Origin of the sequence: Azospirillum sp. Sh1 (genome assembly GCF_008365135.1) — a bacterium.
In the GTDB taxonomy this organism is placed as follows: domain Bacteria; phylum Pseudomonadota; class Alphaproteobacteria; order Azospirillales; family Azospirillaceae; genus Azospirillum; species Azospirillum oryzae.
The window spans coordinates 1-56,704 of sequence record NZ_VTTK01000035.1 but is presented as its reverse complement, the minus strand read 5'-3'; the positions used below and the strand labels follow the sequence as shown (position 1 = coordinate 56,704).

Genomic DNA, 56,704 nt, shown 5'->3' with positions numbered 1-56,704 from the left:
CGGCCGGCATCCGGCACGGAATTGACGCCGTGAATGACGCTCACATATATATGTGGATCGCGGAGGTGCGACATGCTGAGGAACACGACGCTCAACCTGCCGGATGAACTCGTAGCGCGGGCCAAGGCGTATGCCGCTGCCCATGGGACGACGATGACCGCCATCATCCGGGAGCACTTGGAGGCGGTGACTTCTGATGGTGCCGCCCCGGTCACGGACGATCCGTTGCTGGCCTATTCGCAGGGGCGCCTGGCGCGGAACGAGGCCATCCGGCTTCTCGGGCTGCGCGACTATGCCGGGTTGCTGGTGGCGCTCGGGGATGCCGACCTGCCGATGCCGCTGCCGCCGCCCCATGATGTCGAGAACCAGGCCGTCACCTTCGCCAAACTCTGGAAACAGTCGTGAAGCGCTGCACCGTCATCATTCCCGATGCGGGGCCGTTCAACAGCCTTTGGGTAGCCGACCGGTTGGATCTGCTGCTGGCGCTCGACATGCGGCTGGTCGTGGTCGATGCGGTCTATGACGAACTGACCAGCGACCTGTCCTATCCCAAGGACCGGGCCGTGAAGGCGTTTATCGACGGCAACCAACCACCGTTCGTCATCGAGAGCACGGAGATCGGCGAACAGGAGCGCAAAAAGCGGCGCAGCGGAAAGAAGCTCAAGAAGAATGCGGGCGAACTCGCCATTGTCGACTTCATGTCGTCGGACGATGGCCTGCGTAAGTATGTCAGCGTTGGCGAACCGGTGGCCATACTGTTCGAGGATGCTGGAATCCGCGTCTTCAACAAGCCGCCGAACCTCCACCTGCTTTCCACTGTTGGACTGCTGCGGGGCCTGGAACGGGTCGGCGTCATTCCGTCGGCGGACGCCATCATTCATGAGATGACCCATCCGTCGAAGCCGGATCGGCGCCCTGCGGACACGCGCGTCTTCACCGACCTCCCGGACGGTGTCGATGACCCGGCGGCCATCGGCAGCAGTTGGGTTCCGTCATAGCCGTTCACGACGCCGGATTCTTCCCCCCACGTTACCGTTTCGCAGCACTCTCCATGCTGGAGAAGTGGGCCAGCGTCGGGCCGGCGACCTCCCGCAGCAGCAGGGCGAAGCGTTCCGCCGCCGGCGACAGCGACCGGCCGGCCTTGCGGATGAAGCCGATCCGTCGCACCAGACCGGCGGCGCGGATCGGTTCGACGACGATGCCGTCGCAGGAGGCGGCGTCGACGGCGGATTCCGGCAGCACCGAGACGCCCAGCCCGGCCCGCACCATCCCGACCGCCGTGGACATGTAGTTCGCTTCGCAGGACAGGCTGATTTCCAGCCCATCCTTTTCAAGCGCGCGTTCGACCAGCGACCGCACGCTGGTGCCGCGCGCCGTCAGGATCAGCGGATAGGCGACGATGTCCTTCAGCAGCAGCGGGCGCCGCCCGTTCAGCGGATGGTCGGCGGGGAAGAAGGCGCACATCCGGTCGCAGAGGAAATCGATCACCTCGACGTCGCGATCCGGGCCGACCCGGCTGCCGATGCCGAAATCGACCTCCTCCGCCTTGACCAGCTGGATGATCCGCTCGGCGACGACGTCGCTGACCTTCACGTCGATGTTCGGGTGATCGGCGGCGAAGCGGCGGATCGCGATCGGCAGCAGGCCGGCGGCCACCGACGGCAGGGTGGCGACCGACACAGACCCGCGCCGCAGCCCGGCCAGATCGTGGCTGACGCTCATCACCGCATCCAGTTCCGCCAGCACCCGCTGAAGGGCCGGCAGCAGGTCCCGCCCGGCCTGGGTCAGCACGACGTGGCGCTTGTTCCGGTCGAACAGCCGTACGCCCAAACTCTCTTCAAGCTGGCGGATCTGCACGGTCAGCGCCGGTTGCGACACGTTGACCTCCGCCGCCGCCTTCGTGAAGCTGCCGAGGCGGGCGACGGCGACGAACGCCTTGATGTGTCTCACGCCCTGGAGCATGGCGCACCTCTTATAATCAAAACGGATTTCGGTGATACAACAAATTCATTTCTCTAATCTGATTGAGGGTCCGTACAGTGTCAATCAAGGACGCCGGCTCGGCGCGATCCGTCAAAAAGGCGTGGCGTTGACTATGCCATGCCGCCTGCCGGCGGGTGAAAAGAGCAAGTTTTAGGGAAATTCCCTCCGCGGTGTTACTCGGAGAGCGGCGCCGGCTGTCCGCAGTCGGCAGCCCTGTTTCTTCGTGCGCGGCGGAAGGATCGCGAAAACCGAATAGAACAACAATAACAACGGTGATAGAGGAGGTCACATGCTCGCACTACTCGGCTTGGCCACCATCGTCGTTCTGCTGACGGCGATCATGACGAACCGGATGTCGCCCCTGGTCGCGCTGATCGCCGTGCCGATCGTCGCGGCGCTGGCGGGCGGCTTCGGTCTTGAAACCAGCAAGTTCATCATCGCCGGCATCCGCTCCATCGCGCCGACCGCCGGCATGTTCGTGTTCGCCATCATCTTCTTCGGCGTCGTCACCGATGCCGGCATGATGGATCCGATCATCGACCGCATCCTGCGCCTGGTCGGCACGCGGCCGGCGCGCATCACCGTCGGCACCACCCTGCTGGCGCTGCTGATCCATCTCGACGGGTCGGGCGCGGTCTGCTTCCTCATCACCATTCCGGCAATGCTGCCGCTCTATGACCGGCTGGGCATGGACAAGCGCATCCTGGCGCTGTGCGTGTCGATGGCGGCGGGCGTCAACTTCCTGCCCTGGACCGGGCCGATGATCCGGTCGGCCGCCGCGCTGAAGGTGCCGGTGACCGACATCTTCAACCCGCTGATCGCGGTGCAGGGCGTCGGCCTGCTGTTCATCTTCACCGTCGCCTTCCTGCTGGGCAAGCGTGAGGAGCGGCGTCTCGGCCTGTCGTCCGGACGGCTCGCGGCGGGAGAGGCGCGGTCGGTCGGCGCCATGGGCGTGGACGGCGGAGTTGCCGCCGGATCGGCCCCGCGTGTGCTGACGCCGGAGCAGCTCCAGATCCGCCGGCCGAAGCTGTTCTGGGTCAATCTGATCCTCACGCTTGCGATCATGGCAGTGATGATCGAGGGGGCGGTCGACCCGGTGGTGATGTTCATGATCGGCACCGTGCTGGCGCTGATGATCAACTACCCCGACGTCAAGATGCAGAAGGACCGCGTCGACGCTCATGCCAAGGCGGCGCTGATGATGGCGAGCATCCTGCTGGCGGCCGGCGTCTTCACCGGCATCATGAGCGGGACCAAGATGCTGAGCGCCATGGCGCAGTCTGCCGTCGCCTTCGTCCCGCCCGACATGGCGCAGCATGTGCCCTTCGCGCTGGGCATCCTGTCGATGCCGCTGAGCCTGCTGTTCGATCCGGACTCTTATTACTTCGGCATGATGCCGGTGATCGCCGAGGTCTATAAGACGCTGGGCGGCGACCCGATCCAGATCGCCCAGGCGTCGGTGCTCGGCCAGATGACGGTCGGCTTCCCGGTCAGCCCGCTGACCCCCGCCACCTTCCTCGTCGTCGGCCTGTGCGGCATCGGGCTGGGCGAGCACCAGAAATTCTCGATCCCCTACCTGTTCGCCGCCTCGGTGGTCATGACCATCGCCGCGGCCGTCCTGGGGGTCATCCCGTTCTAACGCGGTTCAAGGGAGCCGCAGACAGGAGCACGTCATGAAAACCATCCGCATCGGATCGGGCGCCGGCTATTCGGGCGACCGCATCGAGCCGGCCGTGGAACTGGCCGAAAAGGGTGACATCCAATATCTCGTCTTCGAATGCCTGGCGGAGCGCACCATCGCCATCGCCCAGGGCGCCAAGCTGAAGGATCCTTCGCAGGGCTATGACCCGCTGCTGGCCGAACGCATGCTGGCGGTGCTGCGGCCCTGCCATGACAAGGGCATCCGCATCATCACCAACATGGGGGCGGCCAACCCGGCCGCCGCCGCGGCTAGGGTGCGGGACATCGCCCGCTCGCTCGGTCTCGGCGGGCTGAAGATCGCCGCGGTGTCGGGCGACGACGTGCTGGAGACGCTGAAGTCCGGCGGCCACCGCATCGAGGAAACCGGCGCGCCGGTCGCGGCGATGGCCGACAGGCTGGTCTCGGCCAACGCCTATCTCGGCGCGGCAGCCATCGTCGAGGTGCTGAAGGCCGGGGCCGACATCGTCATCACCGGCCGCGTCGCCGACCCGGCCCTGTTCCTCGCCCCGCAGATCTTCGAGTTCGGCTGGTCGATGGAGGATTGGGACCGTCTGGGCAAGGGGACGGTGGTCGGGCATCTGCTTGAATGCGCCGGGCAGATCACCGGCGGCTATTTCGCCGATCCGGGCGTGAAGGACGTGGCCGGACTGGCCCGGCTCGGCTTCCCAATCGCCGAGGTGACTGAGGATGGAGGCGCCGTCATCACCAAGGTGGCGGGCTCCGGTGGTGCCGTGACCACCGCCACCTGCAAGGAACAGCTGCTCTACGAAATCCACGACCCCGCCGCCTATCTGACGCCGGACGTGGTGGCCGACTTCTCGCGGGTGCGCTTCGTGCAGGAGGGGCCAGACCGGGTGCGGGTGTCCGGCGCCACCGGGCGGCGGCGGCCGGACACGCTGAAGGTCTCGGTCGGCTATGTCGACAGCTTCATCGGCGAGGGGCAGATCTCCTACGCTGGTCCCGGCGCCCTGGCGCGCGGCCGGCTGGCGCTGGAGATCGTGCGCGAGCGGCTGGCGTTGACCGGCGTCGAGGCGACGGAGCTGCGCTTCGACCTGATCGGCGTCGATTCCATCCATGGTGACGCGCTGTCCACCGCCGATGGGCGGGAGCCTTATGAGGTGCGGGTCCGCGTGGTCGGCCGCACCGGCAGCCTGAAGGAGGCGCAGCGCATCGGCAACGAGGTCGAAACCCTCTACACCAACGGCCCGGCCAGCGGCGGCGGCGCGACCAAATCGGCAAAGGACGTGGTCGCGATGCTGTCGGCCCTGCTGCCCCGCGAGTTGGCGAAGCCCGCCATCGAGTTCATGGAGGCCTGAGATGAAACTCCGCGACATTGCCCATTCCCGCACCGGCGACAAGGGCGACATCTCCAACATCTCCGTCATCGCCTTCGACGAGGCGGACTATCCGCTGATCGAGGCCCATGTCACCGCCAACCGCGTGAAGGAGTTGTTCCACGAGACCGTCCATGGCGAGGTGGTGCGTTACACGATCCCCAGCATCGGCGCGCTGAACTTCGTGATGCGGAACGCGCTGGGCGGCGGCGTGACCCGCTCGCTGGCGCTCGACGCCCATGGCAAGTGCCTGGCGTCGGCGCTGCTCGACCTTGAGGTTCCCGACCGGCCCGGCCGGGTGGCCTGACCGCCGACGGGTGGCGCGCCCGTTCAGCGCCGGCCCTTGGCCAGCGCGCTGCCGGCCGAGGCGCACATGATGCAGGCGATGGCGGCCCACTGCACGGCGCTCAGCCGTTCGCCGAGCATCAGGAAGCCGATCAGCGCCGCCACGGCGGGGGAGGCGCCGACGGCGAGGCCGAAGACGTGGCTGGGCAGGCGGCGCAGCGCCATCATCTCCAGCAGGTACGGCACCATGCTGGACAGCACCGCCACGGCCAAGCCGGTGAGCAGCACCGCAGTGACCAGCAGACCGGCGCCGGCATGGGCGATCCCGAGCGGGACGGTGAAGCTGGCGGCGACCAGCATGCCCCAGGCCACCGCCTGCCCGCCCGGCAGCGCCGAGGCGCGCTTGCCGAAGACGATGTAGAGCGCCCAGCAGAAGGCCGCCGCCGCCGCGTAGGCAATGCCGACGGGGTTCAGCGCAGCGGACGCTTCCCGCAATGGCAGCAGCAGGATGAGGCCCACGGCGGCGCAGGCGATCCACAGGAAATCCTTCAGGCGGCGGGATCCCAACAGGGCCACCGCGAGCGGCCCGGTCACCTCGATGGCGATGGCGATACCGATGGGGATCAGTTCCATCGCCCGGTAGATCGACAGGTTCATCGCCCCCAGCGTGGCGCCATAGACCAGCAGATTGCCCAGATCCGCCCGTCCCGGCAGGCGGCGCCAGGGCCGCAGGAACGCCAGCAGCATCAGCGCCGACAGCCCGACGCGCAGGCCGGTCACCCCCTCCGCGCCCACCAGCGGGAACAGCGACTTGGCCGAGGCCGCCCCGACATATTGCGACAGCAGCGACGCCAGCAGAAGCAGCAGCGGCAGCACCGCCGGCTCTGCCTGCGCGGCGGTTGCGGTTGTGGTGTCGATGGATGCGTTCGCCACGTGCCCGGCTCCCGGCAGAGGATGGTCAGGCGAAAAGATACTGTGACGGATGGGCGCCGGGCGCTTAAGTTTCGGGAGTTAGACGCACTGTTCTTTCGCGAAAGCCGCCATGCGCTCAACGATCGCTCGCCCGCCGGATCTGCTCGACGACCAGGACCGCGCGATCCTGCGCATCCTGCAGCGCGACAACAAGACCTCGCAGCGCGAGATCGGCGAGGCGGTCCATCTCTCCGCTCCGGCGGTGCAGCGCCGCATCGCCCGGATGGAGGCGGCCGGAATCATCCGCCGCAACGTGGCGGTGGTCGATCCGGCCGCGGTCGGGCAGGGGGTTACGGTGGTGGTGGAGGTCCAGACGGTCAACGACCGCTCGCCCACCATCGCCGCCGCCAAGCGCCTGTTCCGCGAAGCGCCGGAGGTGCAGCAGTGCTATTTCATCACCGGCAAGGCCAGCTTCGTCCTGATCCTGCTGGTCCCGGATATGGCGAGCTACGAGGTGCTGTCGCGCCGCCTGTTCGCCGACAACGAACTGGTGCAGTCCTTCCAGACGATGGTCGTGCTGGATCCGGTGAAGGTGACGCTGGAGGTGGATCTGTAGGGTGGCTGGCTTTCAGTCCGGCCAGTCCTCGTATCCCCAATCCTCGGCATCCGGGTCGGCGGTGCCCAGCGGGGCCACCGTGGCTCCGGCGTCGAGCGCTGCGGCCAGCCAGGGTTCGACGCTGGTCACCGGTGAGGTGCGGCACCAGCGCCGCCGCCGCCCGTCCCAGCGGCAATGGCCCTGGCGCTTCATCTCTTCGCGCAAGTCCCAAGCGGGAATGGCGGGGAAGCGCAGTTCCAGGCCGCGCTCGTTCTGGGCGATCTCCACGATCTCTCCGGCGGTGGTGGTGTGGGTCAGGCCGTCTTCCAGGACTTGGCGCAAGGCCGACGCGCGCTCCTCGCGGACGCGCGCTTCCGCCTCGCGCTGACGGCGGCGGTCGGCCATGGCGTCGGCGATCCAGTCCGGCGGCTCCTCCAGCACGCGGAAACCGGCGCCGCCGCGCGGGCCGGGAGCCTCTTCCAGCAGCCCCTCGCGCAGCAGGTCGGCAAGCAGGGACTTCAGCCGGTCGCGGTCGGACGGGATGCCGGGCTGGCGGTTGGCCGCGGCGTCGGCGACGGTGAAGCGGTCGCCGGCCGCCCAGCCCTCGTAAATCGCGGCGGCCAGGGCGTGCAACTCGGCGACACGGCTTTTCTGGTCGATCAGATGAGCGGCGACGATGGGATTCGGCGGCAGATCGACACGCCCGGCGAGGCCGCAGGTCCGGCACTGCCAGGCGGTGGGATCGGCCAGAAGCACATGGGGGTCACAGCGGCGCTTGCGGCAATGCTCCTCGCTGCCCGGTTCCGGCAGGCCGCGCCCGCTGTCCAGCAAAGTGCGGATGGCGTCGAGCGGGGTGTCGGCGACGATGCGCAGCCGGTCCAGAATGTCGGCGGGCAGCCAGACCTCCGTGCCGCCACTGTCGTCCGCGGCTGCGAAGCGGTTTTTCAGGGCGCGGCGCCGGGCGGGCGTCAGCAGGGCAAGGACCCGTTCGGCGGTGTAGCTCTCGTCGAACATGTCGGCGAGCAGCGCCTCCAGATCGCCGAGCATTGCCGGGGGCGCCAGCGCGCTTTCGTCCCCGGCGGCGAGGATGCGGCGGGCCTCGCCGAGGATTTCCGTGCTGTCATCCGCTCCCATCGCCGCTCCCATCGCCATCCGCGCCCTGGTCCCCGTCCGTTCCGCGTAGCAAGCTGGGTATGCCGGAAATGCCCGTCAAGCGCCGGCTGGACCGTCGGCAGTGGCCATATGGAGCGGGAACGGCCCGGCGAAGCGCGGTGTTGACCGGCTGCAACGATCAGGCGTCAGAGACTGAAAGGTATTCCCCAATGTCGAACCGCACGCATTTCGCCCCGCCCGGCCCGCTCGGCTTCGGCGGCGCGCCCCTGGGCAACATGTTCGAGGAGGTGTCGGACGAGACGGCCGAGGCCACGCTCGACGCCGCCTGGGACGCCGGCATCCGCTATTTCGACACCGCTCCCGAATATGGCCCCGGCATTTCGGAGCATCGTTTCGGCCATGTCCTGCGCAACCGGTCGCGCGACGAGTTCGTGCTGTCGACCAAGGTCGGCCGCCTGCTGCGCGCCGATTCCAGCAAGGGCGGCCGGCATGGTCCCTTCGTCAAGGGCCTGCCGTTCCGTGTCGATTACGACTACACCGCCGACGGCGTGCGGCGCTCCATCGAGGACAGTCTGCAGCGTCTGGGCATGGCACGCGTCGATATCGCCTATATCCACGACTGCGCCGAGGACGCGCATGGCGACCGCTGGCTGGAGGTCTTCGACACCGCCATGAAGGGCGCCGCCGTCGCGCTGACCCAACTGCGGGAGGAGGGGGTGATCCGCGCCTGGGGCCTTGGCGTCAACCGGGTGGAGCCCTGCGTGATGGCGCTGGATCGGGCGGACCCGGACGTCTTCCTGCTGGCCGGGCGCTACAGCCTCTTGAACCAGCCGGCGCTGGACGAGCTTTTCCCGCGCTGCGGCGAGCGCGGCGTGCATGTGGTGGTCGGCGGCCCCTACAATTCCGGCCTGATCGCCGGGGGCAAGACCTTCGAGTATCAGGAGGCCTCGTCCGACAAGGTGGCGGCACGCGACCGGCTGGCGGAGATCGCCAAGCGCCACGGCGTCGATCTGCGAGCCGCCGCCCTGCAGTTCTGCGCCGCGCATCCGGTCGTCGCCTCGGTCATTCCCGGCACCAAGAACCCGGCGCGGGTGCAGGAGAACGTGGACCTGATGGGCCAGCCGATCCCCGCCGATTTCTGGCGGGAGCTGAAGGCGTTCGGCGTCCTGCCGGGACAGGCGCCGACGCCGGCGTGAGGATCCTCAGCCCTCCACCACGGTTCCGGGATGGCCGGCTTCGAAGCGGGCGGGGGTGATGCCGTGGGCGGCCAGCGCCGTGCGCAACAACTGCGGCGGCTCCTCCCGCGCCTCGTCGGTCAGGGAGAAGGTGCCCCAATGGATGCCGACTGCCTTCTTCGCCCCGACGTCCAGCATGATCCGCACCGCCTCGTCCGGGTCGCAATGCTGGGCGGACATGAACCAGCGCGGGTCATAGGCGCCGATGGGGATGAGGGCCAGATCGCAGGCCCCCAGCCGCTCGCCGATGGCGCGGAAGGCCGCGCCGGTGCCGTAGCCGGTGTCGCCGGCGAAATAGACCGAGCCGGCCGGGGTGCGCAGGACGAAGCCGCCCCACAGCGCCATCCGGCGGTCGCGCCCGGTGCGCGACGACCAGTGGTTGGCCGGCACGATGTGGACCTCCGCTTGCCCTCCAAGGTCGAACCGGCTCCACCAGTCGCCCGCTGCCGTCCGCACGTCCGGGATGTGCTTGCGCAGGATGGTGTCGTTGCCGAGCGGCGTGACCATCAGCGGCGCGTCGCGCCGGTGCAGGCGTTTCAGCGTCGCCAAATCCAGATGGTCGTAATGATTGTGCGACAACAGCACCGCGTCGATCTTCGGCAGGTCGTGGAAGCGGATGGCCGGCGCCGTCACCCGCTTCGGCCCGGCGAAGCGGACCGGGCTGGCGCGGTCGGACCAGACCGGATCGGTCAGGACGTTCAGGCCCGCACCCTGGATCAGGGTCGTCACATGCCCGACCACCGTCACGCGCAGCCCATCGACGTGTCGGGCCGGCATCACCGGCGCGACCGGCACCTGCCGGGGCCATTTGGCCGCCTTCCGCCCCCATTGCCAGCGGAGCAACTGGCGGAGGCTGCGGTCGGTCTCCGGCTCGCCCGGATTGAAGAAGCGCAGCCCGTCGAAATTCGACGTGGCGGGACCCTGCCAATAGGGATTACGCATGCGCATCGGTTCCTCTGCAACCATGGTCCCGGAGGAGATGGTGTCGCCGCGGCGAAGTTCTATGGACCAGCGGCGGGCGGTCAGGCTACTGTGCCGTCTTCATTCATGGTTTGATCCCGGTTCGATCCAATGCAGTCCGACACCCCGACCGACGAGCAGCATCGCGCCATCCAGGCGATCGACGCCTGGTACAAGGACGACGGCGCCCAGCAGGTCTTCTGGCTGGCCGGGGAGGCCGGGACCGGCAAGACCAAGACCACCGCCTTCGTGCTGGAGCATCTGCTGGAGCGCCGCCGGCTGACCGATTACGTGGTGGGCGCCCCAACCGGCAAGGCGGCCCAGGTTCTGCGCCAGAAGGGGATCGAGGGGGCGGCGACCCTGCATTCGCTGCTCTACGCCCCGCGCAAGGACGGCGACACCGGCGAGCTGTTCTTCGCCCGCCGCAGCGACGGTCCGGTGGCCGACGCCGACCTGATCGTCTGCGACGAGGGGTCGATGATCGGCGACGATCTGGCGCGCGACCTGATGCGCACCGGCAAGAAGATCCTGGTCATCGCCGACGACTACCAGCTGCCGCCTGTCTCCGGCCAGGGGCTGTTCACCAGCGGCGAGCCCGATTTCCGCCTGACCGAGCCGCACCGCACCGCCCGCGAAAGCCCGGTGATCCGGCTGGCCCACCTGCTGCGCCGGCAGGAGATGCCGCGGCGCTTCGGATCGGTCGGCAAGGTGCATGTCCTGCCGCTGGAGAACCGCACCCAGTCGCTGGTGATGCGGACCTCGGCGCAGGCGATCTGCGGCACCCACCGCGTCCGCACCACCTATACCAAGCGGATGCGCAAGCTGCTGGGCCACGACTCGGTGATGCCGCAGGCGGGGGAGCGGGTCATCTGCCGGCGCAACCAGAAGGACGAGGGACTCTACAACGGCATGATCGGCGCGCTGACCCGTCCGGCCGCCGAGGCGCAGGGCCGCGAGGCCGGCCTGTGGTCGCTGGGCGTGCAGATGGAGGACGAGGTGCGGTCGCGCGGCAAGCTGATCGTCCATCCCTGGATGTTCCAGGCCCATTACACCGACGGCATGGTGCAGCCGCGGGTGGGCAAGGACATCCAGCTTTATGACTGGGCGTGGCTGATCACCTGTCATGCCTCGCAGGGGTCGGAATTCCCGTCGGTCACGGTGGTCGACGATTCGGCCGCCTTCCGGGAGCACCGCTGGCGCTGGCTCTACACCGCCGTCACCCGCTCGCGCGAGGAACTGGTGCTTCTGCTGCGCAACGCCGACCTTGGCGGGCCGTGGCAGGTTCCCGAGTTCGACGACTGCCTGCCGGACTGAATCAATAAACCCAACTTATCGAACGCATCACTTCTTTGCGTTGGATGTGATCGGACGTGGTCTCCATATTTTACGTGTCGGGACGGTATTTTCCGCTCCCGACCGCTTCCGGAGACTTCTTCCCATGGTTCGTGAAACCGCTGCACCGGCAAGGGCGGTGCCGGGACGCCCCGTGCTTTCCCGCGTCGGCGGCCTTCTGCCCGGTCTTGCCCTGTGCGTCGCCGTCACCGTCCTGGCCTTCGCCGCGGCATCGGCGGAAGTGGCGCTGTTCGGTCAGGCCTGGATCGAGGCGCTGGTCCTGGCGATCCTGATCGGCACCGTGATCCGCACCGCCTGGACGCCGTCCGCGCGCTGGCATCCCGGCATCGGCTTTTCCGCCAAGATCCTGCTGGAAGTGGCGGTCGTCCTGCTTGGCGCATCGGTCAGCGCCGCCACCATCCTGTCGGCGGGGCCGGCCCTTCTGCTGGGCATCGCGGCGGTGGTGGCGATGGCGCTGCTGGCCGGCTTCGGCATCGGGCGGCTGCTCGGCCTGCCGGTGCGCATGGCGGTGCTGGTGGCCTGCGGCAACGCCATCTGCGGCAATTCGGCCATCGCCGCGGTGGCGCCGGTGATCGACGCGCACAGCGACGACGTCGCCGCCGCCATCGCCTTCACCGCCGTGCTGGGTGTCGCCGTCGTGCTCGGCCTGCCGCTGCTCGGCATCGGGCTGCAGCTGAGCGGGGTGCAGTATGGCGCGCTGGCCGGGCTGACCGTCTATGCCGTGCCGCAGGTGATCGCCGCCGCCACGCCTCTGGGCGCCACCGCGGTGCAGGTCGGAACGCTGGTGAAGCTGGTGCGGGTGCTGATGCTGGGGCCGGTCTGTCTGCTGCTGTCGCTGCTGGCTCCCCGGCTGGGCGGGGAGGGGGCAGGGGGCGATACCGGCACCGTCACGGCGGAGCGTCCGCGCCGGGCCTATCCGCCCGTCCACCATCTGGTGCCGTGGTTCATCCAGGGCTTCCTGGCGATGATCGTCCTGCGCTCGCTGGGGTTCATTCCCCCGGCCGCCCTGCCGGCGATGGAGCATGCGGCGACCCTGCTGACCGTGGTGTCGATGGCGGCGCTGGGGCTGGGGGTCGATGTGCGGACGGTGGCGCGGGCCGGAGGCCGGGTCACCGCGGCGGTCGTCCTCTCGCTGCTGGTGCTGGGTGGCATCAGCCTGACGCTGATCCGGCTGATCGGGCTGGCCTGAGTTCGTCCCGGCTCCAAAACGGGCGGGAGTCTACATCCGGCAACCAGGGAGCGCATTGATACAGATTAATGCAGGATTCCGGCGCTGTGCGATCCTGAGATCACCAACCCCTCCCGCCGGCCCCGACATTTCGGGCGGCCGGCGGGGCGGGTCCCGCGGGGGAGGCGCCTTGCAGGCGCCGCACCCCCGCGCAGAACAAGGAGTATGGTCATGCGTCAACCGGTGCAGATCGCCTTCCGCAACATCGACCCCTCTCCCGCCCTGGAGCATCTGATCCGCGAACATGCCGACAAGCTCGACCGCTTCTTCGGGGGCATCATGGCAAAGCGCGTGGTCTTCGAGGTGCCGCACCGCCACCAGCATCAGGGCAAGCATTACACCGTCCAGGTCGCCCTGACCGTTCCCGGAGACGAGCTGGTCGTGCACAGCGACAAGTCCGGCAGCCATGCTCACGAGAGCGCCGATGCCGCCATCCGCGACGCCTTCGACGCCGCCCGCCGCTCGCTGGAACGCTTCGCCGAAAAGCAGCGTGGCGAGGTTAAATCCCACGCGGCCGACGCCGCCCTGTCGTAAGCGGCCCGGCCGCTGGCCGTCCACTCCCGATCCATTCCGCGCCACGCCCGTCCGTCCATCCCGGACGGGCGCGGCGTTTTTGGTTTCGCTAATTTAGTTATAGTGTTACGGAAATTCTGCGTCGAACATTCAGAACCTAAACCAAGGTATAGGGTGGTTCGACCTAAACACTGCCGTGCTTAATCTGCGTCTAGTGGTTCGCGGCCTATTGTCGCGTTTACCCTGTGTGGGCAAGTCGGGCGGGCGGTCTTCCGGAAGACGGAGACGCCGGGCCGCAAGCAAACGCACGGAGACGCACATGGCCTCGGCCCATCAGACCAATCTGCATCTGCACTATGTTCCGACGCCGGACGAGCCGGAGGTGCTGGTCGTCGGATCGGGCGGCGGCACGGTCGGGGTTTCGCGCATCCGCTGCGCGTCCGGCGGTGTCGGCCATTTCAGCCCGGCATCGGAAGATGCGTTCCTGGTCAGCCATCATCTCTCCAACTTCCAGTCCGACATCTGGGTCGACGGACGGCTGGTGGACAAGCCCGCCGACATCACCGGGCTGACCTCGATCCACGACTACCGCCGCAAGATCGACTGCCACATGCACACGGCCTTCGACACGCTGGCCTTCCATCTGCCCCGTGCGGCGTTGGAAAGTGCCTGTTCCGAGTCCCGCGGCGGGCGTCTGGCCGACCTCTCGATCCCGCCCAGCACCCCGATGAACGATCCGACGGTCCGGGCGCTGGCATCGGCCATCCTGCCGACGCTGGAGTTTCCGGAGCGGATCAGCCTCCTGTATCTGGACCATGTCTGCTCGGCGCTGGCGACCCACATCGTCACCGCCTATGGCCGGGTGAGCGAGCCCAAGCCGGGCGGGACGCTGGCGCCCTGGCAGGAACGGCGGGTGAAGGAGATGATCGCCGCCAACCTGGACGGCGACATCCGGCTGGCCGACCTTGCCGCCGAATGCCGGCTGTCGGTGGGGCATTTCGTCCGCGCCTTCCGTCGCACCGCCAACACCACGCCCTACCAATGGTTGCTGCACCGGCGGATCGACCATGCCAAGACCCTGATGCGGGACGGGTCGCAGACGCTGGCCGATGTGGCGCTGGCCTGCGGGTTTGCCGACCAGAGCCACTTCACCCGCACCTTCAGCCGGCTGGTCGGCATTTCGCCGCGCAGCTGGCGGCGACGCAACGTGGGGGCAGACACGCCGATGCCGGTGGGCCGACCGCCCTGCGCGCCTGCCGAACTTTCCTTTTGATAGAGCGAAATTATTCTCTCCCGCTGTGGCTGGGCTATTCCACTTGGTGATAAACGCCCTCTCCCGCCCCGGGAGAGGGAGGGGCCCCACGAAGTGGGGAGGGTGAGGGGGAATCCAAGTATAATGAACCGCATGGCTTCTTGGATCACCCCTCACCCTTCCCACCGCTGCGCGGCGGGCCCCTTCCCTCTCCCGGGGCGGGAGAGGGAGATTCTGCCGATGCTGTGCTGGGGAAAGGCCGTTTCATGGAGTCCAGTCTAGACCATCTGACGGAGGCGGGATCCGGCACCCATGCGCTGGGCGGCGACGGGGAGACGCGGCTGCTGCGTGTGACGCGGCCGGGGCAGCCCTTTCCGATCCTGGCGCGGATGGCCGATGCCGCCGCGCCGGCCGATGCGGTGCTCGTCCGGTTCCGGCGGGAGCATGAGCTGTCCGGGCGCCTCGACCCGGCATGGGCGGTCAAGCCGCTCGACCTGCTGCGCCATGGCGCCGTGCCGGTGCTGACCCTTGCCGATCCGGGCGGGCAGCCTCTGTCGGCGCTGACGGTCTCCACGCCGTCCGTGTCCGCCCCGACCGCTTTCATCGGGTCCTTCCGCCAGCGGCTGACCCTGGCGATCCGTATCGCCGGGGCCGTGGCGCAGTTGCATCGCCGCGGGCTTCTGCATGGCGATCTGCGGCCCTTCAACCTGCTGGTGGCGGAGGACGGAGCGGTGCGCCTGACCGGCTTCGGCCGCGCCGCCGACCTGTCGGACCCGCAGCGCCAGGAGGTCGAGCGGCCGGCGGCGCTGCTGCCCTATATGGCGCCGGAACAGTCGGGGCGGATGAACCGGCCGGTCGACCGCCGCAGCGACCTCTACGCCCTGGGCGTCACGCTGTACGAGCTGTTCACCGGCGAGCTGCCCTTCGCCGCCCGCGATCCGATGGAGTGGGTCCACAGCCATCTCGCCCGCGCGCCGATCCCGCCGGCCAGCCATGCCCCCGACCTGCCGCCGGCCATTGCCGACATCCTGCTGCGGCTTCTGGCCAAGACGGCGGAGGACCGTTACCAGACCGCCGACGGTCTCGATCGCGACCTCACCCATGCCCTTCGGCTGTGGGACGCGCAAGGCGGCATCCCCGCCTTCCCGGCCGGCCGGCGCGACCTGCCGGAGGGGCTGGAGCCGCCGCCGTCGCTCTATGGGCGGGAGGAGCCGGTCGCCGCCCTCCAGTCCGCCTTCGACCGCGTCGCCGGCCGCGGCCGGATGGGCATCGTCCTGATCTCCGGCCGGTCCGGCGTCGGCAAGTCGGCGGTCGTCCATGCGCTGGAGGAGCAGCTGGTGCCGCCGCGCGGCCTGTTCGCCGCCGGCAAGTTCGACCAGGGCCGCCGCGACCTCCCCTATGCCAGCCTTGCCGAGGCCTTTCGCGGGCTGGTCAGCCGCATCCTGGCCCTGCCGGTCCCCCACCGCGACCAGTGGTGCCGGGGACTGGCGGAGGCGGTGGGTGACGGCGGCGCGCTGATGACCGCGCTGATCCCCAACCTCGCCCTGCTGGTCGGCGAACAGCCGGCGGTGCCGCCGCTGCCGCCGCAGGAGGCGCAGAACCGCTTCGACCTTCTGTTCCGCCGCGTGCTCCAGCTTTTCGCCCGTCCCGATCACCCGCTGGCGCTGTTCCTCGACGATCTGCAATGGCTGGACCGCGCGACTCTGGACCTGTTGGACCGGCTGGTCGCCGACGGCGGCATCGGCCATCTGCTGCTGATCGGCGCCTACCGCAGCGACGAGGTGGGGGCCGACCACCCTCTGGCCGCCCTGCTGGACCGGATCAGGGGATCCGCATCCGGACCCGCCGGCGCGGAAATCGACTGTTGCGAGATCGCGCTGGGGCCGCTTTCGTCCGACGACCTGCGCCGGATGGTCGCCGACAGCCTGGACCGCCAGCCCGAGGAGGTGGCGGCGCTGGCGGCCCTGCTGGAGGAGCGGACCGGCGGCAACGCCTTCTTCGCCGTGCAGCTTCTGACCGCGCTGGAGCGGTCCGGCCGGCTGTGGTTCGACCGCGAGGCCAGGCGATGGGATTGGGATCTGGCGGCGGTGGAGACGGCGCGGTCGGGCGCCGGCATCGCCACGCTGATGACCGAACGGCTGGGCGCCTTTCCCGCCGGGACGCGCGACCTGCTGGCCCGGCTCGCCGCGCTCGGGGCCAGCGCGCCGCTGGCCACCCTTGCGCTGGCCGCCGGCCTGACCGAGGCGGAGGCCGAGCGGAACCTGGAACCGGTGCTGGCCGAAGGGCTGATCCTGCGCATCGACGGGGGATACCGTTTTCTCCACGACCGGGTGCAGGAGGGCGCCTATGCCCTGGTGCCGGCGGAGGGGCGCGGCAGGCTGCATCTCGACATCGCCCGCGCCCTGCACCGCGGATTCAAAGCCGACCTGTCGGGAGAGCGGCTGTTCGCGCTGGTCGGCCAGTATGACCGCTGCCTCTCCCTGATCCAGGACGGGCGCGAGCGGGAGGAGGTGGCGACCCTCCTGCTCGCCGCCGGCCATCAGGCCAAGACGGCCAGCGCCCACGGCTCCGCCCTAGCCTATGCCCTGGCGGGGTTGCGCCTGCTGGAAGGCGGCCAGTGGGAGCGGCGGCACCGGCTGGCCTTCGCATTGGAGCATCTCCAGGCCGAGTGCGAGTTCCTCAGCGGCGACTTGCGGCGGGCGGAGCTGCGGCTTCAGGGGCTGGTCGGGCGGGCCGAATGTCCGGCCGACCGCGCCGCCATCACCGCGCTGCTGGTCACCGTCTACACCGCCATCGACCGCAGCGACCGCGCCATCGACGCCTGCCTCGCCTATCTGCGCGGCGCTGGGATCGACTGGCCGGCCCATCCGCCGGCGGCCCTGGCGCAGGAGGAGTATGCGGACCTGCGCGCGGCCATCGGCGACCGGCCCGTCGCCTCGCTGGCGGGGCTGTCGGCGGTGAGCGACCCCGACAGCCGGGCGACCATGGACGTGCTGGCCGCGGCACTGCCGCCCGCCTTCTTCAGCGACCGCAATCTGGTCTGCCTGATCCTCTGCCGGATGGCGAACCTGACGCTCCGGCATGGGCGCAGCGACGCCTCGGCGCTGGGATTCGCCTATCTCGGCATGATGGCCGGGCCTTACTTCGGCGATTACGCCGCCGGCTACGCGTTCGGCCGGCTCGGCTACGATCTGGCGGAGCGGCAGGGGCGGACCCGCTACCGGGCGCGGGTGCTGATGACCTTCGCCTATCATGTCGTGCCCTGGACCCGCGACATCCGCAGCGAGCGCCCCCTGCTTCTGCGCGCGTTCGACGAGGCGCGGGAGGCCGGCGACGTCACCTATGGCGGCTTCACCAGCGTGACGCTGGTCACCAGCATGCTCGCGTCGGGCGATCCGCTGGCGACGGTGCAGCGCACTGCGGAGGCGCGGCTCGCCTATGTGCGGCAGGTGAAGTTCGGGCTGTGCGCCGACATCCTGACCACGCAACTGCAATTCCTGCGCGCCCTGCGCGGGCGGACGGACGCGCTTGCGTCATTCGACGGCAAGGGCTTCGACAATGCCGCCTTCGAGGCGCGGCTTCTCGCCAACCCCAGCCTGGACATCGCCACCTGCTGGCACTGGATCCGCACGCTCCAACTCCGCTGCATCGCCGGCGAGATGCCGGCGGCGGTCGAAGCGGCCGAGCGGGCCGAAGGGTTGTTGTGGACCACGTCCGGCCATTGGGAGATGGCGGAGTTCCATTTCCACGCCGCCCTGGCACGCGCAGGCGCGATGGACGGCGCCGAACCGGAGGAGCGTGCCCGCCACAGCGTGGCGCTGTCCCGCCACCTGGGCCAGCTGCGCGAATGGGCCGGCCACAGCCCCGACAGTTTCGACGCGCGCTTCGCATTGGTGGAGGCGGAGGCGGCCCGCACCCAGGGGCGCACCGAAGATGCCATGCGCGGCTATGACCGCGCGGTACAGGCCGCCCGCCGCACCGCCTTGCCGCATGTGGAGGCGCTGGCCCAGGAATGTGCCGCCGGTCTCTACCGCCGGATGGGCCTGCCGACGCTGGAACTGGTCTGCATCCGCGAGGCGGCGGATCGCTATGGCCGCTGGGGGGCGACGGCCAAGGTCCGGCAACTGGCCCAGCGCTATCCGTCGCTCGCCCTGGAGCTGGCCGAGGCTGCGGTGCCGGAGGCGCCGCGCGGCTTCGACGGCGTCGATCTGGCTTCCCTGCTGGAGACGCTGCGCGCCGTCTCCGACCAGTCGGGGGTGGAGCAGCTGACCACCACCCTGCTGACCCTGGTGCTGGAACATGCCGGCGCCAGCCGCGGCCTGCTGATCCTCGCCCGCGGCGAGCGACTGCGGGTGGAGGCGGAGGCGACCACCGGGCTCTACGGCGTGTCGGTCCGGCTGGTGCAAGAGGATGCCGACCGCTTCCCGCTGCCCCACGCCATCATCCATGGCGCCATCCGGGACCAGGAGGCGGTGATCGTCGACGACACCCGCGCCGCCGGTCCGCTGTCCGCCGACCCCTATTTCCACGAGACGGAGGCGCGGTCGATCCTGTGCCTGCCGCTGGTCCGCCGCCGCCGGGTCGTCGGGCTGCTGCATCTGGAGAACGCGCTGGCGACCTACGCCTTCACCCCGCAGCGGGTCAATGTGCTGACCCTGCTGGGTGCCCAGGCGGCGGCGTCGCTGGAAACGGCGACGCTGGAGGAGAAGGACGCGCTGCTGAAGGAAATCCACCACCGGGTGAAGAACAACCTGCAACTCGTCACCAGCCTGCTGAACCTCCAGGCCCGCCGGATCGAGGACAAGGCGGTGGCCGCCCTGTTCGCCGACAGCCGCGACCGCGTGCGGTCGATGGCGCTGGTCCATGAAAGCCTTTACCGCCTGGGCAACTTCGCCCGCGTGCCGATGCGCGAGCATCTGGAATCGGTCTGCGCCCATCTGCTGCGCGCCTATTCCCGTCAGGCCGGGGCGGTGCGGCTTGAAACCGAGATGGACGACCTGAAGCTGGACCTCGACCGCGCGGTGCCCTGCGGGCTGATCGTCAACGAACTGGTCTCCAACGCGCTGAAGCATGCCTATCCTGGCGGGCGGGGCGGGGTGCTGCGCGTGGTGCTGACGACGGACGGCCGGGACTGCCGGCTATCCGTTCGGGACGACGGCGTGGGCTTGCCCGAAGGTTGCGATCCCGATAGGATGGACTCGGTAGGTTTCCAGCTTGTTTCGGATTTGAGCAGTCAGTTGCACGGAACTCTGAAATACAGCTTCAACACAGGCGCCGAATTCATCGTCACCTTTCCTTTGAAGGGGCGCAATCGGGGAAGTGAATGATCGCGGCACGCATCCTGATCGTCGAAGACGACCGTATCGTTGCGCGCGATATTCAACATCAACTCTCCCGCATGGGGCATGTGGTGGTCGGCATGTCCGCCAGCGGCGAGGATGCCGTCCGGTTGGCGTGCAGCCAGCAGCCCGACCTCGTCCTGATGGACATCCGGCTTGAAGGGGAGATGGACGGGATCGAGGCGGCGCGCCGGATCCGTGACGCCCAGCGGATTCCCATCGTCTTCCTGACGGCCTACGCCAATGACGAGGTGGTCCATCGCGCCAGCCTGACGGAGCCGTTCGGCTATCTGCTGAAGCCCTTCGAAGAGCCGCAGATGCGCACCGTCATCCAGATGGCGCTGTACAAGCATGCCAGCGACACCCGGCTGCGGCTCAGCGAGCGGCGTTATGCCGCCACGCTGGCCAGCATCCGCGACGGCGTCATCCTGAGCAACCGCGACGGCCGGGTCGATTTCATGAACCGGGCGGCGGAGACGATGACCGGCTGGACCGCCGCGGAGGCCGCCGGGCAGCCGCTGTCCGCCGTCTTCGTCGCGGTGGACGAGGAATCGCTGGAGCCGCTGGAGGATTTCTCCGCCGTCGTCCTGCGCAGCGGCGATTTTGCTCCGCCGGAACGCCAGTCCCGGCTGTTGCCCCGCAACGGCGCGGAATCGGCCGGGATCGTGGTGGAGGAGCGCTGCTCCGCCATCATCGACGACCGCGGCGAGCTGGTCGGCTCGATCCTGGTGTTCCGCGACCTGACTCAGCGCCGCCGGATCGCGGAGGCGCTGCGGACCGCCCAGGCCGACCTTGCCCATATCGGCCGGCTGACCATGATGGGGGAACTGGCCGCCGCGGTCGCGCATGAGGTGAACCAGCCGCTGATGGCCATCGTCACCAATGCCGGCACCTGTCTGCAGCACCTGTCGCAACCGCAGCCCGACCTCGACAAGACCCGCGTGGTGGTTGAACGGATCGTGCGCGACGCCCAGCGGGCCGGCGACGTCGTCCGCAGCATCCGCGCGCTGGCCCGCCGCACCCCGGCCGATCCCGGCTGGGTCGACATCAGCGCGCTGGTCGCCGACACGCTGGAACTGGTGCGGGCCGAGCTGCGCCGCGCCCGCGTCGCCGTGGAAACCGACCTGCAGGCCGAACCGCCCTGGGTTCATGGCGACCGGGTGCAGTTGCAGCAGCTGGTCCTCAATCTGGTGATGAACGCCATCGAGGCGATGTCGGCGGAAGATTGGCCGGAACGGCGCCTGCGCATCGTCACCGGCAGCGATGAGGGCTGGTTCCGCGTCCGGGTCGAGGACAGTGGTCCGGGCCTCGGCGAAGCCGATGTCGACGCCATCTTCCGCGCGCTGTACACCACCAAGCCCGACGGGCTGGGCATGGGCCTGTCGATCAGCCGGTCGATCGTCGAGCTGCATGGCGGGCGGCTGACCGCGACGCCCGGCGCGTCCGGCGGAAGCGTGTTCGAATTCGTGCTGCCCGTATCGCCCGGAGGCAAGTGATGGCGAGGAAGGGGGAAACTGTGGCGGCGGCCGAGACCGTCGTCATCATCGACGACGACGAAGCAGTCCGTGAAGCGCTGGAGGGGCTGCTCGATTCCGTCGGGCTGCAGGTGAAGAGTTATGGCTCGGTGCAGCAGTATGTCGACCAGCGTCCGGCCATCGACGTCGGCTGCATGGTGCTCGACGTTCGGCTGCCGGGCCGCAGCGGACTGGATTTCCAGGCGGAGCTTGCGCGATCCGGCAACAGCCTGCCGGTGATCTTCATCAGCGGCCATGCCGACGTGCCGATGTCGGTCCGCGCGATGAAGGCGGGGGCCTTCGAGTTCCTGACCAAGCCCGTCCATCACCAGGAATTGCTGGACGCCATCCACGCCGCCATCGCCGCCCATGGCGAGTGCCGCTGCCGGGAGCGCGGCCTGAGCAGCCAGCGCGCCCGCTTCGAGACGCTGACCGCGCGCGAACGCGAGATCACGCTGATGGTGGTGTCCGGCCTGCGCAACAAGCAGATCGCCGACGATCTCGGACTCAGCGAGGCGACGGTGAAGCTGCACCGCGGGCAGGCCATGCGCAAGATGGAGGCCCGCTCCGTCGTCGAACTGGTGCGGATGGTCGACGGGTTGACCTCGACGGTCGAAGGGCGAGGTCAGTAAGGTCGGCGTCACGTGACAATTGGCGGGGTCGGTCGGCAGGCGCTATCCCTGCGCGATCAGGCGGAGAAGTTCCTTCGCCATGTGCGGGCGGCCTGAGACCGCCTGAAGGCCGAAGACCACCGGTCCGCCGGATCCGCCATGGAGCCGGCGCTCATTTGAACGCCAGCAGGATCACCCCGGTGGCGATCAGCACGACACCCAGCCAGTTCGGCCCCGACAGTCTCTCGCCCAGGAACAGGACGCCGAACAGCGCCACCAGCACGACGCTCAGCTTGTCCACCGGCGCCACCTGGGACGCCGGGCCGAGCTTCAGCGCGCGGAAATAGCACAGCCAGGATGCCCCGGTGGCGAGGCCGGACAGGACGAGGAACAGCCACGTCCTGCCCGACACCGCCGACGGCGACAGCGTTTGTCCCGACGCGACGACGATGCCGATCAGCATCACGAAGATGACGGCGGTTCGGATCAGCGTCGCCATGTCGGACCCGACGCCCTCGACGCCGACCTTGGCGAAGATTGCGGTCAGCGCCGCGAAGCAGGCCGACAACAGCGCCCACAGCGTCCAGGACGGAAACAGGCCATCGGTCATTCGCTTGGATCCCTTCAGCTTTCCAATTCCCTGGGTATCAGGGCACGCGCACCCGGTCGATCCGCTCCGGGTCGGGGGTGCCGTTCACCCGCAGCAGCACCGCCTCGCCCGATGCCGGAAAGATGCCGGTCAGGGCGGTGACGGTGACCTGATGGGTGACCAGCACCACCGGCTTGCCGTCGCGCGGCAGGTCGGCCAGGAACTGGCGCAGCTGGGTGGTTCTGTCCTTCTCCTCCTCCTGGCGGCCGAAGAAGGAGTTGAGGGCCGGCATCTCCTTCACCGGGCCGAGGTCGAGCAGGCGGGCGGTCTCCAGGCAGCGGCACCATTGGCTGGACAGAACCCGCGCCTGATCGACGCCGAGCTGCCGCAGCCGCTCGCCGATCCGCGCCGCCTGGGCCCGTCCGCCATCGCTGAGGTTGCGCTGGGTGGCGCAGTCGTCCAGCTTGAAGTCCGGCGGATCGCCGGTGCCGGGCGCTTCCGCATGGCGCATCAGCACCACGAGGCCGGCCGTCTCCAGCGCTGCGGCGGGCGCTGCCATTGGGGCCGCCGTCGAGGCCGCCATCAGAACCGGCAGCAGTACGGCGGCGGACAGGGCCAACAGGGCGCGGCGAAACAAGGTGGGCATTGGCATCTCCATCGGGGAGCGGCGCCCAGCCTCCTCTTGCCGGGAGGGCGGCCCACCCCATGTGTGCCGAGGATGCCCGACGAAAGGGAGAGCGTCATCATGGCCCGCAACCGCCTGCTCAACACCCGATCCCGTATCCTTGTTGCCGCCGGCTTCGCCGTTACGGCGGCGGTCGCCCTCCTGCCGTGGGTGGGCGTGCCGGCGTCGGGACGGCTGGTCGGCTACCCGTAGCCTCAGCCCTGTTCGACGAAGTCGGTGCCGCGGGTCACGCTTTCCCAGGCGTCGATTTCGGCGATCACGGCGTCGAGCTTGGCGCGGGCCCGGCGGAGGGCGTCGGACCCCAACAGCAGATGGAGCGGCGGGCTGTCGGAACGGACGGCGGCCAGGATGGCCTGCGCCGCGCGATCCGGGTCGCCGAGCTGACGGCCGGCCATGCCGTCGAAGGCGGACGACATCCGCCCGACGCTGTCGGCGTAGGCCGCGTCTTCGGCAGCGCTCTTGCGGATCGAATGGGTCGACAGGAAATCGGTGCGGAAGGCGCCGGGCGCCACGGCCGTCACTTTGATGCCGAGCGGGCCGACCTCCTGCGCAAGACTGGAGGACAATCCCTCCAGGGCGTGTTTGGCCGCTGCGTAGAGACCGGAACCGGCGCCGGGTGCCCGTCCGGCGATGGAGGTGATGTTGACGATGTGCCCTGTCCCCTGGGCGCGCAGGCGGGGCAGGGCGGCTCGGATGATGCGGAAGGGGGCGAACACGTCGACCGCGAACAGGCGGGCGACCTCGTCGTCGCTCGCCTGTTCGACCGCCCCCAGCAGGCCGTAGCCCGCATTGTTGACGATCACGTCGATGCGGCCGGCGAGCGCGAAGGCTCGGCCGACGGCGGCCTCGGCGGCATCGCCGTCGGCGAGATCGGCGGTCAGGACATGCAGGGTGCCGTGCTCGACGGCGAGGTCCGGCCTGCCGCTGCGGACGGTGCCGATGACGGTGTCGCCCTCCTCAAGGGCCGACTTGGCGAGTGCCAGCCCAAGGCCGCGTGAGATGCCGGTGATGAACCATGTGGTCATAGGAAGTCTCCTTTCGCGGCCAGAGATACATCCGGTGACCATCTTACAGAATGGTCGGATATCTGATGAAACTTGTAAGCCTTGCTAAAAAATAGTTTCCTTGCGGTATGGATCCCTTGCTCTCCGGCAGCGACTACAACCAGCTTCGCGCGTTCCTCGCCGTCGGCGAGACGCTGAGTTTCAGCCGCGCGGCGGAGCGGCTGGGCGTTTCCCCCTCGGCGCTCAGCCAGTTGGTGCGCGGGTTCGAGGAGCGGGTGGGGGTGCGGCTGCTCAACCGGACCACGCGCAGTGTCGCGCTGACCGACGCCGGTGAGAATCTGTTCCGGCGCGTCCAGCCGGCCGTCTCCGAACTCGGCGACGCCATCGGGCAGGTGCGCCGCTATCGCGAACGCCCGTCCGGCATTGTGCGCGTCCACAGTTTCCGCGCGGCGGCGGAACTCTACATCGAGCCGATGCTGGCGGCCTTCGTCCGGGATTTTCCGGACGTCGTGCTGGACATCACGCTGGACGACGCGGTGGTGGATCTGGTGGCCGGCGGCTTCGATGCGGCCATCCGGATCGGCGAAGTGATCGACCGCGACATGGTCGCCGTGCGTCTCGGTCCGGACCTGCGGCAGATCGCCGTGGCGTCGCCCGACTATCTCGAACTTCATGGCCGGCCTGCTCATCCGCGCGATCTGGTCGGCCATCGCTGCATCCGCTGGCGCTGGCCGGGCCATGTGATGCCCTATGCCTGGGAGTTCTTCGGGAACGGATCCTGGTTCGAGGTCGCGGTCGAAGGGCCGCTGATCTTCAATGACAAGGACATGGCGTTGCGCGCGACCCTGCGGGGAATCGGGATCGGCTTCTGCATCGAGGATGCGGTAGCCGGCCATATCGCGGCGGGAGAGCTGGTTCCGCTGCTGGAGGACTGGTCCGCCGCCTTTCCCGGCCGGTTCCTGTGCTATCCGCGCCAGCGGCAGATGGCCCCGGCCTTGCGGGCCTTCATCGACGCGGTTCGCGCGGTGGATTCCAGGGCGGTCGATTCCAGGGTGGGCGACGATGTGGATGCCGGGCCGCGGCAGGAGGATCGTCGCCGTCCTTGAAACCCGTGCCGTTGCCCGGGCAGAGTGGCGGCAACGCTTCCGACCCGAAGGACATCGGCCTTGAACACCCTGGGACGCACTCTCGCGCTCGCCCTGTCCCTTTTCGTCTGGGTGGCCGGATCGGGAGAGGCCGCGGCGGACAAGCGGGTGGCGTTGGTGATGGGCAACAGCAGCTATCACCATGCGCCGCGGCTGCCCAACCCGGTGAACGATGCCAAGGCGATGGCCGAGTCCCTGCGCACCGCCGGGTTCGAGCTGATCGGTGGGGGGCCGCAGCTCGACCTCGACCGGGCAGGGACCGAACGGGCGATCCGCAGCTTCGGCGCGAAGCTGGCCGGCGCCGATGTCGGACTGTTCTTCTATGCCGGGCACGGCATGCAGGCCCGCGGCACCAACTACCTTCTGCCGGTCTCCGCCAACCTGGAGAAGGAGGCCGACGTCCGGTACGAGCTGATCGATGTCGCCATGGTGCTGGACGAGATGGCGCTGGCGGAGAGCCGGCTGAACATCGTCATCCTGGACGCCTGCCGCAACAACCCGTTCGGCGGGCGCGGCCTGCGCGCGGCGTCGCCCGGTCTGGCCCAGATGCAGGCGCCGGCCGGCACGATCATCGCCTATGCGACCCAGCCCGGCGCGGTGGCGGCCGACGGCGCGGGGGCCAACAGCCCTTATACCGAGGCGCTGTCGAAGGCCATGCTGAAGCCGGGGGAGGCGGTGTTCGACGTCTTCAACGATGTCGGCATCACGGTGAAGCGCAACTCCGGCGGCATCCAGCAGCCCTGGGTTTCGGCCTCCCCCATCGAGGGGCGGTTCTTTTTCCTGGGGCCGACCACGGTGGTGACGGCACCCACGGCCGATGGGCCTGCCGCCGGGGCTGCCGACAAGGAAACGCTGTTCTGGGACAGCATCAAGGGCAGTTCCAACCGGGGCCTGTTCGAAGCCTATCTGAAGCAGTTCCCCCAAGGCACATTCGCCCCCATCGCCGAGGCGCGGGTCGCCGAGCTGGGCGGCGCGGCGAGCACGGCCGCTGCGGCGGAGCGGGCGCCGGTGTCGGTCGCGGCGCTTGCCGCCCCGCCGGTGCCGCCACCAGCACCGGTTCCAGTCCCGGTCCCGGCTCCGGCTCCTGCAACCGCACCGATGGATATGTCGGCGATTCCCTATCTCACCGGCAAGTCGCGGGCCGCACTGGCGCCATACCCCGGCCTGCCGTCGCCCAAGGCGCTGGCGATCTCGGCGAAGGGGAACTACGCCTACTTCTCCAACAAGTCGAACAGCCGTACAGAGGAGGACGTGAAGCGCAGCGCCCTGCAATATTGCCAGTACCGGGCGGAGGAACCCTGCACGCTCTATGCGGTCGGCGACGCGGTGGTGATGGAGGGCAAGCGCTTCATCCCGATGCCGGTGGAGATCCAGGGCTCCGGCCCCTTCGATCCGGCGCGCGTGCCCTTCGTCAGCGAACACACGCGCAAGGTCGGCATGGCGAACTACCAGCGCAACCCCGGACACAAGGCTCTGGCAGTGACGCTGACCGGCCGCTGGGCGTCGGTGTGGGACCGCGACAGCGATGAGGAGGCCGGCACCGCGGCGGTGGAGAAGTGCGAGCAGGCCGGCGGCAAGGAGGAATGCATGCTCTACGCCGTCGGCGACAGGGTCGTCCTCGACGAGCTGCCGGGCGAGCTTCCGGGCGAGGACGACGACGAGGAGGAGTGATCCGGCACCAGCCGGCACCGGTTCCGCAGCTTGCTTACCGGAACCTGAAAGGTAGACGGACGCCCAGGGCGGCCGTGTTGAAGCCGGCGGCCATGAAGGCATTGTTCATGTACTCCATACCCTTCAGCCGATTGATGACATAGCTGTCCTTCCTGTCGACCTGCGCGAGCGACCAGCCGCTGAACCATGGCTGTACGGTCCCCAGCGCGATGGCCGCCGGTTGCACCAGGGCATCGAACATGTTCGGGGCCGGGGTGTTGCCCAGTGCGGCGTTCAGGGTTGCGCTTCGCTTACCCCACCAGCTCTTGCGGCCGATGTAGTAGGCGGACGTGGTGGCGATGGTGGCGGCAGCGGCCTTGGTCGTGTTGGTGACCCCGTCCGATTCCAGGTTCATCGGTCCCCAATGGCCGTCGCCCTTGGTCGTGTCCTGGTCGAGCAGCCATTCCTGAATGACCTTCACCTTCGCTTTCGACGGCGACTGCTTGAACTGTTCCAGGCAGGTCAGAAACACCGCCTCGGCGGCGCCGCCGCTGACGGCGGCCCACATCAATACCATCGGGCGCTCGTTCAGGCTGAGAGAGGCGTTCAGAAGCCTGTTGAAGTCGTAGGACACCTGTATCACCTCGGGGCATGTCAGCGGGGGGCCTGCGCCGCCGGGGCGGCGACCGGGACCGGCGGGCCGGACGGACATACGCTAGCGTGGCAATGGAGGGCGGGCCATGACCGGGCGTCCAATTTTCCTTGACCCAGCGTCCGCCGTATCCGCGGTCAGGCGCGAAGTCGGCGCAGCCACTCCGGAAACTCGCCGCCGATGCCGCCGGCGGCGTTCACCGGAGCCGAGCCGGTCGCGGGACCGGCATATGCCCCGGCACGCATTTCGGACGGGGAGCAGCCGAAGGCGCGGCGGAAGGCCCGGCTGAAATGCGCCTCGCTGGCAAAGCCGTAGGCGAAGGCGATCTCGCCGATGCGCCGCCGCTCGGCCGGATCGCAGAGATGCTCGCGGATGCGCAGCAGACGGCGTTCCAGTATGTAGCGGTTGACGCCGTGATGGGGCTCGAACAGCGTGTAAAGCGCCGAACGTGACAGGCCGAGCGCCCGGCACAGCTGGTCGGGGGACAGGTCCGGGTTCGTCAGGTTGGCGTCAATGTGGCGCCGCGCCTGCATGATGAGGGTGGCGGCCACCTGCGGCTGCGCCTGGACCAGCGCATCATGGCTGGGCGCCAGACAAGCGGTGACCATGTCGCGGATGGCGCGCACGACCTGCGGTGCCTCCTCCACCGTCGCCGCCGGCACGGTCTGGGCCAGGGTTCGCATATGGTCGGCCAGCAGCCGCCCCATGATGCCGCCGAGGCGCGTGCCGTGCAGCGCGTCGGCGCGTGGCAGCATGCCGGTCATGACATCGCGGGGGATGATGATGCAGGCGCCGTCCAGCCGCATCGGCGGCAGCGCCAGCGGCCGGCCCATGTCCTTGACCAGGATTTCATCCGCCCGATTGCCGGCGGCGCCGGACCGGTCCAGGCGGATGATGAAATGGTCCATGTGGTCGGACCGGATCTTCGCCGGCGAGCGGTGGTAGGCCAGCGCATCGACATCCATGGTGCCGACGATGAGCGGTCCCAGATGGGCGCTGGTCGCCGTGCCGGCAAAGCGGCGGCAGGCATCCTCGTCCAGCGGAGCAATCTCATAGACCGAGGTCATGGCGTCCCGCCATGCGCCGAACCGCTCCCTCTCCGGAAGAAGGCTGGTGGAGAAGCGGCGGAACGGAACGGTCTGCGCGGCCAACAGGAAATCCCGCGTATAATTCGTATACGACTTTATTTCCTGTTCGGCGGTCTGCGGTCAATAGGGTTGCGGCGACCAGGGGGGAGGGGCCGGCGCCGCGACGACGCCGGCCGGACAGGGTAAAGAAGGCCGGTTCCGCCCGATCAGCGGTCGCCCAGATCGTGCTCGATCTCGGAAACCAGCCGTTCGGCGCATTTCAACGCCCGCTGGCGGTCGTCGTCGCTCATCCCCTGCATCGGGTCGGACTGGGCCGGGAAGGACTCCGACCGGCAGAGCCGGCGCCCCGAGGCGCAGACCATCACTTCGTACTGGCGGCTGTCCTCGTTGAACAGGCACTCGGACTCGAAGCCCTTGGCATCGGTCTCGGTCCACATGATCGTCTTGCTCATCGTCCGGCTCCTTCGGGTCTGGGTCGGCGTGGTTGATTTATTTGGCGGTCGCCATGGCGACCGCGGTGTCGGCCATCCGGTTGGAGAAGCCCCACTCGTTATCGTACCATGCCATGACGCGAACGAAATTGCCGTCTACAACCTTCGTTTCCTTGCTGGCGAAGGTCGAGCTGTTCGGGTCATGGTTGAAGTCCGACGACACCAGTTCCTCGTCATAGGCGGCCAGAATGCCCTTCAACGGGCCGTCGGCGGCCTCACCGATCGCCTTGACGATCTCCTCGACCGAGGTGGCGCGCTTGGCGGTGAACTTGAAATCGACGACCGACACGTTCGGGGTCGGAACGCGCATCGCGGTGCCGTCCAGCTTGCCCTTCAGTTCCGGCAGCACCTTGCCGACGGCCTTGGCGGCCCCGGTGGAGGTCGGGATCATGTTCAGGGCCGCGGCGCGGGCGCGGTGCAGGTCCTTGTGGTTGGTGTCGACGATCCGCTGGTCACCCGTGTAGGAGTGGATCGTGGTCATGAAGCCCTTCTCGATGCCCAGCAGGTTGTGGAGGACATGCGCGACCGGGGCCAGGCAGTTGGTGGTGCAGGAGGCGTTCGAGACGATCCGGTGCTCGGCGGTCAGCTTGTCGTGGTTGACGCCGTAGACGACCGTGATGTCCTCGTCGGTGGCCGGGGCCGAGATCAGCACCTTCTTCGCACCGGCTTCCAGATGCTTGGCGGCGTCGGCACGCTTGGTGAAGATGCCCGAGCATTCCATGGCGATCTCGATGCCGAGATCCTTCCACGGCAGCTTGGCCGGGTCACGCTCCTGCACGACCTTGATGGAGTGGCCGTTGACGATGAGCACGCCATTCCCGGTCTCGATGGTGCCGGGGAAGCGGCCGTGGACGCTGTCGTACTTCAGCAGGTGCGCGTTGGCCTTCAGATCGGCGAGGTCGTTGATCGCCACGACCTCCACGTCCTTGCGGCCGCTCTCGTAGATGGCGCGCAGAACCAGACGGCCGATGCGGCCAAAACCGTTGATCGCTACCCGTACAGCCATGATGTGCTCCAGTCGTTCGGTTGCGGTCTCGTGCCGATGGCAGCGGAGACTCGAATTAACCAGGGAAGGCGGGTTTCGACCCGCAGAGATTGCAATGTCCGTTCAGGCGGGAACGGCGCGCGGCGACATCGCATCCAGCCATGCCGGCAGGGCGTCGCGGGTGGTCAGCTCGCTGAAGCGGTCCTCCACCCCGGCCGCGGCCAGCGCCGCGATGGTGTCGTCGCCGGCCGCCACCGACCGCAGGCCGGCGTCGCGGGTGCGCCGGGCGATGAACCACGCCAGCGCGTCGGTGCCGCCGTCGAAGGGGGCGATTTCGCAGACGCCGAGCGGACCCGTCCAGACGACCGTCCGGGCGGCTTCGACACAGGCGGTCAGCCGCGCCGCCGTCGCCGGGCCGATGTCGAGGATCATGTCCTCGGGCCCGATGGCGGAACAGGAAACGATGCGGTCCTCCGCCCCCTTCCGCGCCTCGGTCGCCACCACCACGTCGACCGGCAGCAGCACGTCGCAGCCGCAGGCCTTCGCCCGGTCCAGCAGTTTGCGCGCCCCGTCGACCTGTTGGTAGTCGCACAGCGAGGCGCCCATGTCGGTGCCGGTCGCCGCCAGGACGCTGTTGGCGATGCCGCCGCCCAGCGCCAGCACGTCGACCCGCGTCACCAGCCGGACCAGCAGGTCCAGCTTGGCCGACAGGTTTACGCCGCCGACGATGGCGCAGACCCCGTTGCCGGGCCGTCCCGTCCTGCCGGCCGCAGTCCTGCCGACGGGCGTCCTGCCTCCCGTGTCGCGGCCGCCCACGATCAGGCGAAGCCGGCCGGTCAGGTGCGAAGCCGCGCTGCCTTGGGCATCGGTCGTAAGCATGATGCCTGTCCTTTCCTTCAAACCAGTCTCGTTGTTGGTTCCGCCCGTCGCGCCGGAGGGGGAGCGGCACTCCGGTGGGTTTCGCGGTAGAGGATCAGCAGCCCGCTGCCGATCACCACCGTGGCGCCGATCACCACGTGCGGGGCCGGCACGTCGCCCCAGACGAGCCAGCCGAGAACCGACGCATAGATCAGGCTGGCGTAGCTGAAGGGTCCGACCACCACCGCCCGGGCCAGCGCATAGGCCCGCGTGCTGAAATACTGCGCGCCGCCGCCGGCGATCCCCATGGCCACCATAAGGGCCAGCGCATGCCCGTCCGGCGTCGTCCAGCCGAAGGGCAACGCCAGCGCGCTGAGCAGGGTGGAGATCACGGTGAAGTAGAAGACCGTGGTCACCGGCCGTTCCGTGCGGCCCAACTGGCGCATGGCGATCATCGCCAGCGCGTAGCAGACCGCGGCGACCAGCGCGACCAGCGCCCCGCGGTCGAGCAGGCCGGCGCCGGGCTGCACCATGATGAGCACGCCGGCGAAGCCGACCACCACCACCCCCCAGCGGAAGGCGCCGACCCTCTCCCCCAGCAGCGGGACGGACAGCGCGGTCAGGAACAGCGGGGCCGAGTAGGAGATCGCCACGGCATTGGCCAGCGGCATCAGGTGATAGGCCCAGAACAGCAGCACCATCGACGCCAGACCGATGACCGCCCGCCACAGATGCCCCTGCCAATGATCGGTGTGCAGGCAGCTCCGTCCGCCCGCCGCAGCGACCATGGCGACCGCCGGCAGCAGGGCGAACAGGTTGCGGAAGAAGGTGACCTCGCCCAGCGGATAGCTCTCCGCCAGCAGCTTGGCCAGTGCGTTCATGACGGTCATCAGGACCATCGCCAGCAGCATCGACAGGATGCCGAGCCGGACGTTTTCCGGAGGGGTGGCGACGGGAGATGTGGGGGGCTGTTCCATGGTGATGTTTCCGATCTCCCTCTCCCCCCGGGGAGAGGGTCGGAGTGAGGGGGATGCACAGCGTGGCTATCCCGAGAATCTTCGCCCTGCGCCCCCCTCACCCTAACCCTCTCCCCGGGGGGGAGAGGGGACCTGTAGGAGGGGAGAGGGCGTGTGCTACGCTCAGGCCGCCCGGCTCAATTGCTCTGCGGCGATGACGCCCAGCGTGTGACGGGCGATCATCCGTTCCTCGTCGGTCGGGATGATGAAGACCGGCACGCGGCTCTCCTGGGCGGAAATGCGGGTTGCCTTCGCCCGGTTGGCCGCCGGGTCGATGGAAACGCCGAGCCAGGACAGCTTCTCCGCCACCCGCGACCGCACCAGGGTGGAGTTCTCACCGACGCCGGCGGTGAACACCACCGCGTCCAGCCCGCCCATCGAGCCGGCCAGCGCCGCCACCTGCTTGGCGACGTTGTGGCAGAACAGCTCCACCGCCTCGGCGGCGGCCGGCAGGTCGGAATTCTCCAGGTCGCGCATGTCGTTGGAAATGCCCGACACGCCCAGCATGCCCGACTTGTGGTAGAGCAGCTTTTCCAGCTCGTCGGCGCCGTAGCCCTTCTCGCGCATCAGGTAGATCAGCACGCCGGGATCGATGGCGCCCGGCCGGGTGCCCATCGGCACGCCGTCGAGCGCGGTGAAGCCCATGGTGGTGTCGACGCTGTGCCCGGCGCGCATGGCGCACAGGCTGGCACCGCTGCCGAGATGGCAGACCACCACATGGGCGTTCGCCAGTTCCGGTGCGATCTGGGGCAGGCGGTGGGCGATGTACTCGTAGCTCAGGCCGTGGAAGCCGTAGCGGCGGATGCCTTCCGCCGTCAGCTCGCGCGGGATGGCGAAAGTTTGCGACTGCCAGGGCTGGGTCTGGTGGAAGGCGGTGTCGAAGCAGGCGACCTGCGGCAGCGACGGATAGACCTGGGCCAGCGCCCGCATGGCGGCGATGTTGTGCGGCTCGTGCAGGGGAGCGAGCGGAATCAGTTCCTCCAACTGGTCGAGCACCGTCGCGGTGACGCGCACGGGGGCGGAGAAGCGGGTGCCGCCATGGACGACGCGATGGCCGGCGGCCACCAGCGTGGCGCCCTTCAGCGTATCGCCGATCCAGTCGAGCAGATGGTGCAGAAGCTCCGGCCGGCCGGGATTCTCACCGGCGGCCCAGCTGTGGTCGGCGATCTTGTGGCGGGCGGCGTCCTTCGCCTCGAAGCGCGGGGCGGTGCCGATGCCGGAGATCTGGCCGGTGACGACCGGCTCGATCTCGGCGGCGCTGCCACCCTGGAAGACGCAGAATTTGAGGCTGGAGGAGCCTGCGTTGATGACGAGGCAGGCGTCCTCGCTGGAGTTTGACAATGCGGCCATGACGGTGACGTCCTATTCGGCGGCCAGCGCGAGCTTGGGCTGGCGTTGAGCGGCGGCGACCAGCGAGGCGACGGCGCAGGAAGCGAGCCGGGCCCGCACATTGTCGGCGCGGCTGGTGAGGATGACGGGGACCTTGGCGCCCAGCACGATGCCGGCGAGGTCGGCGTTGGCCAGGAAGGACAGCTGCTTGACCAGCATGTTGCCGGCCTCCAGATCGGGGGCGAGCAGGATGTCCGGCTGGCCGGCGACGGGGGAGGTGATACCCTTGGTGCGCGCCGCCTCGGCGGAGATGGCGTTGTCGAAGGCCAACGGGCCGTCGAGGATGCCGCCGGTGATCTGGCCGCGGTCGGCCATCTTGCACAGCGCGGCGGCTTCCAGCGTGGTGTTGATCTTCGGGTTGATCGTCTCGACCGCCGACAGGATGGCGACGCGCGGGGTGGCGACGCCCAGCACCTTGGCGAGGTCGATGGCGTTCTGGACGATGTGGACCTTGTCCTCCAGCGTCGGGTAGATGTTGATCGCCGCGTCGGTGATCAGCAGCGTCTTGGAATATGTCGGCACATTCATCAGGAAGACGTGGCTGATGCGGCTGGCGGTGCGCAGGCCGGTCTCCTTCTTCACCACCTCGCCCATCAGCTCGTCGGTGTGCAGGCTGCCCTTCATCACCGCTTCGGCCTCGCCGGTGCGGGCCAGCGCCACGGCTGCTGCCGCGGCGGCGCGGCTGTGGGCGGCGTCGACGATGCGGTAGCGGGCGATGTCCAGGCCGCTGGAGGCGGCGACCTTGCGGATGAGGGCTTCCGGCCCGACCAGGATCGGCTCGATCAGGCCTGCCTGCGCCGCCTCGACCGCCCCCTGAAGCGAGCTGGCGTCGCAGGGATAGGCAACGGCGGTGACGACCGGCGGCAGCTCGTCGCACTTGGCGAGCAGCGCGTCGTGCTTGTCGTGGCGGATCATCTGGATCTGCGGCAGCTCGTGCGCCGGGCGGGCGACCTTCTGGGTCGGGGCGATCACCTCGGCGGTGCCGAGCACGACGATCTCGCCGTCCTGGTTGGTGCAGACGCAGTCGAAGACGACGACGTTCCTGGCGGGGCGCTTCTCGATCACGGTGACGGTGGCGGTGACGATGTCGCCGAGGCCGACCGGACGGCGGAACTGCAGGCTCTGGCCGGCATAGAGCGAGCCGGCGCCCGGCAGATAGGTACCCAGCACGCCGGAGATCAGCGACCCCGACCACATGCCCGGACCGATCACCTTCTGGAACCGGCTGTCGGCTGCGAATTTGGGGTCGAGATGGGCCGGGTTGATGTTGCCCGACACCGTGGCGAACAGCTCCACATCCATCAGGGTGAGCTGGCGCGACAGGCTGGCCGACTGGCCGATCTGGATTTCGTCGAAGGTCACATTCTCGACCACGGCGCAGGCGCCATTGCCGGAAGCTTCACCACTGGCACGCATTTTTGAACACTCCGGTTGACCGGGTCGAGCAAGCGGCCCGTTTTACGGTCCGATGGGGCGGCGTCGGGAAGGGGCGGAAGCGGTGGCCGTCCAGTGTTTCATCCGAGGGCGTCGCCCGTTTTGCGCCAGCGTTCTGCGCCGCGCCGGGAACCGTAGATATATTAATATATTAACTGTGCATCGCAACATGGAACTGTTGGAAAGCCGGGCGCCTGACACTTTGCCGCAGGGGAGGCGATCTCCCTCTCCCGGGGCGGACTACGGGATGCACACAATCATGGGCGACATCAAGCCTCTGGAACAACAGGAACTTTTCGTCATCCCCGCGAAGGCGGGGATCCAGGAAACTTCGCAGCTGAGCGGCTGAAACGGCTGGATTCCCGCCTTCGCGGGAAGGACGGCCAAATAAGTGTCATGTTTCCAGTGCTTTAATCGCCCGTGAGTGCTGTGCATCCCGTAGCCCGCCCCGGGAGAGGGAGACAAGTGCCGTCCGACGGGGCTTCCCCCTCCCCCCGGGGAGAGACGGGAGGAGGGGGCACAACGGCGGAACGTCTCAGCGATCGTGACGCCCGCCGCCCGTCCATGAAGTCCCTTCAGGTGCAGCCCATCCGTCCGTTTTCGCCTCTCCGGGGGCGGGAGAGGGCGGGGCGGAGGGGTTGCCGGGCAGGGGACTTCAGGAGTCCGGTAACTCAGGCCTTCAGGATGCCGCGCCCCGCGAAGCGGGCGGCGACGCCGAGCTGCTCCTCGATGCGGATCAGCTGGTTGTACTTGGCCAGACGATCCGAACGGCTCAGCGAGCCGGTCTTGATCTGGCCGCAGTTGGTGGCGACCGCCAGATCGGCGATGGTGCTGTCCTCGGTCTCGCCCGAACGGTGCGACAGGACGGCGGTGTAGCCGGCCTTGTGCGCCATATCCACCGCTTCCAGCGTCTCCGACAGCGTGCCGATCTGGTTGACCTTCACCAGGATCGAGTTGGCGACGCCTTGGCGGATGCCCTGGGCCAGACGCTTGGGGTTGGTGACGAACAGGTCGTCGCCGACCAGTTGCACCTTGTTGCCGATGGCGTCGGTCAGCGCCTTCCAGCCTTCCCAGTCGTCTTCCGCCATGCCGTCCTCGATCGAGATGATCGGGAAGCGGCCGACCAGATCGGACCAGTAGGCGACCATCTGCTCCGGCGACAGCGACTTGCCTTCGCCGGCCAGCTCGTACTTGCCGTTCTTGAAGAACTCGGTCGAGGCGGCATCGAGCGCCAGCATGACGTCGTCGCCCGGCTTGTAGCCGGCGGCCTCGATCGCCTTCATGACGAAGCCGAGCGCTTCGTCGGTCGAGCCGATGTTGGGGGCGAAGCCGCCCTCGTCGCCGACATTGGTGTTGTGGCCGGCGTCCTTCAGCTTCTTCTTCAGCGACTGGAAGATCTCGGAACCCATGCGGATGGCGTCGGCGCCGGTCTCGGCACCCACCGGCATGATCATGAATTCCTGGATGTCGATCGGGTTGTCGGCATGGGCGCCGCCGTTGACGATGTTCATCATCGGTACCGGCAGCAGCGAGGCGAAGGCGCCGCCGACATAGCGGTAGAGCGGCAGGCCGGCATCCTCGGCGGCGGCGCGGGCAACCGCCAGCGACACGCCCAGGATGGCGTTGGCGCCGAGCCGGCTCTTGTTCTCGGTGCCGTCGATCTCGATCATCGTCATGTCGAGCACGCGCTGGTCGCCGGCATCCATGCCGATCAGCGCCTTGGCCAGTTCGCCGTTGACCGACTGAACGGCCTTCAGCACGCCCTTGCCGCCGAAGCGGGACTTGTCGCCGTCGCGCAGCTCGACCGCCTCGTGGGCGCCGGTGGAGGCGCCCGACGGCACCGCGGCACGACCGAAGGCGCCGGTTTCAAGGGTCACGTCGACTTCGACGGTCGGGTTGCCGCGGCTGTCCAGGATTTCGCGGGCGCGGATTTCGGTGATGGCGCTCATGGGAAGGGATGTCCCGTGTGTGGAGGTTGTTCGGTGGGGCCGGGGGGGCCGTTTCGATTTCGGCCGTCATTCCCGCGAAGGCGGGAATCCAGGGCTTGCGGAGGGAAGCCGGCGAGGCAGCCTGGATCCCGCCTTCGCGGAGATGACGGCTTGGAGAGGGAGGTGAACTGGTGGAGGAAGTTTGGCGCCGCTCAGCGCAGCTTGGGGCGCCGGTAGATGAACCAGTAGACGGCGCCAACCATCACCGCTCCGCCGATCCAGTTGCCGATCGTGACGGCGGCGAGGTTGACCAGAAAGTGGCCGACCGGGATCGACGGTGCCGCGCGGCCGAGGTCGTGCCAGAAGCTGTCGGGCGCGCCCCATTCGATCAGCAGGCCGAGCGGGACGAAATACATGTTGGCGACGCAGTGCTCGAAGCCGGCGGCGACGAAGGCGGCGACCGGGAAGGTGATCGCCAGGATCTTGTCACCGACGCTGCGGGCGCCGAGCGCCAGCCAGACGGCGAGGCAGACCAGCACGTTGCAGAGGATGCCCAGGAAGAAGGCCTGATCGGTCGGGTACGAACTCTTGGTCGCGGCGAAATACAGCGCCGAGGCGCCGACTGCGCCATGGCCGAAGGTGTATTGCCCGGACAGGAAGACCAACAACGCCGTGCCGGCGGCGCCGACGAAGTTGCCGATCCACACCGTGGTCCACACCCGCAGCATCTCGCGGGCATGCAGCCGGCCGCTGGCCCAGGCCATCACCATCAGCGCGTCGCCGGTGAACAGCTGCGCGCCGCCGACGATCACCAGGATCAGCCCCATGGAGAAGACCAGACCGCCCAGCAACCGGGTCACCCCGTAGGGCATCATGCCTTCGGCGCCCGCCATGGTGACGGTGGCGAACAGGCCGCCCATGGCGATGAAGGCGCCGGCCAGCACCGCAAGGGCGAACAGGGTGGGGGTGTCGTAATGGGCCTTCTTGACGCCCAGATTCTCGGCGGCGAGCGCGATGGCGTCGGGCATCAGCGCGTCGAGTGATTGCGGGGTGGGCTGGCTCCAGCCTCCCACATCCTTGCTGTCCATGTTCATCGATCGATGTCCTCGCTGCCGCCATGTAGCTTTACTACATACTCCCGTCCGGACGGCGCTGGCAAGCGCACCGCCTGGGCCATTCGGTCGCAGGGGTGGGACGCATATCCACGAGGCTGGCACAAGAAAACGGCGGATTTTCAACGGAATCGCTAAGAGCGCTGCATCGCTCTTGCACCGGCTGCGCTTCTGTAGTGTTGCTACATCATGCCGGACGGGCGTCGCAGACGACGAAGCGGCCCCGGCCGGCATGCTTGGCTTGGTAGAGCGCGTCGTCGGCGGCCTTCAGCAGGTCCTGCGCATCGTCCGCGTCGCGCGGGAAGAGCGCGATGCCGATACTGGCGCCCACCGACAGCGTCCGGCGGCCGAGCGTGATCTCCGCCGACAGCGCATGGATCAGCTTGCCGGCGATGCGCTCCACGTCGGCGACGGACCCGGCGCCCTCCAGCAGGACGGTGAACTCGTCGCCGCCGATCCGCGCCACGAGGTCGGAGGATCGCAGGCAACCGGTCAGCCGTTCCGCCGTCACCCGCAGCACCTGATCGCCGGCATCATGGCCGAAACGGTCGTTCACCGGCTTGAAGCCGTCCAGATCGATGAACAGCAGGGCGAGCGGCTGGCCGATGCGCCGTGCATGGTCGAGCGCCCCGTCGGTGCGGGCGAAGAACAGCCGGCGGTTGGGCAGGCCGGTCAGCGGATCATGGTTGGCGAGATGGTCCTTCTCCGCCTCGCTGCGCCGAAGCATCTCCTCCATCCGGCGGCGGTCGGTGATGTCGCGGGAGATGCCGACGACGCCCAGGATGGTGCCATTGGGATCGCGGCAAGCGGTCTTGACGGTCTCCATCAGGCGCCGCCGGCCGTCGGGGTATATGAACCACTCCTCGCCGCGTGTCATTCCCTCGCGCATGGTGCGCAGGTCGGCTTCACGACGACGCCCGGCGGTTTCGGCATCGACCATGTCGAGGTCGCGCAGCGGGCGATCCGGCTTCGGCATCCAGCCGATATAGTCGAGGGCCGCATGGTTGTAATTCAGATAGTTGCCGTCGCGGTCCTTGAAGAAGACGAAGTCCGGCATCGAATTGATCAGGCTTTGCAGAACTGCCCGATCATGGTGCAAGGCCTCCAGCGTGGCGCGGTGGTCGGTCACGTCCTCCATCAGCCACACCTCCCCGCCCTGGGTGAGATAGGCGAAGAAGCGGATCCAGCGCCGGCTGCCGTCCTTGCAGGTGATCTGCAGTTCGGTCAGCACCGAGGCTTCCGCCAGCCGGGCCGCGTCGTAGCGCAGGCGGACCTCATGATCGCGGCCGGGATAGGCGACCGCGAACCATGCGTCCATCGACGGAAGATCCTCCTGCCGGTAGCCGGTCAGCCGTTCCGCCGCTTGGTTGATGAAGATCCGCTCCCCCTCGACATAGGCGGCGGCCATCGGCAGATGCTCCACCATCCGCGACAGCCGCATGTCCGGTGACGGCGGCGCGGCGTTGGCGGAAAGCGGCCTGCCATGGACGAGCATTGCCAACCGCCCGTCCGTCAGGTGAAGCCCGCTGCAGTCGCAGGACAGGACGGTCTGCGTATCACCGGCCGCGACAGTCCAGCACTCGCCGATCCGCTCGCCGGTCGCCAGACGCCGGGCATATTCGGACAGCCGCTGCCGGACCGCATCGGGAAGGCCGCCGCCGCTCGCCGCGAGGTCCCCGGCTGACCGGGCGCCCCAAAGCGCGCAGGCCGCCGCATTCGCCCACAGCGCACGGCCCGTCTGCAGATCGACCAGCCAGACCGGATCGGCGATCAGGTCGAATGCCGATAAATCGTTCGTGGACCAACGTTGATCGGCCGTATGGCTGGTGCAGGCTGCGACGCCCATGGTGGCAAAAGCCCAAGGTGAGATCCTTGAGCAGTTTATCGGGCCAAAGCGTTAAGTTCACGCGAATGCAACATTGCAGGATGACCCTGATTGAATCAGGCAAAGAGGATCGCCTGCCAGCGCCAGTAATATTCGCTCGCGCCGCCGATGGAATATTTCAACACTGCGTTCAGCCACCCAACCGGTCGCCCATTCAGGTCAGGTCCAGTTCCTGGATGTAGCGGGTCAGCGCGCAGCTGGCGTTCAGCATGTGGGCGCGCATGCAGCGGGCGGCCTCCTCCCCGTCGCCGCGCGCCATGGCGGCGAGGATCTCGCCATGTTCGGCATGGGAGGTCGCCAGCCGGTCGCCGTGGCGCAGCTGCGTGCGGCGGAAGGCGGCGAGGCGGGCGCGGACGCCGACCGCCTGTTCGGCCATGAACTGGTTGTGGGTGGCGTGATAGATCGCCTCGTGGAAACGGCGGTTGAAGTCGTCATAGGCGCCGAGATCGCCGCCCCGCACCATTTCCGCCGACGATTCATGCATGGTCTGCAGCCGGCTGCGCTCCACCGGCGTGATGCGGTAGGTGGCGAGGCGGACGCACATCGCCTCCATCTCCGCCGTCATTTCGAACATGTCCATGATGCGCTCGGCCGTCATGGTGGCGACGACCACGCCGCGGCGCGGCCGGACCTCCACCATGCCGGTGGTGGCGAGCTGGCGCAGGGCCTCGCGCACCGGGGTGCGGGAGGCGCCGAACCGCTGGCCGATCTGCTGTTCGTCGAGCGGGGTGCCCGGCTTCAGCCGGCCGGTCGCGATCTCGTCTGCCAGGGCGACGCGGATCTGGTCCGACAACAGGCCCTTCTCCTCGGACACGATGTCGGTCTCGGACGCGGGGAACTGGGGGTCGAACTGGTCCAAGGCTGAATCTCCGGAGCGGCGTCGCCAGCGGGCAGGATAGACAGGCTTCGCCGCCGGTGGAAGAGGATGGGGGGCGTCTCAGCCGCCCATAAGGGCGCGGGTGGCGATGAACAGCACCGACGGACCCATCAGGCAGCCGAGCCCGGTGTAGAAGGTCGCGGTCATCGCGCCATAGGGGACCAGCTTCGGATCGGTGGCGGCCAGCCCGCCGGCCACGCCGCTGGTGGTGCCCATCAGCCCGCCGAAGACCATGGCGCTGCGCGGGTTGTCCAGACCGATATAGGGCGCCATGAAGGGCGTGGAGATCATCACCAGCACCGACTTCACCAGCCCAGCGGCGATGCTGAGCGCCATCACGTCGGAACTTGCCCCCAGCGCCGCGCCGGTCACCGGGCCGACGATGTAGGTGACAGCCCCGGCCCCGATGGTGGTCATGCTGACCGGGTCGGAATAGCCGAAGGCCAGCGCCACCGCAGCACCGACGACGAAGGACAACAGCACGCCGGTGAACAGCGACACCACGCCGCTCAGCCCCGCCTTGCGGATCTCGCCGAAGCTGACGCCGAAGGCGGTGGAGACGATGGCGAAGTCGCGCAGCATCGCCCCGCCCATGAAGCCGATGCCGGACAAAAGCTTGATGTCGGCCAGCCCCTTGTGCCCGCCGCTGGAGACGCCGCCGGCATAGGCGAGCGCCAGCCCGATCATGATGGCGATGGCAGAGCCGTGCAGCCGCCCGTTGGTCAGGAGGCGCGACAGCCAGTAGGACACCCAGATGGTGGCGCCGACGACGGCGAAGGCGGTCAGCAGGCCGTTCTTGACGAGGACATCGGTCAGGACGTCGAACATGGCGGTCACTCTCCGCTCTTCAGGGGCACCGCGCAGGCGGCATCGGCTTGGCTAAGGTCGTCACGGCCGTCGGCGGGCTGGCCGATGCGGGCGATTACCGGGACCAGCGCGAAGCTGAGCACCACCGCCAGCACCCCGGCGATCAGGGCGGCGGGACCGCCCTTCACCGCCGCCACCACGTCCTGCTGGGCGGCCATGGCGACGACGATGGGGATGTACATCGCGCTCCAGAACAGGATGCCCTGTTCGGCCAGCGCGTTCATCCGCAGCGTCCGCTTCAGATGGTCGGAGAACAGGATCAGCAGCAGCATGGCGATGCCGACGCCGCCGACATTCGCCTTCACCCCGATCAGAATGCCCAGCAGATCACCGACCACCAGCCCTGCAAGCATGCAGGCCGCCAGCAGGGCGACACCATAGACGACCATGGTCCTTCTCCTCTCCGTTGCTCAAGCCCGCGAAGGGGGCGTGGGTGGTGACGTGTTGCCGAGAGTGCGGCAGCCGGTGCCCGGCCACGGCTTTCGCCTTCGGGCACGGATTGCTCGACTTAAAGATTGTTTGTGTCACCACGGTATACGGCAAATCGATCTTCGCCGCAACGCGTATTCCGCGCCGGCAGATTTTTTCCTGATGTATACAAAATTGGCCTTCACGGGCCTGTTCGGATACGGCAAGCTGACCTCCACATCGCAAGCGAGAGGGAGGGACAGCATGTCCGCACAGGTCGACCGCCAGCCTGTCGGGCGCGGAGTGTGCGCGCCGACGGCCCACCGGCAACGCGGGGGCTGACCGCCATGCGCGATTGGAATCTGCAAGGGCGGAACCGCGATGAGCGGCTGGCCCGCGCCGCCGGGTTGGCTGATGGAAAGCGCGTCACCGCCGCGAACGCCCGTGCGCTGCTGGAAGCGGTGCTGGAGCCGGGCGACCGCGTCTGTCTGGAGGGCAACAACCAGAAGCAGGCCGATTTCCTGGCCCGCACCCTTGCCTCGGTCGATCCGGCGCGGGTGAACGGCCTGCACATGGTGCAATCGGTCCTGGCCCTGCCGGAGCATCTCGACGTGTTCGAGCGCGGCATCGCCTCCAAGCTCGACTTCTCCTTCTCCGGCCCGCAGGGAGCACGGCTGGCGCGCATGGTGGCGGACGGGCGGATCGCCATCGGCGCCATCCACACCTATCTGGAGCTGTTCGGCCGCTATTTCGTCGATCTGACGCCCAGGGTCAGCCTCGTCGCCGCCCAGGCGGCGGACGCCGCCGGCAATCTCTACACCGGTCCCAACACCGAGGACACGCCGGTCATCGTCGAGGCGACCGCCTTCAAGCGCGGCATCGTCATCGCCCAGGTGAACGAGTTGGTGGACACGGTTCCGCGCGTCGACATCCCCGGCGGCTGGGTCGATTTCGTCATCCAGAGCCCGACGCCGCATTACATCGAACCGCTGTTCACTCGCGACCCGGCGCAGATTTCGGAAATCCAGGTGCTGATGGCGATGATGGCCATCAAGGGCATCTATGCCGAATATGGTGTGCAGCGGCTGAACCACGGCATCGGTTTCGACACCGCCGCCATCGAATTGCTGCTGCCGACCTATGCGGAGTCCCTTGGGCTGAAGGGGAAGATCTGCCGCCACTGGGCGCTGAACCCGCATCCGGCGCTGATCCCCGCCATCGAGGCCGGCTTCGTCGAGAGCGTCCATTCCTTCGGCTCGGAGCTGGGGATGGAGGCCTATATCCGCGAGCGGCCGGACGTGTTCTTCACCGGGGCCGACGGCAGCATGCGCTCCAACCGCGCGATGTGTCAGGCGGCCGGCCATTACGCCTGCGACCTGTTCATCGGTTCGACCCTGCAGATCGACCTTGCCGGCAACAGCTCCACCGCCACGCTGGGGCGCATCGCCGGCTTCGGCGGCGCTCCCAACATGGGGGCCGACGCCCGCGGACGCCGCCATGCCAGCCCGGCATGGCTGAAGGCCGGGCGGGAGGCGCGGGAGGGCAGTGGTCAGATGCCGCGCGGCCAGAAGCTGGTCGTCCAGATGGTGGAGACCTTCCGCGAGCATATGCAGCCGGCCTTCGTCGATCGGCTCGACGCCTGGGAACTGGCGGAAAGCGCCGGCATGGAGCTGCCGCCGGTGATGATCTACGGCGACGACGTCACCCACATCCTGACGGAGGAGGGCATCGCCAACCTGCTGCTCTGCCGCAATGCCGAGGAACGGGAACAGGCGATCCGCGGCGTTGCCGGCTACACCCCGGTCGGGCGTGGGCGCGACCGCCGCATGGTGGAGAATTTGCGTGACCGTGGCGTCATCCGCCGGCCGGAGGATCTGGGCATCGACAAGCGGATGGCGACCCGCGACCTGCTGGCCGCGCGGTCGGTCAAGGACCTCGTGCGTGCATCGGGCGGCCTGTACGACCCGCCCAAGCGCTTCCGCAACTGGTGAGCCGAAACCCATGGAAACCCTGACCTACGAATATCGCGGCGGCCATCCTGTGGCCTCCCCGCCGCCGTCTGTCCTGGTGGGCGTCGTCGGCTCCGGCAATCTGGAAGTGCTGGTGGAGCCGGCACCGCTTGGCGGCCTCTGCCGCGTCGAGGTGCAGACCGCCGCGGTCGGCTTCGGCGCGACGTGGCAGGCTGTGCTGGACGATGTCTTCGCCCGACATCCGCTGGCCGACGTCCGCATTTCCATCAACGATGTCGGCGCCACACCGGCCGTGGTCGGGCTTCGGCTGGACCAGGCGCTGGACGCCTTCGCCGGAGGGCAGCAGCCCGGAGGATCGCAGCCATGAGCAGCTATTACGAGGACAGCGCCCGCGGCCGGCTGGACGGCCTGCTCGATCCCGGCAGCCTCATCGAGATCCTGCCGCCGACCGAGCGCATGGTCAGCCCGCATCTGCGTCAGCTCGACACTCCCGCCGCCTTCGACGACGGCATCGTGGTGGGCGAGGGGCGGCTGGCGGGCCGCCGCGTGCTGGTCGCGGCGCAGGAAGGCGGCTTCATGGGCGGCGCGGTGGGCGAGGTGCATGGCGCCAAGCTGACCGGTCTCCTGGAACGTGCCCTGGACACCCGCCCCGACGGTGTCCTGCTGCTGGTCGAATCCGGCGGCGTCAGGCTGCACGAGGCCAATGCCGGGCTGATCGCGGTGTCGGAGGTGATGCGCGCGGTGCTCGCCGTGCGGGCATCCGGCATCCCGGTGATCGTGCTGGACGGCGGCACCTTCGGCTGCTTCGGCGGCATGGGCATCGTCTCGCGCCTGTGCGACGCGGTGGTGATGAGCGAGGAGGGACGGCTCGGTCTGTCCGGCCCCGAGGTGATCGAGACCACCATGGGGGTTGAGGAGTTCGACAGCCGCGACCGCGCCCTGGTCTGGCGCACCGTCGGCGGCAAGCACCGCTATCTGCTGGGCGAAGCGGCGACGCTGGTCGAGGACGATGTCGCCGCCTTCCGTGCCGCGGCATTGGCGCTGCTGGACGGCAAGCCGGACCTGTCGCTGGCGGCGCTGGAAGCGGAGCATGCGGCGCTGGGCAGCCGGCTGGAGCGGTTCGGCGACTGCCGCGACGCGCTCGACATCTGGGAAAAGCTGGGGGTGGAGGAGCCGGAAAAACTGCCGATTCTCGACACCGCCAGCTTCCTCGCCACCGTCCGCGACCGGAGGGCCTGAACCATGGACGTGACCACCCTACTCGACCGGCTGTTCCCGGACGGGCACGAGACCGCTTTCGACGGCGTCTATTTCGACGGCACCGGCCGGGTCTATGGCGCCGAGGTGGCGGTGATCGGCACCGTCGACAACACGCCCATCGGCATCGAACTGGCCTTCCGCATGGCCGGCGCGGTGCTGGAGGTGGTGCGCCGCCATCCCGGCCGTCCGATCCTGCTGCTGGTCGACACCCAGGGCCAGCGGTTGAGCCATCGCGACGAGCTGCTGGGCATCAACGGCTACATGGCGCATCTGGCCAAATGCATCGACCTCGCCCGGCGCAACGGCCATCGGGTGCTGGGGCTGGTCTATGGGCAGGCCGTCAGCGGCGGCTTCCTCGCCACCAGCCTGCTGGCCGACAGCTGCTATGCCCTGCCCGACGCCGAGATCCGTGTGATGAACCTGCCGGCGATGGCGCGCGTGACTAAAATCCCGCTGGAACGGCTGACGGAGCTGAGCGCGTCCTCCCCGGTGTTCGCACCGGGCGTGGAGAATTACCGCCGCATGGGGGCCATCGCCGATTTGTGGGACGGCGACCTTGCGACCTGCCTTGCCGAGGCGCTGGCCGCACCGGTGGACGGCGATCCGCGCCGGGAGTTGGGGGAAGAGCGCGGCGGGCGGCTGCTGGCCCGCAAGGTGGCCGACCGGGTGCGGCGCGATGCGGTCTGAATCCGACCACTGGCCGCGTCATGGCTGGGTCCGGCTGGGGGAGGATTGGGCGGAGAGCCTGCGCTCCCCCCTGTCCCCAGGGGAGCGTATGGAGGTGGCGGACTGGTGCCGGGCCGGCCGGCCTCTGGTGATCGCGCGCGGCCGGCCGGAGGATGGGGCGGGGGAGCTTCGGCTGGGCCTCGCCACACCGGACAAGCGGCGGATCGGCCTGCATGTGGCGGTGGACGCGGTGGCCGAGCGTTGGGGTCCGCTGCCGCTGGCCGAGGCGGTGGAGTCGGCGCCGCAGGCGTGGCAGGCGGTGCTGGCGGAATTGGTGCGGCGGGCGCTGGAGCTGGGGGTGACGCCGGCGGTGTACGGCTCGCTGGCCTGGCAGCATCGGACGGGGCTGGGCTATGTCCGGCCGGACTCCGACATCGACCTGCTGTTCGCCCCGCCCGACCGCTGGCAGCTCGATGGGCTGCTGGATTTGCTGAGGGCGACCGGTGACGGCAGCCCGAGGCTGGACGGGGAAATCCTGCTGCCGGACGGCGCGGCGGTCGCATGGCGGGAGCTGGCCGGACGGCCCGCCCGCCTGCTGGTGAAGGGGCCGGCGGAGGTGGACTTGCGCGACCTGCCGTCCGTGTTGGCGCTGTTCGACCGGGAGAATGCCGCATGACCCGCAGCAGCGCCGCGCTTTCCTTCGTTCCGGCCGATCTTGCCGATCCGCTCGCGGCGTTTGTCGGGCGCACGGCGGTTCGTGCGCTCTATGCCGAGCTGGCGCTTCACCCGAAGCCGGGGTTGGTCAGCCCGCTCGACAGCGGCAGCCATGACGACATGGACATGGGCACCTTCCTGCGCAGCCTGTTCGCTCTGCGCGGCTATTTCCGCGCCATCGCTGCCGCGGGGGCGGCGGGGGCCGGGTTCGCCACGTTGCGTGACCTCGGCATCGCCGCGGAGCGCCGGATGCTGGCGGCGACCGGCGGCATCAACACCCACCGGGGGGCGGTGTTCGGCATCGGCTTCCTCGCCGCCGCGGCCGGCTGGCGGATGCGGCGGGGGCGGTCGCTGGGTGGGGCGGCGCTGGGCGAGACCGTCGCGGATCTGTGGGGCTGCGGGATTTTGGGCGCGGCACCGCAAGCGCCGGACAGCCACGGCGCACGGGCGGTTCGGCGCTATGGCGCCCGTGGCGCCCGGCAGGAGGCGGCGGAGGGGTTCCCGACGCTGTTCACGCTGGCCCTGCCGGCGCTGGACCGCACGCTGGCCGACGGCGCCGATGCGGAACGGGCGCTGGTGCAGACGCTGTTCACGCTGATGGCGGAGTTGGAGGACACCAACCTGCTGCATCGCGGCGGGGCGGAGGGGCTGGCCTTCGTCCAGGGGGAGGCGCGCCGCTTCCTTGATCGCGGCGGGGTGTTCCAGGCGGATTGGCGGGAGGAGGCTCTCGCCCTGCACCGCGCCTGCGTCGCCCGCCGGCTTTCGCCCGGCGGCAGCGCCGACATGCTGGCGGCGGCGCATTTCGTCCATGCCCTGCGGGTGGGCTGGGCATGAGCCTGGGGATTCTGTGCTCCGGACAGGGCGGACAGGGCCCTGGCATGCTCGACCTGCTGCGGCGGGAACCGGCGGCGCAGGCGGTGCTGGACCGCACCGCCTTGGTCATGGGGCGGGACCCGCGCGCGCTGGTCGCCGGGCCGGCGGCCGCGATGCACTGCAACGCCGTCGCCCAGCCGCTGCTCTGCGCGGTCCAGGCGGCGACCTGGGCGGCGCTGCGGCCCCACCTGCCGCCGGTTCGGGCGGTCGCCGGCTACAGCCTGGGCGAGCTGTCGGCCTACCATGTCGCGGGTGCGCTCGACGCGGACGAGCTGTTGCGGCTGGCGATGCGGCGGGCCGAGGCGATGGACCGTGCCGATCCGGAGCCGGGCGGGCTGCTGGCCGTGCGGGGGGTGGACCGGGCGCGGCTGGAGGCGGTCTGCCGCGACTGCGGTGCCGATATCGCCATCGAAAACGGCGCCGACCGGTTCGTGGTGGGCGGGCGTAGGCCGACACTGGCTTTGGTGGAGCAGGCGGTGCTGGCGCTGGGCGCCGCGGTGACGCCTCTGCCGGTCACCGTTGCCTCCCACACCCGCCTGATGGCGCCCGCCGCGGCGGAGTTTTCACCGATTTTGGCGGCGAGCGGCCTGCAGGCTCCGCCGCTGCCGGTGCTGGCCGGCATCGACGGCACCCCGGTCTACACGCGCGAGCGGGCGGTCGCGGCGCTGACCCGCCAATTGACGGAAACGGTCGCCTGGGCGGCCTGCCTGGACGGGCTGATCGAGATGGGCTGCACCGTCCTGCTGGAAACCGGCCCTTGCAACGCACTGGCGCGGATGGCCGCCGAGCGGCACCCCGGCTTGCCGGTCCGCGCCGTGGCCGATTTCCGCAGCCTGTCCGGCGCCGCGACTTGGGTGGAGCGGCAGATCGGGTGATAATCGCCGCCCCGGGAGAGGGACCTATTTGCGCCCGGCCGGCTTCGGACCCAGCACGCAGGCGACGGCGGCGAGGATCAGCACCAGGGCCGCCGCCAGCCGCGGCGTCACCGGGTCGCCCAGAAGCAGCACCGCGCCGCCGACCCCGACGACCGGGATCAGCAGGGTGCTGACCGACGCCTCTCCCACCGTCAGGCGGCGGACGGTGACGTACCACAGCGCCTGCGCCACGCAGATCGAACAGACGATGTGCCAGGCGAAGCCGGCCCAGACCGCGGGGTGAAGCTCGGACAGCGCCGGCCTCGCCTCCGTCGCCGCAAGGCCGATCATCGGCAGGGCGCAGAGCACATATTGCCAGCCGGTGATGACCATCGGATGGGTGCGCCAGACCCGCCGCTTCATCACGATGGTGCCGAGGGCCCAGGCAACCGCGGACGCCAGCATCACCGCCGGACCCAGGAGGGCGGAGGGCGGCGCCGACAGCGCCTCCGGCCCCAGCAGCACAAGGAGCCCGGCCAGCCCGCAGGCCAGCCCGACGACCTGGCGCGGCCCGGGCCGCTCGCCCAGCAGCGGGATCGCCAGCAGCGTCGCCCACACCGGCATGGTGAAGGCGACGATGGCCGCCTGCGAGGTCGCCATCAGGCTCTGGCCCAGCGCCGTGCACAGGTTGAAGACCAGCACGTTGCACAGCCCCGCCGCCAGCAGCGACGGCCATTCCCCCCGCTCCACCCGCAGCCGCTGCCCGGCCAGACGCGCCGCCCCCAGCAGCAGCACCGCCCCGGCGGTGAAGCCGATGGCGCGCAGGCTGAAGATCGGCACCTGCGTCAGGATCGTCTTCACCGCCGGCCAGTTGAGGCCCCAGAACAGGCTGATGACGGCGATCAGCAGGTATTTGACCGGATCGCGGCCGGCTCCGGTGGCGGCGACGGCGGTCATGCGGCGGTCTTGCCTTCAAACCCATCCAGGAAGCTCGACAGGTTGGCGGACAGGTCGTCGATGGCGTATCCGCCCTCCTGCACCAGCACCGTCGGCAGTCCGGCGGAGGCGATCAGCGCGCCCATGCGGGCGAAGCCCGGCGTGGTGACGCCGAAGGCGGCCAGCGGGTCGCCGATGAAGGTGTCGAAGCCCAGCGAGACGAACAGCATCTCCGGCGCGAACCGCCGGATTTCGTCCAGGCCCTTGCCGATGGTCGCCAGCACCGTCGCCTCGTCGCTGCCGATGGGCAGCGGCAGGTTCAGGTTATAGCCCTCGCCGCGCCCGATGCCGCGCTCCTGCGCGTAGCCGGCCATGTGCGGATAGAACTCCGCCGGGTCGCCATGGACCGAGACGAAGAACACGTCGTCGCGCTCATAGAAGATGTCCTGCGTTCCGTTGCCGTGGTGGACATCCACGTCGATGATGGCGACGCGCGCCGGCCGCCCCTGGGCGCGCAGCATCGGCAGCACCGATTCCGCGGCGACGGCGACATGGTTCAGGTAACAGAAGCCGCCGGCCATATCGCGGGTGGCATGGTGCCCCGGCGGCCGGCACAGCGCGTAGGCCGCGCTGTCCTCGCCAGTCGCGACCAGCTTCGCCGCGTGGATGGCGGCATTCGTCGCGGCGCAGGTGGCGGCCCAGGTGCCCTCGCCGATCGGGCAGGCGGTGTCGAACATGTGCCAGCCGGCCTGCCCGACGATGCTGGTGGGGTAGTTGGGAGCCGCCTGCATGCGGTGGACGTTGGGCAGCACCACGTCGCCCATGTCGCCCTCCGCCACCCAGCGGGCATGCGCCGTCTCCAGGAAGGCGAGATAGGCCGGCGTGTGCACCGCGGCGCGCGGGGCGGATCCGTAATCGTCGGGCCGGATCAGCGTCCCGCCCCGCTTCTCGATCAGCGAGGCCAGCGCGCCGACCCGCTCCGGCTTCTCCGGCAGGGCGCGCAGCAGGCCCTTGTTGAAGTAGGTGGCGGGGCGGTGCAGGGCGGCGTCGGGGTGATGGACGAACTTCATGGGGGGACTCCGGGGGGCCGAGGTGGTGCCCCCTCCCTCCCGCTCCGCGGGTCCCTCCCTCCCCCGCCTTCGGCGGTGGAGGGTAGGATTGCGGCAGTCCCCTCTCCCGCGAAGCGGGGGAGGGTTAGGGAGGGGGCAATAGCAACTTGCGCCGTTACGGCTTTCCGGCCGTGGCGACCAGTGTTTCGAACAGCACGGCGGCGCCGCGGGCGCCATCGGCGGGGGATATGTTCTCGACCTCGTTGTGGCTGATGCCGTCCTCGCAGGGGATGAAGATCATAGCCGTCGGCACCTTGCCCGCCACATAGACCGCGTCATGGCCGGCACCGGACACGATGTCGCGGTGGCTGAAGCCGAAGCCGGCGGCGGCCTCGCGCACCCGGTCGACCAGCGGCCGGGCGAAGGGCGTCGGCGGGAAGTGCCAGAAATCGGCGATCTCGGCGCTCACCCCCTGCTGCTCGGCGATTTCGGCGACGGCGGCGCGGAAGCGGCGGTCCATGTCGGCCAGCGTGACGGCGTTGGGGTGGCGCAGATCGACGGTGAAGAAGACGCGGCCGGGGATGACGTTGCGCGAATGCGGGTGGACGTCGAGGATGCCGACGGTGGCGCAGGGATCGCCGGCCGTCTCCAGCCCGACGCGCTGCACCGCCTGCACCATGGCCGATGCCGCGACCAGCGCGTCGCGGCGCAGGCGCATCGGCGTCGGGCCGGCATGCGCCTCCACCCCCGTCACCGTCACCTCGTACCAGCGCTGGCCCTGCGCGCCGGTGACGACGCCGATCTCCTTGCCCTCGACTTCCAACACCGGGCCCTGTTCGATGTGGGCCTCCAGATAGGCGTGCATCGGGTGATCGACGGGCGCCTCGCCGGCATAGCCGGTGCGGACCAGTTCGTCGCCCAGCCGCGCGCCGTCCTGCGCCACCTTGTCGAGGATCTCCTCCAGCGTGAAGACGCCGGTGACGACGCCCGATCCCATCATCGGTGGCGAGAAGCGCGAGCCTTCCTCGTTGGTCCACACCGCGACCTCGACCGGGTGCAGCGTCTCCACCCCGCGGTCGTTCAGCGAGCGCACCACCTCCAGCGCCGCCAGCACGCCGAACACGCCGTCGAAGCGTCCACCCGTCGGCTGGGTGTCGAGATGGCTACCCATCACCACCGGGGGCAGGCTGTCGTCGCGGCCCCTGCGGCGGGCGAAGATGTTGCCGATGCGGTCGACGGTCACCGTGCAGCCGGCGGCCTCGCACCAGGAGACGAACAGGTCGCGGCCGGCCTTGTCCTCGTCCGACAGGGCGAGGCGGCAGCTGCCGCCCTTCGCGGTGGCGCCGATCTTCGCCATATCGGCGAGGCTGTCCCACAGGCGCTGGCCGTCGATGGGCAGGTTGGAGGGGAGGGACATGGTGGCTCCGAGTGGGGATGTTGGTTGGTTTCTTGGGGGAGTGGGCGTCGCGATTGCCCCCTCCCTAACCCTCCCCCGCTTCGCGGGAGAGGGAACTCCGCAGGACTCCCGCAAAGCTCCTGCCCCCTCTCCCGCAAAGCGGGGGAGGGATGGGGAGGGGGCATCAGTTGAGTGGGCAAGTGAGGACGCAGACCTAAGCCGCCACCTCACGCCGCTCCCGCGCCCTGAGGTCGACCATCGCCTGCACGGCGCGCAGCATCGGCACGTCCACGCCGGTGCGCTCCGCCAGTTCGATCACGGACCCCAGGATCGCCTCCAGCTCCAGCCGGCGGCCGGCCTCATAGTCCTGCAGCATCGAGGTCTTGAAGTCGCCGACACCGGCGGCCATGGCGATGCGCTCGTCGACGCTGGTGGTGAAGACCACGCCCAGCTTTTCGGCCACCGCTTTGGCCTCCAGCATCATGGCGCGGCCGGTCTCGCGGGTGCCGGGATCGTTGCACAGCCGGCCGAGCGTCGATCCGGTCAGCACGCTCAATGGGTTGAAGGCGAGGTTGCCCCACAGCTTCACCCAGATCGCCTGCCGGATGTCGGCGGTCTTCGCCGGCTGGAACCCCGCCTGCCCGAATAGCGTCACGATGCGGTCGACCGCCGGGTTGTCGCGTCCGGCCACATCGCCGAAGACGAAACGCTGGTCGCTGACATGGCGCAGGCGGCAGGGGCCGTCGCCCTCCACCGCGACGAAGGTCGTCGCGCCGACCACCCGGTCGGGGTCGATGGAGCGCCACAGCAGCCCGTCGGGATCGATGCTGGCCAGCGGCCGGTCGGCCAAGGGCTCCGGCTGACGGTGCGGATACCACCAGGGAATGCCGTTGACCATCGGCACGATGGCCGTTTCCGGACCCAGCAGCGGGGTCAGCGTGTCGATGGTGCCGCGCAGCGCATGGGACTTGACGCAGAGGAACACCAGATCCTGCGGCCCCAGCGACAGGCTGTCGTCGGTGACGCGGGGGTTGAGCCGCGCGACGCGGTTCAGCGGCGTCACCATGGTCAGGCCGTTGCGGCGGATGGCGGCGGCGGAGTTCGGCCGGGCGACCAGCGTCACCTCCGCCTCCGTGGCGCCCAGCCGGGCGGTCAGCAACCCGCCGACCGCACCGGCCCCGATGATGGCGACCTTCATTCAGTGCGCTCCCGCCCGGACTTGGAGATCGTCCGGGATGTGCCAGGCCTTGCCGGGAATGGCGTCGAGCAGGCTGCGGGTGTAGGCGTCGCGCGGATGGGTGAAGACCTGCCGCGCCGTGCCCATCTCCACGATCTTGCCGCGGCGCATCACCGCGATGGTGTCGCAGACCTGGGCCGCCACCCGCAGATCGTGGGTGATGAACAGCATGGCGAGGTTCAGGCGCTTGCGGATGTCGTCCAGCAACTCCAGCACCTGACCCTGCACCGAGACGTCGAGGGCAGACACCGGCTCGTCGGCGACCAGCAGCTTCGGTTCCATGGCCAGCGCGCGGGCGATGCCGATGCGCTGGCGCTGGCCGCCGGAGAACTCGTGCGGGAAGCGGTCGGCGGCCGAGCCGTCGAGGCCGACCATCGCCAGCAGTTCCCGCGCGCGGGTCAGGGCCTTGCTCCGGTCCTCGCCGTAGGCGACCGGCCCCTGGGCCACGATGTCGCCGACGCGGTGGCGCGGGTTCAGCGAGGCGTAGGGATCCTGGAACACCATCTGCACCGCCCGGCGGTAGGGCCGGAAGCCCTTGCGGTCGAGCGACAGCAGGTCGGTGCCCTGGAACAGGATGCGGCCCGAATCCGGCTTGATGAGGCCGACGATGGAGCGGCCGAGCGTCGATTTGCCCGAACCGGACTCGCCGACCAGCCCCACCGTCTCGCCGGGATGGATGGTCAGCGACAGGTCGTCGCCGGCAACCACCTCCTTGGATTTCTTGAACAGGCCGCCGCCGACATGGAAGACCTTGCGCACCTTGTCGGCGACCAGCAGCGGGGCGCCCGCCTTGGTGTGGTCGTCGCGGTGTTCGATGTAATGGGGGACCGAGGCGATCAGCTGCCGGGTGTAGGGATGCTGCGGCCGGTTCAGCACGTCCGACGCCGCACCATATTCCACCAGCTTGCCATGGCGCATCACCGCCACCCGGTGGGCGATCTCCGCCACCACGCCGAAATCGTGGGTGATGAACATCATGCCCATGTGGCGCTCGGCCTGGATCGAGCGGATCAGGTCGAGGATCTGCTTCTGGGTGGTGACGTCCAGCGCCGTGGTCGGCTCGTCGGCGATCAGGATGTCGGGCTGGCAGGCCAGCGCCATGGCGATCATCACGCGCTGGCGCTGGCCGCCCGACAGCCGGAACGGATAGGCCTCGGCCAGTTCGGCTGGGTTGGGCAGCCCGACCTGGGCCAGCAGTTCCACCACGCGGGCGCGGCGGGCGGGGGCCGGCAGGTCGGTGTGTTCGCGCAAGGACTCGCCGATCTGGCGACCGACCCGCATCAGCGGGTTCAGCGCCGTCATCGGCTCCTGGAACACCATGGCGATGCGGCCGCCGCGAAGGGCGCGCTGCTCCGCCTCCGGCATGGTCAGCACATCCTTGCCCTTGAACAGCAAGCTGCCGCCGGCGACCCGGACATGCGGGGCGGGCAGCAGGCCCATCATCGCATGCGCGGTCATCGACTTGCCGGAGCCGGACTCGCCGACCACGCAGAGGATCTCGTCGGGGTTCAGGGTGAAGGTCAAATCGTCCACCGCCAGCGGACGGTCGGCGCCCGGCGGCAGCGCGATGCTGAGGCCGCGCACATCGAGAAGCGGCGTGGTCGTCATGGCTGCGGTCTCCGTCGGAGGGCGGGTCAATTCGGACAGGCTCATCGGGTCACCCGCGCGACCGGGCGAGCTTCGGGTTCAGGGCGTCGTTCAGCCCCTCGCCGACGAGGTTCAGCGCCAGCACTGTCAGCACGATGGCGAGACCGGGGAAGACGCTCATCCACCAGGCCTGCCGGATCACCGTGCGGGCGGCGCCGATCATGTAGCCCCAGCTCATGGCGTTCGGGTCGCCGAGGCCGAGGAAGCTGAGCGAGCTTTCCAGCAGGATCGCGGTCGCCACCATCAGGGAGGCGGAGACGATGATCGGCGACAGGCTGTTGGGCAGGATCTGGCGCAGGATGATGGTGGTGTTGCTCTGGCCGGTGGTGATGGCGGCCTGCACGAACTCGCGGGTGCGCAGGCTGAGGAACTCGGCGCGGGCAAGGCGGGCCAGCGGCGGCCAGCTGACGATGGCGATGGCGAGAACGATGGTGGTCAGGCTGGGGGTGAAGATGGCGACCAGCACCACCGCCAGCACGAAGTTGGGAATGGTCTGGAACAGCTCGGTGAAGCGCATGATGGCGTCGTCCACCTTGCCGCCATGGAAGCCGGCCAGTGCCCCCAGCGTGACGCCGATGGCGAGCGCGGCGGCGGTCGAGGTCAGGCCGATCAGCAGCGACACCCGCGCCCCGTGGGCGATGCCGGATGCGATGTCGCGGCCCAGCATGTCGGATCCCAACAGCGCGTCGTCAGACAGCGGCGGCTGGAAGGGCGCCGTCGCCATGTCCCACGGATCGCCGGGGAACAGGACGGAGGCGAAGACGGCCAATACCACGATGGCGAGCAGGATCACCAGCCCCAGGACCGCGCCCTTGTTGCGGGCGAAGGCCCGCCAGAAATCGGATTTCATCATTGCGACACCTGGATACGCGGATCGACGAGGCCGTAGAGGATGTCGGTCAGGATGTTGAAGAGGATCACCATGATCGACGTGACCAGGAAGATGCCCAGCAGCACCTGATAGTCGCGCTGCAGCACCGCCTCGAAGGCCAGCCGGCCGATGCCGGGCCAGGCGAACACCGTCTCGATCAGGATCGACCCGCCGACCAGCTGCCCGGCCTGGATGCCGGCCACGGTGATGACCGGCAGGATGGCGTTGCGCAGGACGTGGCGGGTGACGATGCGGCTCTGCGACAGGCCCTTGGCCTTGGCGGTCTTGACGAAGTCGAGGCTTCGCACTTCCAGCATCGAGGCGCGGGTCAGGCGGGCGTAGCTGGCCATGTAGAACAGCGCCAGCGTGATGACCGGCAGGATCAGATGGACCGCCACATCTGCGACATGCGCCAGCCCGGTATAGCCGGCGCCGATGGTCTCGTAGCCGAAGGCCGGCAGCCATCCCAGCTGGATGGAGAAGAACAGGCTCAGCATCAGCCCGATCCAGTAGATCGGCGTGGCATAGGCCAGCAGCGCGACGACGGTGATGGCGCTGTCGGCCCAGGTGCCGACGGTGATCGCCGCCAGCGTGCCCAGCGCCACCCCGGCGGCGAGCGCCAGGATGAAGGCGGTCAGCGTCAGCACCAGCGTGGCCGGCAGCCGTTCCGCCAGGATGTCCCAGACCGGCCGCTGCTGACGGTAGGAGAAGCCGAGATCGCCCTGCACGATCTTGCCGACATAGGTGCCGAGCTGTTCGTAGAGCGGCCGGTCGAGCCCGAACTGCTCGCGCAGCTGCGTCACGAACTTTTCGTCGGCGGCCCCCGCCTCGCCCGCCATCACCATGGCCGGGTCGCCGGGGGCGGCATGGACGAGGAAGAAGTTCATCACCACGATGGCGATCAGGATCGCGGCGGCCTTGACCAGGCGGCTCGCGAAGAGATGGGCGAATCCCAGCATGGGCGTGGTCCTATTTCAATTGCCGCGCTCTCGCTTCTCCCCCTCTTCCCCGCCTATGCGATTCCCCCTCTCCCCCCCGGGGAGAGGGTCGGGGTGAGGGGGGGCATAGCGTGGATTCTCGGGGAGGGGCTGCCGCGCGGCCCCCCCCCCCCCACCCCCCCCCCCCCGGGGGGGGGGGGGGAGGGGGGGGGGGGGGGGGGGACTTCCCCCCCCCCCCCCCACCACCCCCCGAAAACCCCCCCCCCCCCGCGCAGCCCCCCCGCGGGGGGGGGCCGGGTGCG

The 56,704-nt window shown here is 69.0% G+C and carries 52 protein-coding genes; 24 read left to right on the top strand and 28 right to left on the bottom strand.

The genetic code is table 11. The features are described from left to right. Positions 1-72: 72 nt before the first annotated feature. Complete coding sequence (locus FZ029_RS26225) at positions 73-405, top strand: DUF6364 family protein (RefSeq protein WP_149272615.1); 333 nt, start codon at positions 73-75, stop codon at positions 403-405. Next, positions 402-998 carry a hypothetical protein gene (locus FZ029_RS26220; RefSeq protein WP_149272614.1) on the top strand — a complete coding sequence of 199 codons (597 nt, stop codon included), beginning with the start codon at positions 402-404 and terminating at the stop codon, positions 996-998. The genes FZ029_RS26225 and FZ029_RS26220 overlap by 4 nt, the downstream gene beginning before the upstream one ends. 31 nt (positions 999-1,029) lie before the next feature. Here the strand turns inward: FZ029_RS26220 and FZ029_RS26215 are convergent, their stop codons facing one another. Beyond that, complete coding sequence (locus FZ029_RS26215; protein ID WP_149272613.1) at positions 1,030-1,962, bottom strand: LysR family transcriptional regulator; 933 nt, start codon at positions 1,960-1,962, stop codon at positions 1,030-1,032. Positions 1,963-2,272: 310 nt separating this feature from the next. On the opposite strand from FZ029_RS26215, the gene FZ029_RS26210 reads away from it, so the two are divergent. The 3 genes from FZ029_RS26210 to FZ029_RS26200 are packed head-to-tail and all read left to right on the top strand — an operon-like array spanning position 2,273 to position 5,325. Next, a complete protein-coding gene (locus FZ029_RS26210; protein WP_149272612.1) occupies positions 2,273-3,622 on the top strand; it encodes a citrate:proton symporter in 1,350 nt (449 codons plus the stop codon). Between the two features lie 34 nt (positions 3,623-3,656). After that, on the top strand, positions 3,657-5,000 hold the full coding sequence (locus FZ029_RS26205) for an acyclic terpene utilization AtuA family protein (protein ID WP_149272611.1): 1,344 nt from the start codon (positions 3,657-3,659) through the stop codon (positions 4,998-5,000). A 1-nt stretch (position 5,001) separates the two neighbouring features. Continuing rightward, positions 5,002-5,325: a hypothetical protein gene (locus FZ029_RS26200; protein ID WP_149272610.1), complete on the top strand. Its 324-nt coding sequence runs from the start codon at positions 5,002-5,004 to the stop codon at positions 5,323-5,325. 23 nt (positions 5,326-5,348) lie between these two features. Here FZ029_RS26200 and FZ029_RS26195 read toward each other — a convergent pair whose 3' ends face one another. Continuing rightward, on the bottom strand, positions 5,349-6,236 hold the full coding sequence (locus FZ029_RS26195; protein ID WP_149272609.1) for an EamA family transporter: 888 nt from the start codon (positions 6,234-6,236) through the stop codon (positions 5,349-5,351). A gap of 109 nt (positions 6,237-6,345) precedes the next feature. Between FZ029_RS26195 and FZ029_RS26190 the strand changes: the two genes are divergently transcribed. Next, complete coding sequence (locus FZ029_RS26190) at positions 6,346-6,831, top strand: Lrp/AsnC family transcriptional regulator (RefSeq protein ID WP_149272608.1); 486 nt, start codon at positions 6,346-6,348, stop codon at positions 6,829-6,831. Positions 6,832-6,843: 12 nt separating this feature from the next. Here FZ029_RS26190 and FZ029_RS26185 read toward each other — a convergent pair whose 3' ends face one another. Continuing rightward, positions 6,844-7,944 (bottom strand): hypothetical protein, encoded by a 1,101-nt coding sequence (locus FZ029_RS26185; RefSeq protein WP_149272607.1) that lies wholly within the window; start codon positions 7,942-7,944, stop codon positions 6,844-6,846. A 188-nt stretch (positions 7,945-8,132) separates the two neighbouring features. Here FZ029_RS26185 and FZ029_RS26180 point away from each other — a divergent pair, with 188 nt between their 5' ends. Continuing rightward, complete coding sequence (locus FZ029_RS26180; RefSeq protein WP_149272606.1) at positions 8,133-9,119, top strand: aldo/keto reductase; 987 nt, start codon at positions 8,133-8,135, stop codon at positions 9,117-9,119. A gap of 6 nt (positions 9,120-9,125) precedes the next feature. On the opposite strand, the gene FZ029_RS26175 is transcribed toward FZ029_RS26180, so the two are convergent. Next, entirely contained in the window at positions 9,126-10,100 is a 975-nt protein-coding gene (locus FZ029_RS26175) for an MBL fold metallo-hydrolase (protein ID WP_149272605.1), read from the bottom strand. Positions 10,101-10,229: 129 nt separating this feature from the next. On the opposite strand from FZ029_RS26175, the gene FZ029_RS26170 reads away from it, so the two are divergent. From FZ029_RS26170 to FZ029_RS26140, 7 genes are all read left to right on the top strand, one after another. Further along, complete coding sequence (locus FZ029_RS26170; protein WP_149272604.1) at positions 10,230-11,432, top strand: AAA family ATPase; 1,203 nt, start codon at positions 10,230-10,232, stop codon at positions 11,430-11,432. Positions 11,433-11,556: 124 nt separating this feature from the next. Beyond that, positions 11,557-12,660, top strand: coding sequence for a putative sulfate exporter family transporter (locus tag FZ029_RS26165; protein ID WP_149272603.1), 1,104 nt, complete (start codon positions 11,557-11,559; stop codon positions 12,658-12,660). 210 nt (positions 12,661-12,870) lie between these two features. Next, entirely contained in the window at positions 12,871-13,233 is a 363-nt protein-coding gene (locus FZ029_RS26160; protein ID WP_149272602.1) for an HPF/RaiA family ribosome-associated protein, read from the top strand. 298 nt (positions 13,234-13,531) lie between these two features. Then, positions 13,532-14,485, top strand: a complete 954-nt coding sequence (locus FZ029_RS26155) for an AraC family transcriptional regulator (RefSeq protein WP_149272601.1) — start codon at positions 13,532-13,534, stop codon at positions 14,483-14,485. Positions 14,486-14,730: 245 nt separating this feature from the next. After that, positions 14,731-19,791 (top strand): AAA family ATPase, encoded by a 5,061-nt coding sequence (locus FZ029_RS26150; protein ID WP_149272600.1) that lies wholly within the window; start codon positions 14,731-14,733, stop codon positions 19,789-19,791. Further along, entirely contained in the window at positions 19,788-21,299 is a 1,512-nt protein-coding gene (locus FZ029_RS26145; RefSeq protein ID WP_149272599.1) for a response regulator, read from the top strand. The genes FZ029_RS26150 and FZ029_RS26145 overlap by 4 nt, the downstream gene beginning before the upstream one ends. Next, the gene (locus FZ029_RS26140) at positions 21,299-21,949 is read left to right on the top strand and encodes a response regulator (protein WP_149272598.1); all 651 of its coding nucleotides are present in this window, start codon (positions 21,299-21,301) and stop codon (positions 21,947-21,949) included. Before FZ029_RS26145 ends, FZ029_RS26140 begins: the two co-directional genes overlap by 1 nt. A 151-nt stretch (positions 21,950-22,100) precedes the next feature. Here the strand turns inward: FZ029_RS26140 and FZ029_RS26135 are convergent, their stop codons facing one another. Both FZ029_RS26135 and FZ029_RS26130 read right to left on the bottom strand, forming a co-directional pair. Continuing rightward, positions 22,101-22,538 carry an EamA family transporter gene (locus tag FZ029_RS26135; protein WP_149272597.1) on the bottom strand — a complete coding sequence of 146 codons (438 nt, stop codon included), beginning with the start codon at positions 22,536-22,538 and terminating at the stop codon, positions 22,101-22,103. Between the two features lie 37 nt (positions 22,539-22,575). Then, positions 22,576-23,163, bottom strand: coding sequence for a histidine phosphatase family protein (locus FZ029_RS26130; RefSeq protein ID WP_149272596.1), 588 nt, complete (start codon positions 23,161-23,163; stop codon positions 22,576-22,578). A 72-nt stretch (positions 23,164-23,235) separates the two neighbouring features. Between FZ029_RS26130 and FZ029_RS33160 the strand changes: the two genes are divergently transcribed. Continuing rightward, positions 23,236-23,394, top strand: a complete 159-nt coding sequence (locus FZ029_RS33160) for a hypothetical protein (protein WP_188052057.1) — start codon at positions 23,236-23,238, stop codon at positions 23,392-23,394. Between the two features lie 2 nt (positions 23,395-23,396). Here FZ029_RS33160 and FZ029_RS26125 read toward each other — a convergent pair whose 3' ends face one another. Further along, on the bottom strand, positions 23,397-24,227 hold the full coding sequence (locus FZ029_RS26125) for an oxidoreductase (protein ID WP_149272595.1): 831 nt from the start codon (positions 24,225-24,227) through the stop codon (positions 23,397-23,399). A 107-nt stretch (positions 24,228-24,334) separates the two neighbouring features. Here FZ029_RS26125 and FZ029_RS26120 point away from each other — a divergent pair, with 107 nt between their 5' ends. Next, a complete protein-coding gene (locus tag FZ029_RS26120) occupies positions 24,335-25,312 on the top strand; it encodes a LysR family transcriptional regulator (RefSeq protein ID WP_149272594.1) in 978 nt (325 codons plus the stop codon). 60 nt (positions 25,313-25,372) lie between these two features. Continuing rightward, a complete protein-coding gene (locus tag FZ029_RS26115; protein ID WP_247892509.1) occupies positions 25,373-27,022 on the top strand; it encodes a caspase family protein in 1,650 nt (549 codons plus the stop codon). A gap of 34 nt (positions 27,023-27,056) precedes the next feature. Here FZ029_RS26115 and FZ029_RS26110 read toward each other — a convergent pair whose 3' ends face one another. The 14 genes from FZ029_RS26110 to madL all read right to left on the bottom strand — a co-directional run bounded on the left by FZ029_RS26110 (position 27,057) and on the right by madL (position 41,972). Next, complete coding sequence (locus tag FZ029_RS26110; RefSeq protein WP_149272592.1) at positions 27,057-27,635, bottom strand: hypothetical protein; 579 nt, start codon at positions 27,633-27,635, stop codon at positions 27,057-27,059. Between the two features lie 155 nt (positions 27,636-27,790). Beyond that, positions 27,791-28,804 carry a helix-turn-helix domain-containing protein gene (locus FZ029_RS26105; RefSeq protein ID WP_149272591.1) on the bottom strand — a complete coding sequence of 338 codons (1,014 nt, stop codon included), beginning with the start codon at positions 28,802-28,804 and terminating at the stop codon, positions 27,791-27,793. Between the two features lie 143 nt (positions 28,805-28,947). Further along, positions 28,948-29,193, bottom strand: coding sequence for a hypothetical protein (locus FZ029_RS26100; protein ID WP_149272590.1), 246 nt, complete (start codon positions 29,191-29,193; stop codon positions 28,948-28,950). A gap of 37 nt (positions 29,194-29,230) precedes the next feature. Continuing rightward, positions 29,231-30,238: a type I glyceraldehyde-3-phosphate dehydrogenase gene (gap, locus tag FZ029_RS26095; RefSeq protein WP_149272589.1), complete on the bottom strand. Its 1,008-nt coding sequence runs from the start codon at positions 30,236-30,238 to the stop codon at positions 29,231-29,233. 102 nt (positions 30,239-30,340) lie between these two features. Then, positions 30,341-31,096, bottom strand: a complete 756-nt coding sequence (pgk, locus tag FZ029_RS26090) for a phosphoglycerate kinase (RefSeq protein ID WP_149272588.1) — start codon at positions 31,094-31,096, stop codon at positions 30,341-30,343. A gap of 17 nt (positions 31,097-31,113) precedes the next feature. Beyond that, positions 31,114-32,052 (bottom strand): DMT family transporter, encoded by a 939-nt coding sequence (locus FZ029_RS26085; protein WP_149272587.1) that lies wholly within the window; start codon positions 32,050-32,052, stop codon positions 31,114-31,116. A gap of 162 nt (positions 32,053-32,214) precedes the next feature. Next, a complete protein-coding gene (locus FZ029_RS26075) occupies positions 32,215-33,441 on the bottom strand; it encodes an acetate/propionate family kinase (RefSeq protein WP_149272586.1) in 1,227 nt (408 codons plus the stop codon). Between the two features lie 12 nt (positions 33,442-33,453). Beyond that, the gene (locus FZ029_RS26070; protein ID WP_149272585.1) at positions 33,454-34,896 is read right to left on the bottom strand and encodes a bifunctional enoyl-CoA hydratase/phosphate acetyltransferase; all 1,443 of its coding nucleotides are present in this window, start codon (positions 34,894-34,896) and stop codon (positions 33,454-33,456) included. 689 nt (positions 34,897-35,585) lie between these two features. Beyond that, positions 35,586-36,863, bottom strand: coding sequence for a phosphopyruvate hydratase (gene eno, locus FZ029_RS26065; RefSeq protein WP_149272584.1), 1,278 nt, complete (start codon positions 36,861-36,863; stop codon positions 35,586-35,588). A gap of 191 nt (positions 36,864-37,054) precedes the next feature. Then, positions 37,055-37,936, bottom strand: coding sequence for a formate/nitrite transporter family protein (locus tag FZ029_RS26060; protein WP_149272583.1), 882 nt, complete (start codon positions 37,934-37,936; stop codon positions 37,055-37,057). A gap of 205 nt (positions 37,937-38,141) precedes the next feature. Further along, positions 38,142-39,800 (bottom strand): sensor domain-containing diguanylate cyclase, encoded by a 1,659-nt coding sequence (locus tag FZ029_RS26055; RefSeq protein WP_149272582.1) that lies wholly within the window; start codon positions 39,798-39,800, stop codon positions 38,142-38,144. 193 nt (positions 39,801-39,993) lie between these two features. Beyond that, complete coding sequence (locus FZ029_RS26050) at positions 39,994-40,698, bottom strand: GntR family transcriptional regulator (RefSeq protein WP_247892508.1); 705 nt, start codon at positions 40,696-40,698, stop codon at positions 39,994-39,996. A 78-nt stretch (positions 40,699-40,776) separates the two neighbouring features. Then, positions 40,777-41,544, bottom strand: coding sequence for a malonate transporter subunit MadM (madM, locus tag FZ029_RS26045; protein ID WP_149272624.1), 768 nt, complete (start codon positions 41,542-41,544; stop codon positions 40,777-40,779). A 5-nt stretch (positions 41,545-41,549) separates the two neighbouring features. Then, the gene (gene madL, locus FZ029_RS26040) at positions 41,550-41,972 is read right to left on the bottom strand and encodes a malonate transporter subunit MadL (RefSeq protein WP_149272581.1); all 423 of its coding nucleotides are present in this window, start codon (positions 41,970-41,972) and stop codon (positions 41,550-41,552) included. 366 nt (positions 41,973-42,338) lie between these two features. Here madL and mdcA point away from each other — a divergent pair, with 366 nt between their 5' ends. The 7 genes from mdcA to FZ029_RS26005 are packed head-to-tail and all read left to right on the top strand — an operon-like array spanning position 42,339 to position 48,349. Beyond that, a complete protein-coding gene (mdcA, locus tag FZ029_RS26035) occupies positions 42,339-43,982 on the top strand; it encodes a malonate decarboxylase subunit alpha (RefSeq protein ID WP_149272580.1) in 1,644 nt (547 codons plus the stop codon). Between the two features lie 10 nt (positions 43,983-43,992). After that, the gene (mdcC, locus tag FZ029_RS26030) at positions 43,993-44,328 is read left to right on the top strand and encodes a malonate decarboxylase acyl carrier protein (RefSeq protein ID WP_149272579.1); all 336 of its coding nucleotides are present in this window, start codon (positions 43,993-43,995) and stop codon (positions 44,326-44,328) included. Next, positions 44,325-45,200: a biotin-independent malonate decarboxylase subunit beta gene (locus FZ029_RS26025; protein ID WP_149272578.1), complete on the top strand. Its 876-nt coding sequence runs from the start codon at positions 44,325-44,327 to the stop codon at positions 45,198-45,200. Before mdcC ends, FZ029_RS26025 begins: the two co-directional genes overlap by 4 nt. A gap of 3 nt (positions 45,201-45,203) precedes the next feature. Next, the gene (mdcE, locus tag FZ029_RS26020) at positions 45,204-45,908 is read left to right on the top strand and encodes a biotin-independent malonate decarboxylase subunit gamma (RefSeq protein ID WP_149272577.1); all 705 of its coding nucleotides are present in this window, start codon (positions 45,204-45,206) and stop codon (positions 45,906-45,908) included. Next, positions 45,898-46,563 (top strand): malonate decarboxylase holo-[acyl-carrier-protein] synthase, encoded by a 666-nt coding sequence (gene mdcG / locus FZ029_RS26015; RefSeq protein WP_149272576.1) that lies wholly within the window; start codon positions 45,898-45,900, stop codon positions 46,561-46,563. Before mdcE ends, mdcG begins: the two co-directional genes overlap by 11 nt. Beyond that, positions 46,560-47,435 carry a triphosphoribosyl-dephospho-CoA synthase MdcB gene (mdcB, locus tag FZ029_RS26010; protein WP_149272575.1) on the top strand — a complete coding sequence of 292 codons (876 nt, stop codon included), beginning with the start codon at positions 46,560-46,562 and terminating at the stop codon, positions 47,433-47,435. The genes mdcG and mdcB overlap by 4 nt, the downstream gene beginning before the upstream one ends. Continuing rightward, positions 47,432-48,349 carry an acyltransferase domain-containing protein gene (locus tag FZ029_RS26005; protein ID WP_149272574.1) on the top strand — a complete coding sequence of 306 codons (918 nt, stop codon included), beginning with the start codon at positions 47,432-47,434 and terminating at the stop codon, positions 48,347-48,349. Before mdcB ends, FZ029_RS26005 begins: the two co-directional genes overlap by 4 nt. Before the next feature lie 24 nt (positions 48,350-48,373). Here FZ029_RS26005 and FZ029_RS26000 read toward each other — a convergent pair whose 3' ends face one another. The 7 genes from FZ029_RS26000 to FZ029_RS25970 form a co-directional block, all read right to left on the bottom strand. Continuing rightward, positions 48,374-49,285, bottom strand: a complete 912-nt coding sequence (locus FZ029_RS26000) for a DMT family transporter (RefSeq protein ID WP_149272573.1) — start codon at positions 49,283-49,285, stop codon at positions 48,374-48,376. Continuing rightward, positions 49,282-50,334, bottom strand: coding sequence for a histone deacetylase family protein (locus FZ029_RS25995; protein WP_149272572.1), 1,053 nt, complete (start codon positions 50,332-50,334; stop codon positions 49,282-49,284). Before FZ029_RS25995 ends, FZ029_RS26000 begins: the two co-directional genes overlap by 4 nt. A 154-nt stretch (positions 50,335-50,488) precedes the next feature. After that, complete coding sequence (locus tag FZ029_RS25990) at positions 50,489-51,730, bottom strand: Zn-dependent hydrolase (protein ID WP_149272571.1); 1,242 nt, start codon at positions 51,728-51,730, stop codon at positions 50,489-50,491. A gap of 193 nt (positions 51,731-51,923) precedes the next feature. After that, positions 51,924-52,907: a 2-dehydropantoate 2-reductase gene (locus tag FZ029_RS25985; RefSeq protein WP_149272570.1), complete on the bottom strand. Its 984-nt coding sequence runs from the start codon at positions 52,905-52,907 to the stop codon at positions 51,924-51,926. Beyond that, positions 52,908-54,554: an ABC transporter ATP-binding protein gene (locus FZ029_RS25980; RefSeq protein WP_247892507.1), complete on the bottom strand. Its 1,647-nt coding sequence runs from the start codon at positions 54,552-54,554 to the stop codon at positions 52,908-52,910. A gap of 49 nt (positions 54,555-54,603) precedes the next feature. Then, entirely contained in the window at positions 54,604-55,446 is an 843-nt protein-coding gene (locus FZ029_RS25975) for an ABC transporter permease (RefSeq protein WP_109073211.1), read from the bottom strand. Continuing rightward, positions 55,443-56,423 (bottom strand): ABC transporter permease, encoded by a 981-nt coding sequence (locus FZ029_RS25970; protein WP_149272568.1) that lies wholly within the window; start codon positions 56,421-56,423, stop codon positions 55,443-55,445. Before FZ029_RS25970 ends, FZ029_RS25975 begins: the two co-directional genes overlap by 4 nt. Between the last annotated feature and the right edge of the window lie 281 nt (positions 56,424-56,704).

Bases quoted from the DNA above. Each gene is read 5' to 3' on its own strand.
- FZ029_RS26225 (WP_149272615.1), top strand. From the start codon at position 73: ATGCTGAGGAACACGACGCTCAACCTGCCGGATGAACTCGTAGCGCGG.
- FZ029_RS26215 (WP_149272613.1), bottom strand. From the start codon at position 1,962: ATGCTCCAGGGCGTGAGACACATCAAGGCGTTCGTCGCCGTCGCCCGC.
- FZ029_RS26210 (WP_149272612.1), top strand. From the start codon at position 2,273: ATGCTCGCACTACTCGGCTTGGCCACCATCGTCGTTCTGCTGACGGCG.
- FZ029_RS26205 (WP_149272611.1), top strand. From the start codon at position 3,657: ATGAAAACCATCCGCATCGGATCGGGCGCCGGCTATTCGGGCGACCGC.
- FZ029_RS26200 (WP_149272610.1), top strand. From the start codon at position 5,002: ATGAAACTCCGCGACATTGCCCATTCCCGCACCGGCGACAAGGGCGAC.
- FZ029_RS26190 (WP_149272608.1), top strand. From the start codon at position 6,346: ATGCGCTCAACGATCGCTCGCCCGCCGGATCTGCTCGACGACCAGGAC.
- FZ029_RS26185 (WP_149272607.1), bottom strand. From the start codon at position 7,944: ATGGGAGCGGATGACAGCACGGAAATCCTCGGCGAGGCCCGCCGCATC.
- FZ029_RS26180 (WP_149272606.1), top strand. From the start codon at position 8,133: ATGTCGAACCGCACGCATTTCGCCCCGCCCGGCCCGCTCGGCTTCGGC.
- FZ029_RS26175 (WP_149272605.1), bottom strand. From the start codon at position 10,100: ATGCGTAATCCCTATTGGCAGGGTCCCGCCACGTCGAATTTCGACGGG.
- FZ029_RS26170 (WP_149272604.1), top strand. From the start codon at position 10,230: ATGCAGTCCGACACCCCGACCGACGAGCAGCATCGCGCCATCCAGGCG.
- FZ029_RS26165 (WP_149272603.1), top strand. From the start codon at position 11,557: ATGGTTCGTGAAACCGCTGCACCGGCAAGGGCGGTGCCGGGACGCCCC.
- FZ029_RS26160 (WP_149272602.1), top strand. From the start codon at position 12,871: ATGCGTCAACCGGTGCAGATCGCCTTCCGCAACATCGACCCCTCTCCC.
- FZ029_RS26155 (WP_149272601.1), top strand. From the start codon at position 13,532: ATGGCCTCGGCCCATCAGACCAATCTGCATCTGCACTATGTTCCGACG.
- FZ029_RS26150 (WP_149272600.1), top strand. From the start codon at position 14,731: ATGGAGTCCAGTCTAGACCATCTGACGGAGGCGGGATCCGGCACCCAT.
- FZ029_RS26145 (WP_149272599.1), top strand. From the start codon at position 19,788: ATGATCGCGGCACGCATCCTGATCGTCGAAGACGACCGTATCGTTGCG.
- FZ029_RS26140 (WP_149272598.1), top strand. From the start codon at position 21,299: ATGGCGAGGAAGGGGGAAACTGTGGCGGCGGCCGAGACCGTCGTCATC.
- FZ029_RS26135 (WP_149272597.1), bottom strand. From the start codon at position 22,538: ATGACCGATGGCCTGTTTCCGTCCTGGACGCTGTGGGCGCTGTTGTCG.
- FZ029_RS26130 (WP_149272596.1), bottom strand. From the start codon at position 23,163: ATGCCCACCTTGTTTCGCCGCGCCCTGTTGGCCCTGTCCGCCGCCGTA.
- FZ029_RS33160 (WP_188052057.1), top strand. From the start codon at position 23,236: ATGCCCGACGAAAGGGAGAGCGTCATCATGGCCCGCAACCGCCTGCTC.
- FZ029_RS26125 (WP_149272595.1), bottom strand. From the start codon at position 24,227: ATGACCACATGGTTCATCACCGGCATCTCACGCGGCCTTGGGCTGGCA.
- FZ029_RS26120 (WP_149272594.1), top strand. From the start codon at position 24,335: ATGGATCCCTTGCTCTCCGGCAGCGACTACAACCAGCTTCGCGCGTTC.
- FZ029_RS26100 (WP_149272590.1), bottom strand. From the start codon at position 29,193: ATGAGCAAGACGATCATGTGGACCGAGACCGATGCCAAGGGCTTCGAG.
- gap (WP_149272589.1), bottom strand. From the start codon at position 30,238: ATGGCTGTACGGGTAGCGATCAACGGTTTTGGCCGCATCGGCCGTCTG.
- pgk (WP_149272588.1), bottom strand. From the start codon at position 31,096: ATGCTTACGACCGATGCCCAAGGCAGCGCGGCTTCGCACCTGACCGGC.
- FZ029_RS26085 (WP_149272587.1), bottom strand. From the start codon at position 32,052: ATGGAACAGCCCCCCACATCTCCCGTCGCCACCCCTCCGGAAAACGTC.
- FZ029_RS26075 (WP_149272586.1), bottom strand. From the start codon at position 33,441: ATGGCCGCATTGTCAAACTCCAGCGAGGACGCCTGCCTCGTCATCAAC.
- FZ029_RS26070 (WP_149272585.1), bottom strand. From the start codon at position 34,896: ATGCGTGCCAGTGGTGAAGCTTCCGGCAATGGCGCCTGCGCCGTGGTC.
- eno (WP_149272584.1), bottom strand. From the start codon at position 36,863: ATGAGCGCCATCACCGAAATCCGCGCCCGCGAAATCCTGGACAGCCGC.
- FZ029_RS26060 (WP_149272583.1), bottom strand. From the start codon at position 37,936: ATGAACATGGACAGCAAGGATGTGGGAGGCTGGAGCCAGCCCACCCCG.
- FZ029_RS26055 (WP_149272582.1), bottom strand. From the start codon at position 39,800: ATGGGCGTCGCAGCCTGCACCAGCCATACGGCCGATCAACGTTGGTCC.
- madM (WP_149272624.1), bottom strand. From the start codon at position 41,544: ATGTTCGACGTCCTGACCGATGTCCTCGTCAAGAACGGCCTGCTGACC.
- madL (WP_149272581.1), bottom strand. From the start codon at position 41,972: ATGGTCGTCTATGGTGTCGCCCTGCTGGCGGCCTGCATGCTTGCAGGG.
- mdcA (WP_149272580.1), top strand. From the start codon at position 42,339: ATGCGCGATTGGAATCTGCAAGGGCGGAACCGCGATGAGCGGCTGGCC.
- mdcC (WP_149272579.1), top strand. From the start codon at position 43,993: ATGGAAACCCTGACCTACGAATATCGCGGCGGCCATCCTGTGGCCTCC.
- FZ029_RS26025 (WP_149272578.1), top strand. From the start codon at position 44,325: ATGAGCAGCTATTACGAGGACAGCGCCCGCGGCCGGCTGGACGGCCTG.
- mdcE (WP_149272577.1), top strand. From the start codon at position 45,204: ATGGACGTGACCACCCTACTCGACCGGCTGTTCCCGGACGGGCACGAG.
- mdcG (WP_149272576.1), top strand. From the start codon at position 45,898: ATGCGGTCTGAATCCGACCACTGGCCGCGTCATGGCTGGGTCCGGCTG.
- mdcB (WP_149272575.1), top strand. From the start codon at position 46,560: ATGACCCGCAGCAGCGCCGCGCTTTCCTTCGTTCCGGCCGATCTTGCC.
- FZ029_RS26005 (WP_149272574.1), top strand. From the start codon at position 47,432: ATGAGCCTGGGGATTCTGTGCTCCGGACAGGGCGGACAGGGCCCTGGC.
- FZ029_RS26000 (WP_149272573.1), bottom strand. From the start codon at position 49,285: ATGACCGCCGTCGCCGCCACCGGAGCCGGCCGCGATCCGGTCAAATAC.
- FZ029_RS25995 (WP_149272572.1), bottom strand. From the start codon at position 50,334: ATGAAGTTCGTCCATCACCCCGACGCCGCCCTGCACCGCCCCGCCACC.
- FZ029_RS25990 (WP_149272571.1), bottom strand. From the start codon at position 51,730: ATGTCCCTCCCCTCCAACCTGCCCATCGACGGCCAGCGCCTGTGGGAC.
- FZ029_RS25985 (WP_149272570.1), bottom strand. From the start codon at position 52,907: ATGAAGGTCGCCATCATCGGGGCCGGTGCGGTCGGCGGGTTGCTGACC.
- FZ029_RS25980 (WP_247892507.1), bottom strand. From the start codon at position 54,554: ATGACGACCACGCCGCTTCTCGATGTGCGCGGCCTCAGCATCGCGCTG.
- FZ029_RS25975 (WP_109073211.1), bottom strand. From the start codon at position 55,446: ATGATGAAATCCGATTTCTGGCGGGCCTTCGCCCGCAACAAGGGCGCG.
- FZ029_RS25970 (WP_149272568.1), bottom strand. From the start codon at position 56,423: ATGCTGGGATTCGCCCATCTCTTCGCGAGCCGCCTGGTCAAGGCCGCC.